The organism is Saccharopolyspora sp. NPDC045839 (assembly GCF_056431645.1).
Genome location: NZ_JBWKKH010000002.1, coordinates 160,923 through 217,962 on the forward strand (window position 1 = coordinate 160,923; position 57,040 = coordinate 217,962).

48 protein-coding genes (1 of these 48 running past the window's edge) are annotated in these 57,040 nt (G+C 71.5%); 27 read left to right on the forward strand and 21 right to left on the reverse strand.

The features are described from left to right. Positions 1-204: 204 nt before the first annotated feature. From AC07EQ_RS03625 to AC07EQ_RS03650, 6 genes are all read left to right on the forward strand, one after another. Entirely contained in the window at positions 205-1,593 is a 1,389-nt protein-coding gene (locus AC07EQ_RS03625) for a purine-cytosine permease family protein (RefSeq protein WP_478386376.1), read from the forward strand. Position 1,594: 1 nt separating this feature from the next. Continuing rightward, positions 1,595-2,383, forward strand: coding sequence for an IclR family transcriptional regulator (locus AC07EQ_RS03630; protein ID WP_478386377.1), 789 nt, complete (start codon positions 1,595-1,597; stop codon positions 2,381-2,383). Between the two features lie 112 nt (positions 2,384-2,495). Then, positions 2,496-4,151, forward strand: a complete 1,656-nt coding sequence (gene hutU, locus AC07EQ_RS03635; protein WP_478386378.1) for a urocanate hydratase — start codon at positions 2,496-2,498, stop codon at positions 4,149-4,151. Positions 4,152-4,472: 321 nt separating this feature from the next. Continuing rightward, the gene (gene hutG / locus AC07EQ_RS03640) at positions 4,473-5,423 is read left to right on the forward strand and encodes a formimidoylglutamase (protein ID WP_478386379.1); all 951 of its coding nucleotides are present in this window, start codon (positions 4,473-4,475) and stop codon (positions 5,421-5,423) included. Positions 5,424-5,611: 188 nt separating this feature from the next. Then, complete coding sequence (locus AC07EQ_RS03645; RefSeq protein WP_478386380.1) at positions 5,612-6,586, forward strand: nucleoside hydrolase; 975 nt, start codon at positions 5,612-5,614, stop codon at positions 6,584-6,586. A gap of 179 nt (positions 6,587-6,765) precedes the next feature. After that, on the forward strand, positions 6,766-8,241 hold the full coding sequence (locus AC07EQ_RS03650; protein WP_478386381.1) for an APC family permease: 1,476 nt from the start codon (positions 6,766-6,768) through the stop codon (positions 8,239-8,241). A 42-nt stretch (positions 8,242-8,283) separates the two neighbouring features. Here the strand turns inward: AC07EQ_RS03650 and AC07EQ_RS03655 are convergent, their stop codons facing one another. Together AC07EQ_RS03655 and AC07EQ_RS03660 are read right to left on the reverse strand one after the other, a co-directional pair. Beyond that, on the reverse strand, positions 8,284-9,903 hold the full coding sequence (locus tag AC07EQ_RS03655; RefSeq protein WP_478386382.1) for an ATP-binding cassette domain-containing protein: 1,620 nt from the start codon (positions 9,901-9,903) through the stop codon (positions 8,284-8,286). Positions 9,904-10,245: 342 nt separating this feature from the next. Then, positions 10,246-11,514 carry an amidohydrolase family protein gene (locus AC07EQ_RS03660; protein ID WP_478386383.1) on the reverse strand — a complete coding sequence of 423 codons (1,269 nt, stop codon included), beginning with the start codon at positions 11,512-11,514 and terminating at the stop codon, positions 10,246-10,248. A 198-nt stretch (positions 11,515-11,712) separates the two neighbouring features. Between AC07EQ_RS03660 and AC07EQ_RS03665 the strand changes: the two genes are divergently transcribed. Next, positions 11,713-12,630, forward strand: coding sequence for an alpha/beta hydrolase (locus tag AC07EQ_RS03665; protein ID WP_478386384.1), 918 nt, complete (start codon positions 11,713-11,715; stop codon positions 12,628-12,630). Positions 12,631-12,837: 207 nt separating this feature from the next. Here AC07EQ_RS03665 and AC07EQ_RS03670 read toward each other — a convergent pair whose 3' ends face one another. Then, complete coding sequence (locus AC07EQ_RS03670; protein ID WP_478386385.1) at positions 12,838-13,542, reverse strand: TetR/AcrR family transcriptional regulator; 705 nt, start codon at positions 13,540-13,542, stop codon at positions 12,838-12,840. Between the two features lie 175 nt (positions 13,543-13,717). Between AC07EQ_RS03670 and AC07EQ_RS03675 the strand changes: the two genes are divergently transcribed. Then, positions 13,718-16,420: an MMPL family transporter gene (locus tag AC07EQ_RS03675; protein ID WP_478386386.1), complete on the forward strand. Its 2,703-nt coding sequence runs from the start codon at positions 13,718-13,720 to the stop codon at positions 16,418-16,420. 18 nt (positions 16,421-16,438) lie between these two features. After that, positions 16,439-18,394 (forward strand): YhgE/Pip domain-containing protein, encoded by a 1,956-nt coding sequence (locus AC07EQ_RS03680; RefSeq protein ID WP_478386387.1) that lies wholly within the window; start codon positions 16,439-16,441, stop codon positions 18,392-18,394. A 110-nt stretch (positions 18,395-18,504) separates the two neighbouring features. Here the strand turns inward: AC07EQ_RS03680 and AC07EQ_RS03685 are convergent, their stop codons facing one another. Together AC07EQ_RS03685 and AC07EQ_RS03690 are read right to left on the reverse strand one after the other, a co-directional pair. Then, the gene (locus AC07EQ_RS03685; RefSeq protein WP_478386388.1) at positions 18,505-18,951 is read right to left on the reverse strand and encodes a universal stress protein; all 447 of its coding nucleotides are present in this window, start codon (positions 18,949-18,951) and stop codon (positions 18,505-18,507) included. Between the two features lie 61 nt (positions 18,952-19,012). Beyond that, complete coding sequence (locus tag AC07EQ_RS03690; protein WP_478386389.1) at positions 19,013-20,470, reverse strand: phosphatase PAP2 family protein; 1,458 nt, start codon at positions 20,468-20,470, stop codon at positions 19,013-19,015. A 65-nt stretch (positions 20,471-20,535) separates the two neighbouring features. Between AC07EQ_RS03690 and AC07EQ_RS03695 the strand changes: the two genes are divergently transcribed. Continuing rightward, complete coding sequence (locus tag AC07EQ_RS03695) at positions 20,536-23,646, forward strand: AfsR/SARP family transcriptional regulator (RefSeq protein ID WP_478386390.1); 3,111 nt, start codon at positions 20,536-20,538, stop codon at positions 23,644-23,646. Here AC07EQ_RS03695 and AC07EQ_RS03700 read toward each other — a convergent pair. Further along, positions 23,588-24,748: an FAD-dependent monooxygenase gene (locus AC07EQ_RS03700; RefSeq protein WP_478386391.1), complete on the reverse strand. Its 1,161-nt coding sequence runs from the start codon at positions 24,746-24,748 to the stop codon at positions 23,588-23,590. The two genes, AC07EQ_RS03695 and AC07EQ_RS03700, sit on opposite strands and share 59 nt — an antisense overlap. A gap of 110 nt (positions 24,749-24,858) precedes the next feature. On the opposite strand from AC07EQ_RS03700, the gene AC07EQ_RS03705 reads away from it, so the two are divergent. Together AC07EQ_RS03705 and AC07EQ_RS03710 are read left to right on the forward strand one after the other, a co-directional pair. Next, the gene (locus AC07EQ_RS03705) at positions 24,859-25,296 is read left to right on the forward strand and encodes a MaoC/PaaZ C-terminal domain-containing protein (protein WP_478386392.1); all 438 of its coding nucleotides are present in this window, start codon (positions 24,859-24,861) and stop codon (positions 25,294-25,296) included. A 43-nt stretch (positions 25,297-25,339) separates the two neighbouring features. Beyond that, on the forward strand, positions 25,340-26,134 hold the full coding sequence (locus AC07EQ_RS03710) for an MBL fold metallo-hydrolase (protein WP_478386393.1): 795 nt from the start codon (positions 25,340-25,342) through the stop codon (positions 26,132-26,134). Between the two features lie 2 nt (positions 26,135-26,136). On the opposite strand, the gene AC07EQ_RS03715 is transcribed toward AC07EQ_RS03710, so the two are convergent. Genes AC07EQ_RS03715 through dctA form a run of 3 tightly spaced genes read right to left on the reverse strand, consistent with a single transcriptional unit; the run spans position 26,137 to position 29,367 of the window. Continuing rightward, positions 26,137-26,547: an archease gene (locus tag AC07EQ_RS03715; protein WP_478386394.1), complete on the reverse strand. Its 411-nt coding sequence runs from the start codon at positions 26,545-26,547 to the stop codon at positions 26,137-26,139. Further along, positions 26,544-27,974 (reverse strand): RtcB family protein, encoded by a 1,431-nt coding sequence (locus AC07EQ_RS03720; RefSeq protein WP_478386395.1) that lies wholly within the window; start codon positions 27,972-27,974, stop codon positions 26,544-26,546. Before AC07EQ_RS03720 ends, AC07EQ_RS03715 begins: the two co-directional genes overlap by 4 nt. A 55-nt stretch (positions 27,975-28,029) precedes the next feature. Beyond that, a complete protein-coding gene (dctA, locus tag AC07EQ_RS03725; RefSeq protein ID WP_478386396.1) occupies positions 28,030-29,367 on the reverse strand; it encodes a C4-dicarboxylate transporter DctA in 1,338 nt (445 codons plus the stop codon). A 313-nt stretch (positions 29,368-29,680) separates the two neighbouring features. On the opposite strand from dctA, the gene AC07EQ_RS03730 reads away from it, so the two are divergent. Then, positions 29,681-30,160: a GtrA family protein gene (locus AC07EQ_RS03730; RefSeq protein ID WP_478386397.1), complete on the forward strand. Its 480-nt coding sequence runs from the start codon at positions 29,681-29,683 to the stop codon at positions 30,158-30,160. A gap of 94 nt (positions 30,161-30,254) precedes the next feature. On the opposite strand, the gene AC07EQ_RS03735 is transcribed toward AC07EQ_RS03730, so the two are convergent. Both AC07EQ_RS03735 and AC07EQ_RS03740 read right to left on the reverse strand, forming a co-directional pair. Further along, on the reverse strand, positions 30,255-30,491 hold the full coding sequence (locus tag AC07EQ_RS03735; RefSeq protein WP_478386398.1) for a hypothetical protein: 237 nt from the start codon (positions 30,489-30,491) through the stop codon (positions 30,255-30,257). Position 30,492: 1 nt separating this feature from the next. Further along, on the reverse strand, positions 30,493-30,843 hold the full coding sequence (locus tag AC07EQ_RS03740; RefSeq protein WP_478386399.1) for a hypothetical protein: 351 nt from the start codon (positions 30,841-30,843) through the stop codon (positions 30,493-30,495). Positions 30,844-31,297: 454 nt separating this feature from the next. Between AC07EQ_RS03740 and AC07EQ_RS03745 the strand changes: the two genes are divergently transcribed. Next, entirely contained in the window at positions 31,298-33,034 is a 1,737-nt protein-coding gene (locus AC07EQ_RS03745; protein WP_478386400.1) for an ElyC/SanA/YdcF family protein, read from the forward strand. A gap of 85 nt (positions 33,035-33,119) precedes the next feature. Here the strand turns inward: AC07EQ_RS03745 and AC07EQ_RS03750 are convergent, their stop codons facing one another. Next, entirely contained in the window at positions 33,120-33,920 is an 801-nt protein-coding gene (locus AC07EQ_RS03750) for an IclR family transcriptional regulator (RefSeq protein WP_478386401.1), read from the reverse strand. A 177-nt stretch (positions 33,921-34,097) separates the two neighbouring features. Beyond that, complete coding sequence (locus AC07EQ_RS03755) at positions 34,098-34,973, reverse strand: nuclease (protein WP_478386402.1); 876 nt, start codon at positions 34,971-34,973, stop codon at positions 34,098-34,100. On the opposite strand from AC07EQ_RS03755, the gene AC07EQ_RS03760 reads away from it, so the two are divergent. The 3 genes from AC07EQ_RS03760 (at position 34,972) to AC07EQ_RS03770 (ending at position 39,479) form a co-directional block, all read left to right on the forward strand. Continuing rightward, entirely contained in the window at positions 34,972-35,103 is a 132-nt protein-coding gene (locus AC07EQ_RS03760; RefSeq protein ID WP_478386403.1) for a hypothetical protein, read from the forward strand. The genes AC07EQ_RS03755 and AC07EQ_RS03760 overlap by 2 nt on opposite strands. A gap of 91 nt (positions 35,104-35,194) precedes the next feature. Further along, positions 35,195-38,371, forward strand: coding sequence for an arabinosyltransferase domain-containing protein (locus AC07EQ_RS03765; protein ID WP_478386404.1), 3,177 nt, complete (start codon positions 35,195-35,197; stop codon positions 38,369-38,371). 187 nt (positions 38,372-38,558) lie between these two features. Continuing rightward, positions 38,559-39,479, forward strand: a complete 921-nt coding sequence (locus tag AC07EQ_RS03770; RefSeq protein WP_478386405.1) for an AEC family transporter — start codon at positions 38,559-38,561, stop codon at positions 39,477-39,479. Between the two features lie 52 nt (positions 39,480-39,531). Here AC07EQ_RS03770 and AC07EQ_RS03775 read toward each other — a convergent pair whose 3' ends face one another. Next, positions 39,532-40,047, reverse strand: a complete 516-nt coding sequence (locus AC07EQ_RS03775) for a lytic polysaccharide monooxygenase auxiliary activity family 9 protein (RefSeq protein ID WP_478386406.1) — start codon at positions 40,045-40,047, stop codon at positions 39,532-39,534. Positions 40,048-40,377: 330 nt separating this feature from the next. On the opposite strand from AC07EQ_RS03775, the gene AC07EQ_RS03780 reads away from it, so the two are divergent. Next, a complete protein-coding gene (locus tag AC07EQ_RS03780; protein ID WP_478386407.1) occupies positions 40,378-40,692 on the forward strand; it encodes a hypothetical protein in 315 nt (104 codons plus the stop codon). A gap of 111 nt (positions 40,693-40,803) precedes the next feature. Continuing rightward, complete coding sequence (locus AC07EQ_RS03785; protein ID WP_478386408.1) at positions 40,804-41,235, forward strand: protein-tyrosine phosphatase family protein; 432 nt, start codon at positions 40,804-40,806, stop codon at positions 41,233-41,235. A gap of 4 nt (positions 41,236-41,239) precedes the next feature. Here the strand turns inward: AC07EQ_RS03785 and AC07EQ_RS03790 are convergent, their stop codons facing one another. Both AC07EQ_RS03790 and AC07EQ_RS03795 read right to left on the reverse strand, forming a co-directional pair. Further along, a complete protein-coding gene (locus tag AC07EQ_RS03790) occupies positions 41,240-41,515 on the reverse strand; it encodes a hypothetical protein (RefSeq protein WP_478386409.1) in 276 nt (91 codons plus the stop codon). Between the two features lie 116 nt (positions 41,516-41,631). Further along, the gene (locus AC07EQ_RS03795; protein WP_478386410.1) at positions 41,632-42,477 is read right to left on the reverse strand and encodes an HTD2 family dehydratase; all 846 of its coding nucleotides are present in this window, start codon (positions 42,475-42,477) and stop codon (positions 41,632-41,634) included. Positions 42,478-42,738: 261 nt separating this feature from the next. Here AC07EQ_RS03795 and AC07EQ_RS03800 point away from each other — a divergent pair, with 261 nt between their 5' ends. From AC07EQ_RS03800 to AC07EQ_RS03810, 3 genes are all read left to right on the forward strand, one after another. Continuing rightward, positions 42,739-43,938: an MmgE/PrpD family protein gene (locus AC07EQ_RS03800; RefSeq protein ID WP_478386411.1), complete on the forward strand. Its 1,200-nt coding sequence runs from the start codon at positions 42,739-42,741 to the stop codon at positions 43,936-43,938. 37 nt (positions 43,939-43,975) lie between these two features. Next, positions 43,976-45,142, forward strand: a complete 1,167-nt coding sequence (locus AC07EQ_RS03805; RefSeq protein ID WP_478386412.1) for an acyl-CoA dehydrogenase family protein — start codon at positions 43,976-43,978, stop codon at positions 45,140-45,142. A 103-nt stretch (positions 45,143-45,245) separates the two neighbouring features. Beyond that, on the forward strand, positions 45,246-45,995 hold the full coding sequence (locus AC07EQ_RS03810) for a GntR family transcriptional regulator (protein ID WP_478386413.1): 750 nt from the start codon (positions 45,246-45,248) through the stop codon (positions 45,993-45,995). Between the two features lie 36 nt (positions 45,996-46,031). On the opposite strand, the gene AC07EQ_RS03815 is transcribed toward AC07EQ_RS03810, so the two are convergent. After that, positions 46,032-47,720 carry a right-handed parallel beta-helix repeat-containing protein gene (locus AC07EQ_RS03815; protein ID WP_478386414.1) on the reverse strand — a complete coding sequence of 563 codons (1,689 nt, stop codon included), beginning with the start codon at positions 47,718-47,720 and terminating at the stop codon, positions 46,032-46,034. A gap of 64 nt (positions 47,721-47,784) precedes the next feature. Here AC07EQ_RS03815 and AC07EQ_RS03820 point away from each other — a divergent pair, with 64 nt between their 5' ends. Then, positions 47,785-48,603 carry a TetR/AcrR family transcriptional regulator gene (locus AC07EQ_RS03820; protein ID WP_478386415.1) on the forward strand — a complete coding sequence of 273 codons (819 nt, stop codon included), beginning with the start codon at positions 47,785-47,787 and terminating at the stop codon, positions 48,601-48,603. Between the two features lie 125 nt (positions 48,604-48,728). After that, positions 48,729-49,721 (forward strand): zinc-binding dehydrogenase, encoded by a 993-nt coding sequence (locus AC07EQ_RS03825; RefSeq protein ID WP_478386416.1) that lies wholly within the window; start codon positions 48,729-48,731, stop codon positions 49,719-49,721. Here AC07EQ_RS03825 and AC07EQ_RS03830 read toward each other — a convergent pair. Together AC07EQ_RS03830 and AC07EQ_RS03835 are read right to left on the reverse strand one after the other, a co-directional pair. Further along, the gene (locus AC07EQ_RS03830; RefSeq protein ID WP_478386417.1) at positions 49,709-50,557 is read right to left on the reverse strand and encodes a CoA-transferase subunit beta; all 849 of its coding nucleotides are present in this window, start codon (positions 50,555-50,557) and stop codon (positions 49,709-49,711) included. The two genes, AC07EQ_RS03825 and AC07EQ_RS03830, sit on opposite strands and share 13 nt — an antisense overlap. 26 nt (positions 50,558-50,583) lie before the next feature. After that, entirely contained in the window at positions 50,584-51,555 is a 972-nt protein-coding gene (locus AC07EQ_RS03835) for a CoA transferase subunit A (protein ID WP_478386418.1), read from the reverse strand. Between the two features lie 140 nt (positions 51,556-51,695). Between AC07EQ_RS03835 and AC07EQ_RS03840 the strand changes: the two genes are divergently transcribed. Next, entirely contained in the window at positions 51,696-52,610 is a 915-nt protein-coding gene (locus tag AC07EQ_RS03840) for a LysR substrate-binding domain-containing protein (protein ID WP_478386419.1), read from the forward strand. Between the two features lie 176 nt (positions 52,611-52,786). Continuing rightward, the gene (locus tag AC07EQ_RS03845; RefSeq protein WP_478386420.1) at positions 52,787-54,121 is read left to right on the forward strand and encodes an MFS transporter; all 1,335 of its coding nucleotides are present in this window, start codon (positions 52,787-52,789) and stop codon (positions 54,119-54,121) included. A 205-nt stretch (positions 54,122-54,326) separates the two neighbouring features. Here AC07EQ_RS03845 and AC07EQ_RS03850 read toward each other — a convergent pair whose 3' ends face one another. Together AC07EQ_RS03850 and AC07EQ_RS03855 are read right to left on the reverse strand one after the other, a co-directional pair. Further along, positions 54,327-55,319: an RluA family pseudouridine synthase gene (locus tag AC07EQ_RS03850; RefSeq protein WP_478386421.1), complete on the reverse strand. Its 993-nt coding sequence runs from the start codon at positions 55,317-55,319 to the stop codon at positions 54,327-54,329. A gap of 23 nt (positions 55,320-55,342) precedes the next feature. Beyond that, positions 55,343-55,810: a GNAT family N-acetyltransferase gene (locus AC07EQ_RS03855; protein WP_452612650.1), complete on the reverse strand. Its 468-nt coding sequence runs from the start codon at positions 55,808-55,810 to the stop codon at positions 55,343-55,345. Positions 55,811-55,965: 155 nt separating this feature from the next. Between AC07EQ_RS03855 and AC07EQ_RS03860 the strand changes: the two genes are divergently transcribed. Next, a protein-coding gene (locus AC07EQ_RS03860; protein WP_478386422.1) for an MFS transporter crosses the window boundary here: on the forward strand, positions 55,966-57,040 show its 5' portion. It continues 104 nt past the right edge of the window; only the first 1,075 of its 1,179 coding nucleotides appear in the window; the start codon lies at positions 55,966-55,968; the stop codon falls past the right edge of the window.

A 57,040-nucleotide genomic window follows, 5' to 3' on the forward strand; every position in this document is an offset into this window, starting at 1 on the left:
GTCGATCACCTGGCTGGGAGTTCGCTCGCCGCCCCCCCCCCCCCCCCCCCCCCCCCCCCCCCCCCCCCCCCCCCTCCCCCCCCCCCCCCCCCCCCCCCCCCGGACTGTCTGTCATCCTGGACAACTGCTTCCGGCCGGGGATTGCTCCGGGCACCCGCGCGGCGACTAATGGAACGGACGAATTCCGCGGCGCGAGGAGGGCGAATGGCCGGATCGTTGCAGGTCGAGCGCAGATCGATCGACCCGATCCCCGACGGCGAGCGGCACGGCAAACCGCGCAGCCTGTTCACGTTGTGGTTCGCCGGCAACATGCAGATCACCTCGGCCGTGACCGGCGCGCTGACCGTGCTCGTGGGCCTGCACCCGCTGTGGGCGCTGGCGGCCATCGCGCTGGGCAACGCCATCGGCGGCATCCCGATGGCGTTGCACGCCGCGCAGGGGCCGAAGCTCGGCATCCCGCAGATGATCCAGAGCCGGGCGCAGTTCGGCGTGTACGGCGCGGTGCTGCCGCTGGTCCTGGTGGTGCTGATGTACCTCGGCTACTTCGCCAGCGGCAACGTGCTGGGCGGTCAGGCGCTGGCGGCGATCACCGGGCTGCCGGTGGACGCCAGCATCCTGCTCTACGCGGCGCTGTCGGCGCTGATCGCGATCGCCGGATACCGGCTGATCCACCGCTTCGGCTGGCTCGCGTCGCTGGTGTCGGTCGTGGTGTTCGTGTACCTGACGTTCCGGCTGGTCACCACGCACGACCTCGGGCCGGTGCTGGCGAACGCGGAACTCGACCTGCCCGCGTTCCTGCTCGCGCTGTCGCTGACCGCGTCCTGGCAGCTCACCTTCGGCCCGTACGTCGCGGACACCTCCCGGTACCTGCCGGCGAGCACCTCGATCCGGGCGACGTTCTGGTGGACCTACGGCGGCACCGCGCTCGGCGCGACGTGGGCGATGTCCTTCGGCGCGCTCGCCTACGCGGTGGCGGGCAAGGAGTTCAAGGGCCACGAGGTGACCTACGTGGTGGGACTCGGCGGCGAGGCGCTGGTGCTGCCGCTGCTGCTGGCCATCGCGCTGGGCAAGCTCACCATCAACGTGCTCAACATCTACGGCGGCTACATGACGGTGGCCACCACGTTGACCGCGTTCACCCGCAGGGCGGTGCTCTCGCAAGGGGCCCGGATCGGTTACATCGCGTTCGTCGGCGTCCTCGGCGGCGTGCTCGCGGTGCTGGGGCGCGGTGACTTCCTGTCGAACTTCGTGCTGTTCCTGCACTTCCTCCTGTACTTCCTCACGCCGTGGAGCGCGATCAACCTGGTCGACTTCTACTTCCTGCGCAAGGAGAACTACGACCTCGACGCGATGTACGACCCGAACGGCCGCTACGGCCGCTGGTGCGTTCCCGCGCTGGTCGCCTACTTCTTCGGCATAGCCGTGCAGATCCCGTTCTCCAACGTGGACAAGGTCTTCACCGGATTCATGGTTCCGCTGCTCGGCGGCGCGGACATCGCGTGGCTGCTCGGGCTGGTCGTGCCCGGCGCGATCTACTGGGCCGCGATGCGCAACCGGATCCGCGAGAATCGTCCCGTCGCGGGAGGTGCATGAGGTGGCCGAGTCGAGCGCGTCACCGGCCGTCGGGCGGGCGCTGGACGTCCTCGTCCGGCTCGCCGAAGGGCCCGGGCCGGTGCGCGCGGCGAGCCTCGCCCGGGATCTGGGCATCCCCCGCTCGTCGCTGTACCACATCCTTTCCGTCCTGGTGGACAAGGGATTCGTGGTGTACCTGGCGGCGGAGCAGGCCTACGGACTCGGGGTGGTGTCGTTCGAGATCGGCTCCGCCTACCTCCGGCACGAGCCGCTGGAGCGGCGGGCCGCGCCGATCCTGCGCCGGCTGGCCCGCAGCCTCGGGCAGACCGTGCACCTCGGGATCCTGCACGGCGCGGAAACGGTGTACCTGCTGAAGGAACAGCCGACCTCCGGTGCCGACGTCTCGCTGATCACCGACGTCGGGGTGCGGCTGCCCGCGCACCTGACCGCCAACGGCCGCGCGATCCTCGCCGGCAGCACCGAAGCGCAGATCCGCGCCCTGTTCCCGCACCGCAGCGACTTCATCACCCGCACCGGCCGCGGCCCCCGGACCCTGGCGGAGCTGGGGGAGGGGCTGGCGGTCGACCGGGAGCGCGGCTGGTCGGAGGAGGTGGAGCTGGTCGCGCCCGGCATGCGCTCCGTGGGCGCCGCGGTGTTCGACCACAGTGGACGGCCGGTGGCGGCGTTGAGCACCACGTGGAGCCGGTTCCACGAGCGCCACGAACCGGCCGTGGTCGGCGAGGCGATGCGCGGCGGCGCCGCCGGGCTGACGGCGGCCATCTCCGGCCGCGACCCGCGCCCGGTCGGCTGAGCGCCGGAAGCAGGCGTCTCGGATCCGAGAAAGAACCGGCTCCGTGCTGTCGGCCGGGCGCGGTGCGGGGTCTGATGGGACCAACGAGAACGGCTCGAACCTGGAGCAGCACATGAGCAACGAAGACGCCCGCACCGTCCGCGCCCCGCGCGGCACCGACCTGAACTGCCGCGGCTGGCAGCAGGAAGGCGCCCTGCGGATGCTGATGAACAACCTCGACCCCGAGGTCGCCGAACGCCCCGACGACCTGGTCGTCTACGGCGGCACCGGCAAGGCGGCGCGGAGCTGGGCGGCCTTCGACGCGATCACCGAAACCCTCAAGACCCTCGAGAAGGACGAGACGCTGCTGGTGCAGTCCGGCAAGCCGGTCGGCGTGCTGCGCACCCACGAGTGGGCGCCGCGGGTGCTGATCGCCAACTCCAACCTGGTGGGTGACTGGGCGAACTGGGAGGAGTTCCGCCGCCTCGACTCGCTGGGCCTGACGATGTACGGCCAGATGACGGCCGGGTCGTGGATCTACATCGGCAGCCAGGGCATCCTGCAGGGCACCTACGAGACCTTCGGCGCGGTCGCCCGCAAGCGCTTCGGCGGCACCCTCGCCGGCACCATCACGCTGACCGCCGGGCTCGGCGGCATGGGCGGCGCGCAGCCGCTGGCGGTGACCATGAACGAGGGCGTGGCGATCTGCGTGGAGTGCGACCCCGCGCGCATCGAGCGCCGCATCGCCCACCGCTACCTCGACGTCCGCGCCGCCGACGTCGACGACGCGCTGCGGCTCGCGGTGGAGGCCCGGGACCAGCGCAAGCCGCTGTCGATCGGGCTGCTGGGCAACGCCGCCGAGGTGTTCCCGAAGCTGCTGGAGATGGACGCGCCGATCGACATCGTCACCGACCAGACCTCCGCGCACGACCCGCTCTCCTACCTGCCCGCGGGCGTCGAGCTCGACGAGTGGGCCGCGCTGGCGGAGCAGGACCCGGCGGCGTTCACCGAGCGGTCCCGCAAGTCGATGGCCGCCCAGGTCGAGGCGATGGTGGGCTTCCTGGACAAGGGCATCGAGGTCTTCGACTACGGCAACTCCATCCGGGACGAGGCCCGCAAGGCCGGCTACGACCGGGCCTTCGCGTTCCCGGGTTTCGTGCCCGCGCACATCCGGCCGCTGTTCGAGGAGGGCCTCGGCCCGTTCCGGTGGGCGGCGCTGTCCGGTGACCCCGCGGACATCGCGGCCACCGACAAGGCGATCATGGAGCTGTTCCCGGAGAACGAGCACCTGCACCGGTGGCTGACGATGGCCGGCGAGCGGGTCGCCTTCGAGGGCCTGCCCGCCCGGATCTGCTGGCTGGGCTACGGCGAACGGCACCGCGCCGGCCTGAAGTTCAACGAGATGGTCGCCTCCGGCGAGCTGTCCGCCCCGGTCGCCATCGGCCGCGACCACCTCGACTCCGGTTCGGTCGCCTCGCCCTACCGGGAGACCGAGTCGATGCTGGACGGCTCCGACGCGATCGCCGACTGGCCGCTGCTGAACGCGCTGGTCAACACCTCCTCGGGCGCGTCGTGGGTGTCGATCCACCACGGCGGCGGGGTCGGCATGGGGCGTTCGATCCACGCCGGGCAGGTCTGCATCGCCGACGGCACCGAGCTGGCCGCGGAGAAGCTGGCCCGGGTGCTCACCAACGACCCGGGCATGGGCGTGCTGCGCCACGTCGACGCCGGCTACCAGCACGCGACCGACGTCGCCAAGGAGCGCGGCGTGCGAATCCCGATGCTCTAAGAGGGTCTCCGGGCTCGTTTTGCGTGGCGGTGCGGGTAGCGGAACCTCAGAGGCCGCCTCGGCTGTGGGATCCCCGACTTGCGTATGCCCAATACGCGGCATCGGGGCTGTCCTCGCGAGGCGACCTCTGAGAACCCGCGGCGGTGCCGGTTGCGTGCGTGGGCTAAGCGGCTACGCCGCATGCGACGGCTTTCGAAGTGCTGCCTTGTGCGTCGCGCCGGCGGACTGCCACCGGAAGCGGCTGCGCCGCTTGCCCGACGCCTGCCCGCGGTTTCGTTCAGTGCGACCCCTGGTACACAGTGGACTTACAGGAGTGGGAAAGTGATCGTTGAAGCGGTGAACCGCGCGCCGCAGCGCTGGAGCGGCCGCGACGACGGACCGGGGCCCGAACACCTCAGGTGGCACCACGTCGTCGGCGCCGGGGGAGCGGCGGACGTCGCGTTCCTCGGGTTCCGCAGCGATGAAGGCGTCCGCCGCAACAAGGGCCGCCCGGGAGCGGCGGACGGCCCGCGCGCCATCCGCTCGGCGCTGGCCTCGATGGCGTTGCCCGCGCCGGTGGTAGCCGCGGACGCGGGCGACGTCGAGGTCACCGACGGTGCAATGGAAGCCGGGCAGGAACGGCTCGGCCGGGCCGTGACGGGCCTGCTCGACGACGGGCGGTTCGTCGTCGTCTTCGGCGGCGGCCACGAGATCGCCTACGGCAGCTACCTCGGCATCGCGGAATCGGCGCAGGTGCGCTCCGGCGCGAAGCTCGGCGTGCTCAACCTCGACGCGCACTTCGACCTCCGCGCCGACGGAACACCGAGCTCCGGCACGCCGTTCCGGCAGATGGCCGACCGGGAGCGGCAGCGCGGCGAGCACCTGCACTACGCGGTGCTGGGCATCAGCCAGCCGAGCAACACCAAAGCCCTGTTCGACACCGCCGACGAGCTGGGCGTGGACTACCTGCTCGACGACAATTGCGGCCCGGCGAACCTGGCCGCGGTGGACGAGTTCGTGGACAGGTTCCTGACCGGCTGCGACGTGGTCTACCTGACGATCGACCTCGACGTGCTACCCGCAGCGGTGGCGCCCGGCGTGAGCGCCCCGGCGGCCTACGGCGTCCCGCTGGAGACGATCCAGCACGTGTGCGAGCGGGTGGCGGCCAGCGGCAAGCTGGCGCTCTGCGACGTCGCGGAGCTCAATCCCGGGCTCGACATCGACAACCGCACCGCCCGGACCGCGGCCCGCCTGGTCCACCGGATCGTCACCGCGCAACGCACTCACCAGTAGGGGGAGGAATGCCCGAGCACGAAACCGCGGATTCCCGCGTACTCTCCGACGAGGCGTTCGCGACCATGCTCGAAGAGGAGCAGGACACCGTCCAACGTGGACTGGAATAGCGGCCGGGGCTAGGCCCGGAGCACCGGGGCGGTGTCTCGGTAGGGTGGTGGGAGTTCCCCGGATGACAAGGAATTCCCATGACAACGAGGATCGTGCTCGATTGCGACACCGGCTCCGACGACGCCGTCGCGATCATGGCCGCGGCGCTCCACCCGGAGCTGGAGCTGATCGCGGTCTCGACCGTCAACGGCAACGTCGCACTGCCGAACACCACCGAGAACACCCTCCGGGTGCTCGACCACATAGGGGTCAAGGTGCCCGTGCACGCCGGCGCCGCGCGTCCGCTCGTGCGCCCGGACTTCCCGGTTCCTCGGCACATCTTGAACGCCGACAACCCCGACTTCCAGATCGACTACCTGGACCTCGAGCCCTCGACGACGAAAGTCCGGCCCGGATCGGCGGTCCAGTTGCTGATCGACACGTTCCTCGCGCCGGAGAACGACGACGTCGTCCTCGTCGCGCTCGGGCCGCTGACCAACGTCGCGCTCGCGCTGATCGCCGAACCGCGGCTGGCGGCGAAGATCCGCAAGCTGGTGATCATGGGCGGGGCCCACGTCGGCGGCAACGTGACTCCCACGGCGGAGTTCAACTTCTGGGTCGACCCGGAGGCGGCGCGCGCGGTCTTCTCCGCCGGGATCCGCGACATCGTGGTGATCCCGCTGGACGCGACGCACAGCGCGCCGCTGACCGCGACCGACTGCGAGGAGTTCCACGCGCTCGGCACTCCGGCGGGAACGGCGGCGAGCGCGCTGATCCGGCACCGCATCGAGGAGCAGTTCGAACCGGAGACGGCTGCCGTGCCCGTGCACGATGCGCTCTGCATCGCCTACCTGGTGCGGCCGGACGTCATCACCGCCTCGGGCTCGTACCACGTGGACGTGGAGACCAACGGCGACCGGACGCTCGGCCAGCTGATCGTCGACACCCGACCCTGGTCGACCGCGCCCGTCACCGCCACGGTCGCCACGGCCGCCTCGGCCGAGGTCTTCCGCGAGGTGCTGCGCGACGCGTTCGGCAACACGGTGCGTGAACTGCGGGGTTCGACTAGCTAGACGCCGGGCGGCGGAGGACTATTTCCGGTATCCGCGTTCACGAAATTGGTCCGGGTGCCCGACTGGTTCGTGAGCGAGCGGGACCGGTTCGCGAGGCGTCGCCCGGCGTTCGGCTACCCGTTCGAGCGCGAGCGTGAACCCACGGCCGACCCGGTCCGGATCCGACCGAGGGGGCCGCGATGTCCACTTCGGACAGAAAAGCCGGCAGCGACGACGCGCGGCTGAGCGAGCTCGGTTACACCACGGAATTCCGCCGGGACATGAGCCTGTGGGCGAACTTCGCCCTCGGGTTCACCTACCTGTCGCCGGTGGTGAGCACCTACACGCTGTTCGGGGTCGCGCTGGCCACCGGCGGGCCGCCGATGATCTGGAGCTTCCTGCTCGCCGGCGCCGGGCAGTTCCTGGTCGCCCTGGTGTTCGGGGAGGTCGTCGCGCAATACCCGCTGGCGGGCGGGATCTATCCCTGGTCCCGGCGGCTGTGGGGAAAGCGCTGGGCGTGGATGTCCGGCTGGGTCTACCTGATGGCACTGCTGGTGACGATCACGAGCGTCGCCTACGGCGCCGGGCCCTACATCGCCCTGCTGTTCGGCTTCCCCCCGACGGTCATCAACAACGTGCTGTGCACGGTCGCGCTGATCGTGGTGGCCACCCTGATCAACTACGGTGGCACGAAGGTGCTGTCGATGGCCGCGATCATCGGGTTCACCGCCGAACTGCTGGGCGCGCTGTTCGTGGGCGTCTGGCTGCTGACGACCCACCGCTTCCACGGCCTGGGGGTGCTGTTCGACAACTTCGGCGCCGGCGGTTCCGGCTCCTACCTGCCGGTGTTCCTCGCGGCCGCGATCATCGGCTTCTACCAGTACTACGGCTTCGAGGCGTGCGGCGACACCGCCGAAGAAGTCCCGCACCCGGGCCGCAACGTGCCGAAGGCGATGCGGCGCACCATTTACATCGGCGGTGCTGCCGCGACGTTCGCCTGCCTGACCCTGCTGCTGGCGGTGCCCGACTTCGGCAAGGTCATCTCCGGCGAAGATCCCGATCCGCTGATCAACGTGCTCAACAGCGCCTTCGGCGAGACGGGCGCGCGGGCGGTGATGGGCGTGGTGCTGATCTCGTTCCTGTCCTGCACGATCAGCCTGCAGGCGGCGGCCGGGCGGCTGACCTACTCCTACGCCCGCGACGAGATGATCATCGGGTACAAGGTGCTGCGCCGCTTCTCCCACGCCCGCCACGTGCCGCCGTACGCGCTCCTGCTGGCCGGCGTGGTCCCGGTGCTCATCGCGGTGGGGTCGCTGATCTCCACCGACGCGCTCACCAAGATCGTCTCGTTCGCGATCCTGGGGATCTACCTGGCGTTCCAGATGGTCGTGCTCGCCGCCCTGCGCGCGCGGCTGAAGGGCTGGCGGCCGACGGGCGAGTTCACCCTCGGCCGGTGGGGGCTCCTGGTCAACGTCGCGGCACTGGCCTACGGCATCGGCGCGATGGTGAACATCTCGTGGCCGCGAACGCCGCAGGCCGCCTGGTACGACAACTACATCGTGCTGCTCTCCGGTGGGATCGTCATCGCCATCGGCGTGATCTACATGTTCACCACGCACCACTACGGCCGCAGCAACGCCCCGGCCGGGGACGCCGTGCCGGCGGACAAGCGGTGAGGCGCGGCTCCACCCAGGAGCGGGTGGAGCCGCGCGAGGCGGTCAGAGCGGCAACCGCGGCCAGTTCGCGGTGTCGCGCAGCAGCTGCCTGTCGTGCGTGGCGACCACGATCGCCGCCGTGGTCGTGGCCAGCGCATCCGTGAGCTCTTCGACCAGCGTCATCGACAGGTGGTTCGTCGGCTCGTCGAGCAGCAGCACGTGCGGCCGCGCGGCCAGCGCGATCGCGAGCTGCAGCCGGCGTTGCTGGCCGATCGACAACTCGGCGACCGGTCGTCCGGCGGCCGCGTCGGGCAGCAGCCCGAGCTCCGGCAACGGGATCGCGTCGCCGTCGATCAGCCCCGACACGGCGAGCTCGTCGACGGCCCGCTGGTACGCCTCGCCGGCGGTCAGCCGTGCCGCGGCCGGCGATTCCTGCGCGAGCCACGAGACCCGAGCCGCGGCGTTGTGCACCACGGCACCCGACGTCGGCTGGAGCTCACCCGCCAGCAACGAAAGCAAGCTCGACTTCCCGGCGCCGTTGCGGCCGGTGACGACGAGGCGATCGCCGGATCGCAGCAGCAGCGACCGGGGTTGCTCCAACCGCCCGCGCAGGGTCACCTCGTCGGCGTGCAGGAGCGGAACCCCTGGCATGTCCCCGAGTTCCGGGGCCTGGAAGCGCAGCGGCGGCGTGGGCACGTCCACGCGGTGGGCATCGAGGTCTTCCTGCCGCCGGTGGACCGCCCGCACGAGCGCGGGCGCCCGCGTGGCGCGGGTGTGCTTGCCGGTGCCCTTCTCCGGCCGCCACCCGGTGGACAGGCGGTCCTGCGCCGCTGAGAGGTCGTCGGCGAGCCGCTGGTGTTCGCGTTGCTGCGCGCGGTATTCGTTCTCCCAGCGCTCGCGTTCGGCCCGCTTTCCCTGCTGGTAACCGGCATACCCGCCGCCGTAGGTCCGCGGGCGTCCGTCCCTGGTCGGGTCGAGGTCGAGCACCGAGGTGACGACGTCGGCGAGCAGCGCGCGGTCGTGGCTGACGAGCACGACGCCGCCCGGGTGTTCCCGCAGCCGCGTGGTCAGGTGTTCGAGACCGGCCGCGTCGAGGTGGTTCGTCGGCTCGTCGAGCAGCAGCAGGTCGTGCTCGGCGCCGAGCAGGCAGGCCAACCGCACCCGGTAGCGCTGGCCGACCGACAGCGCGGCCAGCGGCCGGGCGCGGTCGGTGACGGCGCCGAGTGCGGCCAGCGAGATGTCGACCCGGCGGTCGGCGTCCCAGGCGTTCAGGGACTCCGCGGCGGCCAGCGCTTCGGCGTACTGCTCGTCGGCGCCGGGGCGCTCCTCGACCAGCGCCGCGGTCGCCGCTTCGAACTCCTGCAGGGCTCGCCGCGCGTCGGCGAGCTCGATGTCGATGAGATCGCCGACGGTGCGCCCGTCGTCGACCGGGATCTCCTGGTCCGCGACCCCGAAGGTGCCGACCCGGTGCACGGTGCCGCTGTCGGGAACGAGGTTCCCCGCGAGCAGCTGCAGCAAGGTGGTCTTGCCTGCGCCGTTGCCGCCCACCACACCGAGCCGGTCACCTGGGGAAACCGCCAGGTCGACGCCGGTGAGCACGGCGCGACCGCCGCGGGCGAGGTGGATTTCGGCTGCGCTGAGGTGGGTTCGGGCGCGGGCCGGTAGGACGATGCGAGTGGACACGATTCCTCCGAGACGGATCCCGCGTGCACCGGGCACGGTCCAGCGCCGGGCGATGGGGGATCCGGAAAAGAAGTGCGTTCAACGACCGATGCGCTCAGCGCGGACCGGCCGAAGGCCGTCCGCCGCCGAGGTCGGCGCTCTCAGAGGAAGTAGTGGAATCGCACGGGTCGACTCTAGCAGGACCACGTCGCGGTTCGCTCGTGATATCCGACTCGCGGGTCATGCCGGAGGACCGGCGGCCGTCCTGCGTGTGCCGGAACCGTCCACAAGAGACGAAAGCGGCCGGAACGCCGTGGCGGGCCGGGGAATCGACCACGGCCCGCCACGGTGGAAGCGGCAGGACTAGACGACCAGCCCCGAACGGACGACGTGCACCGGCGACATCAGGACGGACAGGTCGCGCTGCGGGTCGCCCGAGACGACGATCGCGTTGCCCTGGAAGCCCGCGGTGAGCCGCCCCGCTTCGCGTTCCACGCCGAGGAGCCTGGCGGCGGAGGTCGTCGCGGTGCGGATGGCGTCGAGCGCCGGCAGGCCGGCCTCGTGCATCAGCTGCACCTCGCGGCCGATCGGGTCGACGGTGCCGCCGGAGGAGTCGGTGCCGGCGGCGAGCGGCACGCCCATCTCGTGGGCGGCGCGGACGGCGTCCTTGAGGATGGGCAGGTAGGTGCGCCCGCGTTCGGCCAGGACCGGGTTGGTGGACTCGGCGAGGCCGGCCATCGCGGTGAGCGTCGGGGTGAAGTAGGTGTCCCGGCGGCGCATTTCGTGCAGGGTCCGCTCGCCGACGAAGACGCCGTGCTCCAGCGAGCGGATGCCCGCGGTCACCGCGTCGTGGCAGCCCTGCTCGCTGTAGCTGTGGCACAGGACGCCCTTGCCGCGCTTCCGGGCCGCGGCCACCACCTCGGCGAGCTGCTCGTAGGAGTAGACCTGGGTCTGCGGATCCTGTTCGGGCAGCCCGGCCCGCTCGTTGACCCGAGTCTTGATCACGTCGGCACCCCGGGCGAGGTTCACCTCGACGACGCGGCGCAGCGCCTCCGGCGAGCGGACGCCCTCCTTGAGCCGCGCCAGCGGCGTGAGGTCGGGGTCGGCGAGGACGGTGTCGCCGAGATCCGGGGTGACGAAGACGCCCGCGGCCTTCAGGTGCGGCGCCTGCTGCGGCGCCTGCCACGCCAGCTCGCGCACGGCGATGTCCTGGTAGAAGTTCGTGGAACCGCTGCGCGCGCTGGTCGCGCCCTTGCGGACCGCGTCGGCGGCCTCGGCCGCCGTGTTGAGGTGGATGTGCGCGTCGACGAGGCCGGGCAGGACCCACTTGCCGCGCGCGTCCAGGCGAGGGGCGCCGGCGGGTGCCTGGACGCGGTCGCGGGAACCGGCCGCGCGGACGATGCCGTCGCGGATCACGACGACGCTGTCCTCGATGACCTCACCGGTCGCCGGATCGAGCAGCGTGCCGCCCTCGATGACCAGGTCGCCGCCGTTCGAGCCGGGTCGCGCAGCGGCCTCGGCCGAGCGGGGCGAGGTGGTCAGGGCGGCGGTTCCGGCCAGCACGGCGGCTGCGGCGAGCACCCCGCGACGGGTGACGCTGCTGGGCGGCGGCGGGGTTGGGTCGAGGCACATCACGAGCTCCTAGAAGTCCAAGCTTGGGGTGTTCTGTATACCAAATCATCCCGCAGGTTCGGAACATCCAAGAAAGGAGTCATGTGTATCTGATCGGATTAGCATTTGGTATACCCATGGCAGGCGCTGAGCCGTCGCGGTGGCCGGGGCGGCCGCTCTGGCCGCACAATGCGGTGACGTCGGCGAGGGGGTGACGACGTGCACCTGGATCCCGAGCTCGCGGCAGCCCTGCCCGCGCTGCCCGACCTGCACATCCAGGACCTCGCCGGGGCTCGCGCCCGGATGCGGCAGCTGGCTGCGGGCGCCGCGCCCGGCGAGGTCGTCATGACCGACCACGCGGTGCCCGGCCCGGATGGCTCCGTGCGGGTCGGGGTCTGCCGGCCGCCCGATGTCACCGGCCCGCTGCCCGCCTTGTTGTTGTTGCACGGCGGGGGATTCGTGATGGGCGGCCTGGAGACGGTCGCGGCGCAAGCCTCGGACCTGTGCGCCCAAGTGCCCGCGGTCGTCGTGGCCGTCGACTACCGGCTGGCTCCGGAGCATCCGTACCCCGCCGCCCTGCGGGACTGCGAGGCCGCGCTGCGCTGGATCGCATCCGAAAGCGGGGCGCTGGGCGTCGATGCGGGGCGGATCGGGGTGTACGGGATGAGCGCCGGGGGTGGTCTCGCCGCCGCGCTCACGCTGCTCGTCCGCGACCGCGGCGGGCCGCCGCTGTGCTTCCAGCTGCTCGACGCGCCCGAGGTCGACGACCGGCTGGACACCGCCTCGATGCGGGCGTTCGACGACGCTCCACTGTGGAACCGGGCCGATGCGGTGCTGAGCTGGCGGTACTACCTGGCGGACTGCGGTGGGGTCGTCCCGCCGTACGCCGCACCGGCTCGCGCCGATGATCTCTCCGGTCTCCCGCGGGCGTACGTGTCGGTCTACGAGAACGACCCGCTGCGCGATGAGGGCCTGTCCTACGCGTCCGGCCTGTTGCGCGGCGGCTCATCGGTCGAGCTGCACCTGTTCCCCGGAACGTTCCACCGGTCGGCCGTCGTCGCGAGCGCGGCCGTATCCCAGCGTCAGATCGCCGAAACCCTCGATGCGCTCCGCTGTGGGTTGAACCGGTTCGAATGAGGTTTTTCCGACCTCGTTTTGCGTGGCGGTGCGGGTGGCGGCCCCCCTGCGGGAGTTACAGCGCCCGCCTGGACTGTGGGTGCCCCTCCTGATGTATACGCCCTGACGCAGTACGACGCCGCGCACGCGCAAGAGGGCTCGGCCTAGCTCCCGGCCGGTCTCGCCCGCTTGTCCCTCCACTGAGGATGGTCGGGGCTCGGTGGCGGGTCACGGCTTCGCGGGTTCGCGGACCTCGGCGAGGGTGTGCACCAGGCGTGGCAGGGTGAGCATGATGTAGTCGCGGACCGTTCGCACCGGGTCGTCGTCGCCGGAGAGGATCGCGTCCTGCATCGCCGACTCGAACTGGGCGAGCAGCAGCCTCGTCAGGTGCATCGAGTCGATCGCGAAGCGCAGTCCCACCGATTCCAGCGCGGCGTCGATCATGTCGGACAGCTGCTGCCGGAAGGCGCGCGTGGACTCCAGGAAGCGCGGCGCGATCTGCGGTTCGCGCATCGCGAGCAACCGGAATTCGCTGTTGAGCACGCACCACTGCCGTTCTTCCGGCAGGACCGCCAGCAGGTCCGCGAGCGCCTCCTCGATCAGCTCCGGTCCGGGCTTGCCCTCGGTTCGGCCGAGAGGGGCGACCGCGTCGTCGAACCTCTCCCGCAGCGCCTCCAGTCGCAGGCGGTTCTCCCGCTCGGCCAGCGCCACGAACAGCTCTTCCTTGCTGGCGAAGTTGGAGTGGAAGGCGCCGCGCGTGAACCCGGCCGCGTCCGCGATGGCCTCGATGGAGATGCCGTTGATGCCGTGCTCGCAGAACTGCTCGTACGCGGCGTCCATCAGCCGTTCCCGGGTCTTGGCCCGCCGGGCCGTCTCCCGATTGCCGGGCCCGGTTGCGCCGTCCGTTGTCGCGGCCGGCCTGGTCTTGCTCACGCGAACTTTCCCTCCCCGCAAATGGTTCCGTGATCTTTCGCACGCGCCCGGAACCTACCCCATCGTAGTCGATACGGCCCGGTATCGGATACCGTGACGTATCCGATACGGCGCGGTATCGGTTCTCGTCCGGTGACATCGACATCGTCCGGCCAGACCGGTGACAGGAGTGTGCGTGTCCTCCTTCCTCTACTCCGTCGGCCGCAGAGCGTTCGCGGCCCGCAAGGCAGTGCTGGCGCTGTGGCTGCTGGTCCTAGCCGTCGCAGGTGGCGCGGCGGGCCTGTTGAACAAGGGCCTGGACAACTCCATCAGCATTCCCGGCACCGAGTCGCAGGAGGCGCTCGACCGGCTGTCGGTGACGTTCCCGCAGACCAGCGGCGCCTCCGCGCAGATCGTGGTGGTGGCACCGGGCGGCATGCGGGATCCGGCCGTGCAGCGCGAGGTGGAGCGGGCGGTCGACGAGCTGAACGACGTGCCGCAGCGGTCCCAGGTCGTCTCGCCCTACCAGACCGAGTTCGGCGGGGCGATCAGCGAGAACGGCCAGGCCGGGCTGATCATGGTCCAGCTCGACGGCGAGATCTTCGCGATCGGCGAGCCCGCCAAGGACCGCATCGTCCAGATCACCCACGAGCTGCAGGAGCGCCTGCCGGCGGGATCGCAGGCCTCCTACGGCGGCCAGCTGTTCTCGCAGAAGCTCCCCGGCGTCACCGTCACCGAGGCACTCGGCATGGTGGTCGCGATCGTGGTCCTGATGATCACCCTGGGTTCGTTCCTCGCGGCCGGGATGCCGCTGATCAACGCGCTGGTGGGCGTCGGCATCTCCATGACGCTGATCTTCATCGCGACCGCGTTCGGGCCGATCACGGCGACCACGCCGCTGCTCTCGCTGATGCTGGGCCTCGCGGTCGGCATCGACTACGCCTTGTTCATCGTGTCGCGCCACCAGCAGGAACTCGCCGGGGGAGCGTCGGCGCAGGAGGCCGCCGCGCGCGCCAACGCGACCGCGGGCTCGGCGGTGATCTTCGCCGGGCTGACGGTGATGATCGCGCTGGTCGGGCTCGGCGTCGCGGGCATCCCGTTCCTGACCACGATGGGCGTCGCGGCGGCCGTCGGCGTCGGCGTCGCGGTGCTCGTCTCGGTCACCCTGATGCCCGCGCTGCTGGGCTTCGCCGGCGACCGGCTGCGCCCGCGCCCGCGCAAGCGGCGCACCAAGGCCGCCTTCGGGGAGCGGTTCTTCGGCGGCTGGGTGCGCGCGGTGACCCGCTTCCCGATCGTCACCGTGCTCGCCGTGATCGCGGTGCTCGGCCTCGCCACGGTGCCCGCCGCCGGGCTGCGGCTCGCGCTGCCCGACGCCGGCGCGCTCCCGAAGGACGAGCCCGCCCGCGTGACCTACGACCTGATCGACGAGCACTTCCCGAAGGGCTTCAACGGCCCGCTGATCGTGACCGCCAACATCGTCACCAGCACCGACCCGCTCGGGCTGATGGCCGACCTCAAGGCGGAGATCGAGCGGCTGCCCGGCGTGGCCGACGTGCCGCTGGCCACCCCGAACCCCACCGCCGACACCGGGATCGTGCAGGTGGTCCCGGAAGGCGAGCCGGACTCGCCGGAGACCAAGCAGCTGGTGGACGACATCCGGTCGCTGCGCGGGCACTTCAAGGACACCTACGGCATCGACATCGCCGTCACCGGCTTCACCGCGGTGGGCATCGACGTGTCGGCCAAGCTGGGCTCGGCGCTGCTGCCGTTCGGCGTGGTCGTCGTCGGGCTCTCGCTGGTGCTGCTGACGATGGTGTTCCGGTCCATCGCGGTGCCGATCAAGGCGACGCTGGGCTACCTGCTGAGCATCGGCGCCTCCCTGGGCGTGGTGAAGCTGGTGTTCCAGGACGGCTGGCTGGCCGGCGCGTTCAACGTCGAGAACACCGGGCCGGTCATCAGCTTCATGCCGATCGTGCTGATGGGTGTCCTGTTCGGACTGGCCATGGACTACGAGGTGTTCCTGGTCGCCCGCATGCGCGAGGAGTTCGTGCACACCAGTGACGCGCGCGGCTCGATCAACTCCGGGTTCGTCTCCTCGGCGCGGGTCGTGACGGCCGCGGCCGTGATTATGTTCGCGGTGTTCATCGCGTTCGTCCCGGAGGGCGACGCGAACATCAAGCCCATCGCGCTCGGGCTCGCGGTCGGCGTGTTCGTCGACGCCTTCATCGTGCGCATGACGCTGGTTCCCGCCGTGCTCGCGCTGATGGGCGACAAGGCGTGGTGGATGCCGCGGCGGCTGGACCGGGTGCTGCCGTCCTTCGACGTGGAAGGCGAGAACCTCCGCGAGGAGCTGGCGCTGGCGGACTGGCCGCGGCCCGGCGCCGACGACGCGATCGCCTGCGACGGCCTGCGGCTGGCCGACCCGTCCTCGGGTCGCTCGATCTACGCGGGCGTCGGTTTCTTCCTGCCGCGTCGAGGAGCGCACGTCGTCCGCGGCGGTGCGGAGCCGGCGGTGACGGCGTTGCTGCTGACCCTGTCCGGACGGCTGAAGCCGGACGCGGGCAAGTTGAAGGTGCTCGGCCACGTCCTGCCCTCGCGGGCCGCGACGGTGCGCTCGCGGGTCGCCTACGTCGACGCGGGCGAGGGCGGCGCGGAGGCGGTTCGGCTGGCGCTCCGCGAAGAACCCGCAGTGCTCGTCCTCGACCGCACCGACCGGGTTTCCGACCCAGGCGAGCGGCGAGCGATCCGGGGCCTGCTCGCCGGAACCGGCATCACCGTGGTCGCGGGCACCACCGGCCTGGCCGAGGTGGGCGACGTCCTGCCGGAGTCGCCGTGGGTCACCGCCTCCGACCTCCGCCCGGCCGGGCAAACCCGCACCCTCTCCGGCGCGATCCGCTAGAAAGCAGAGGTAATCGCAGTGCGTTCGTGGAACAACGGCCGGTCCCGCTTCCGGCTCCCGGTGCTGGCCGTGGTCGGCCTGCTGCTGGTGCCGCTGGCCGTCGCGGGGCTGCTGACGTGGTCGCTGGGCAAGCCCGAGGACCGGCTCAGCGGCGTCAAGGCCGCCATCGTCAACAACGACGAGCCGGTGGAGATCAACGGGCAGCTCACCCCGCTGGGGCGGCAGTTGTCGGCGAAGCTCGTCGGCGACGAGATCGAGAGCAACTACACCTGGGAGTTCGCCACCGAGCAGACCGCGGCCGACGGCCTGCGGGACGGCACCTACGCGGCCGTGGTGACCATCCCGAAGAACTTCTCCGCGGCCGCCACCTCCTTCTCCGGTGACCCGGCGAACGCGACGCGGGCGACGATCGACGTCACCACCGGCGACCGCGGCCGCCTCGTGGACGAGACGATCAGCCGCGCGGTCACCACCACCGCGGCGAACCTGCTCGGGCAGCAGCTGACCACGACCTACCTGGACAACGTCTACGTCGGGTTCAACACGCTGGGCGACAAGCTCGGCGAGGCCGCGGACGGCGCGACGTCGCTGGCCGACGGCGCCAAGCAGCTCGCCGGCGGGACCGACCAGCTCGCCGGCGGCGCCGACCAGCTGGCGAGCGGTTCGAAGTCCCTCGCCGACGGCCTCGGCAAGCTCGACGACGGTGCGGCGCAACTGACCCAGGGCACCGGCGGGTTGTCCGACGGGCTCGCCGCGATGCGCGACCAGACCAAGAACCTTCCGCAGCAGGCCGCGACCCTGGCCGACGTCTCCGCGAAGGAGGCGCAGGGCGTGCAGCAGCTCAACACCGGCCTGGACGGCCTCGCGCGGAGCCTGGAGGAATCGGCGAAGGACTGCGCGGTCGCCGTGCTGCCGAGTTGCCAGAAGCTCGCGGGGCAGGCCGCGGCGGCGCGGGCGCTCAGCGACGGCGCCGGGCAGCTGCAGCAGGCGAGCCAGGGCGTGGCAGGCGGCCTCGACGCGCTCGCCGGGCGCACGCCGGGGTCAGGCGGCGGACTTCCCGCGCTGTCCCAGGGCATCGACCAGCTGGCGGGCGGCGCGGCCCAGCTCGACGGCGGCGCGACGAAGCTCGCGGACGGGCTTTCGCAGACCCGCGGCGGCGCCGACCAGCTCGCCACCGGTGCCGAGCAGCTCGCCGGCGGGGTGCGGCAGCTCGGCGACGGCGCCCGGCAGCTCGGCGACGGCTCCGGGCAGCTGTCCTCGGGCCTCGGCCAGGCCGTTGACCAGTTGCCCAGCTACCCGGACGGCGACCGGGACAAGCTCGCGCAGGCGGTCGCGAACCCGGTCACGACCGCGAACGGCACGACCCTCGGCTTCGGCGCCTCGGGGCCGTCGCTGTACGCGGTGCTGGCGCTGTGGATCGGCGCGATCGCGACGTTCCTGGTGCTGCGGCCCTTGCCCGAGCGGGTGCTGGGCTCGACCCGGTCGTCGTTGCGGCTCACGGCGCGGCAGTTCGCCCTCCCCGCCGGGATCGCGGCGGTGCAGGGGCTGCTGGTGACCGCGGTGTTCGGGATCGCGCAGGACCTGTCGGTCGGGCAGTGGTTCGGCGCCGCCGCGCTGCTGGTGCTGATCGCGGTGGCGTTCGCCGCGATCAACCACGCGCTCGCGGCGTTCGGCGGAGCCGGGCGGTTCGGCGCGATGCTGGTGGCCGTGCTGATGCTGGCAAGTGGATTCGTCGCCGCCGTACCGGAAGCACTGCGCGCGGTCTCGGGGGTGTTGCCGACGGCGACCGCGCAGGACGCGTTGCGCGCGGTCGTGGAAGGAGCCGCCCCGAGCGGCGGGCTGATCGCGGCGCTGGTGGCCTGGGCGCTGTGCGGTCTCGTGGTCGCCTTCCTGGCCATCGAGCGCGGGCGCACGGCCCGCGCCACCCGGCTGCGTCCGGCCCACGCGCTGCGCGGTGACTTCGGGACGGCGTGATCCCAGGGCCGGCCGGTCGTGAACGGGCCGGCCGGCCCTTTCCCCGCCGATCAGCCCGGGGCGCGCTCACCAGCCGCTGGGCGCGGCGCACCGCGGCCCAGTAGCGCGCGTCAGGACTTCCGCTCCTCGGGCTGCCGGACCACGACCACGGGGCAGCGCGCGTGGTGCACGACGTGCTGGGTCACCGAGCCCAGCAGCGCCCCGGTGAAGCCGCCGTACCCGCGATTGCCGACGACGATCAGGTCGGCGGCGGCATCCTTGGCCGAGTCCAAGAGGGCGCCCGCGGGATGCCCTTGCGCCACTTCCATGTGCACCTCGGCGGCCGCGTCGCCGAGGGCTTCGTTGATCACGCGGTGCAATTCCGTCGCGGTCTGGCGCGCGAAGTTCTGATCACCGGGCGGTTCCCAGTTGTAGATCATCGGCATGTCCCAGACCATGACCGCGGTGACGCTCCCGCCGACCAGGCCCGCGTGCCAGACGGCCCAGCGCAACGCGGCATCCGAGGACGGCGATCCATCCACCCCGACGACGACCGTGTACTGGTGTTCGCTGTTCATGACGGCCTCCCCAGCTATGCCCGCCCCCCCAGGATGTGCCGGGCCCGGACGACCCGCACGGTCAGCGGGCGCCGGGCCCTTTCGCGGGGCGGTAGACGTGCAGGGCCGCGTCGTGGACGGCGAAGTCGAAGCTGCGCCCGGTGGCCATGACCTCGCCGTCGCAGGCGAGCGCCAGCGGCTCGCTGAGCACTTCGAGGTGCAGCGCGGTCCGCTCCTCCTGGACGTAGGTGTGGCTGTTGAACAGTGCTCCGGACAGCGCCGCGAAGGCGAACCGGATGCGGGACAGCGACACGTCGGCCCGGATGTAGCGGACGTCCAGCACGCCGTCGTGCAGGCACGGGCGCCACGCCGGCGCGAAACCCTTCGGCTGGTAGCCGCTGTTGCCGACGAACAGCAGCCAGATCTTGCGGGTCCGGCCGTCGATGCGGACCGTGATCGGCTCGGCCTCGGCCAGGACCCGGACGAGCGCGGCGGCGGCCGCGGGCCACTTTCCCCAGCGGCGCTCCCACTTCTCGCGCAGCCGGACCATGTCGGGGTAGCCGCCGAGGCTGGCGGTGTTGATGAACCACTGGACCGGCCGGCCGCCGACGCGCACCGCGCCGAGGCCGACCTGGACCGCGGACCCGGCCGCCACCGCCCGCGCGGTGTCCTGCGGGTCCTCCACGCGGAGGTCGCGGGCGAAGTGGTTCAGCGTGCCGGCGGGGACGACGGCGAGCGGGAGCTCGCGGACGGCGGCCACGGATGCGGCGGCGGCGACCGTGCCATCGCCGCCCGCGACGGCCAGCGCGCGCACCCCGTCGCCGGCCGCGTCGAGCTCGCGGTGGAGCCCCGTGACCAGATCGCCTTCCGGGTGCAGGCGCTTGGCGGCCGGCCACAGCGCGGCCAGCTCGGCGGACGGGTCGTGGTCGGCGTCGCCGGACGCGGAGTTGACCAGCAGCGCCAAGCCGTCTCCCGAGGTCATCTCGGTGACGTGCTCGCTCGGCCGCGCCAGCGCCGGGGTGGACGGGCGCACCGGCCACCACCGCCGGGTGGCCAGGCCGACCCCGACGCCGATGGCTGCTCCGACGGCGACATCGGTCGGCCAGTGCACTCCGGTGTGGACACGGGAGTAGGCGACCGCCGCGGCGACGGGGGCGATGATCGCGCCGGCCGCGGGGGATTCCATGCAGACGGCGGTGGTGAACGCCGCGGCGGAGGCTGTGTGTCCCGACGGGAACGACGAGGAATCCGGCGGTGCCGCGAGGCGCCGGTGTCTCGGCAGGAGATCCGTCGCCGGGCGGCGGCGCGGCAGCAGCGGTTTGGCGACGGCGTTGGTGACGGCGCTCGACGCGGCGATGGCCGCGACGCCGCGCAGCGCCGCCCGGCGGGTGGGGCCCTTCTTCGTCGCCAGCACCGCCGCGACCGCGAACCACAGCTTGCTGTGGTCGGCGAGCATGGTGAGCGCCTTCAACGCGGGATCCGCGGCCGTCCGGGGAAACCTGGCGGACCACTCGACGAACTTCCGATCAGCGTTCTTCATTCCCCTGCCTTCGCGTGTGCTCCCCGGATTGTCCACGACCGCCCGCGCGAACGCTGTCATTCCGGGTGAGCGAGAATCCCCGGGTGCTGTTCGGCATCCTGGGCTCGGTCGAGATGCGCGGCCCGGACGGGGTGACCCGGGATGTGGACGCGCCGCGAACGCGCGCCCTCCTGACGTTGCTGCTGCTCGACGCGGGCCGGATCGTCCCGTCGGAGCGGCTGGTCGATGGCCTCTACGGGCAGCGGCCGCCGAACGACGCGGGCAACGCGCTGCAGGCGCAGGTGTCGCGGCTGCGCCGCAAGCTCCGCGAGGCCGGTTCGACCGCAGCGGTCGAGTTCCACCCGGCGGGATACCGGCTGGTGGTCGACCCGGACGAGGTCGACGCGCACCGCTTCGCCCGCCTCACCGACGCCGCGCGGCGGGCCGCCGCACCCGGCGAGCGGGTGGCGCTGCTGGACGAAGCGCTCGCGCTCTGGCGCGGCCCGGCACTGGCGGACGTCGCCGAGGAACCGTTCGCCGCGCAGCAGATCGCGCGGCTGGACGAAGCGCGGCTGACCGCGATCGAGGACCGGGCCGAGGCGCGGCTGGAGCTCGGCGCCACCGACGTGGCGGAGCTGCGCGTCGAGGCGGACGCGCATCCGCTGCGCGAGCGGCTGCGCGGGCTGCTGATGCGCGCACTGCACGCGGAGGGCCGCAACGCCGAGGCGCTGGCGGAGTTCGCCGCCGTCCGGCAGGTCCTCGCCGACGAGCTCGGCGCCGACCCCTCGGCGGAACTGGCCGAGCTGCACCTCGCGCTGTTGCGCGCCGACGAACCCCAGGCGGTGCGGGTTCCGGTGCCACTGACCGGTTTCGTCGGGCGCGGCGCGGAACTCGACCGGATCGACCGGCTGCTCGCGTCGGCGAGGTTGGTGACCGTGCTCGGGCCGGGCGGTGCGGGCAAGACCCGGATCGCGCTGGAGGCCGCCGCCCGGCATGCCGGCGAGGTCGCGTTCGCCGACCTGAGCCAGCTGCGCGACGGCAGTCAGCTCCCGCGGGCGGTGCTGACGTCCCTCGGCTTGCGCGAGACCCTGCCGGTGGCGCCGGTGCAGCGACTGCTCGAAGCGCTCGCCGGCCGCGATGTGCTGCTGCTCCTGGACAACTGCGAACACCTCGTCGCCGATGTCGTCGACCTGGTGCACCGGTTGCTGGCCGGCTGTCCCGGCCTGCAGGTCCTGGCGACCAGCCGGGAGGCGCTGGGCATCACCGGCGAAGCGTTGTGCCCGCTGGGCCCGCTGCCGGTGCCGGAACCGGCCGCCGCGCCGGGCGAGGCGTTGGCGTTCCCGGCCGTGCGCCTGTTCACCGACCGCGCGACGGCGGTCGACGCCGAGTTCCGGCTCACCGAGGACACCGCCGGCCAGGTGATCCGCATCTGCGCCGCGCTGGACGGGTTGCCGCTGGCGATCGAACTCGCCGCCGCCCGGCTGCGCTCGTTGCGCCTCGACGACATCGAGGCACGGCTGTCCGACACCGGATTCTCCTTGCTGTCACGCGGGAATCGCGCGGCCGCCCCGAGACACCGGAGCCTGCGGGCGGTCGTGCAGTGGAGCTGGGACCTCCTCGACGTGGACGGGCAACGCCTGGCCCGCCGGCTGACGGTGTTCGCCGGCGGCGCGACCGCGCGGTCCGCAGCCGAGGTCTGCGGGCTCCCGCCGGACACCGCCGACGATCTGCTGGCCGGACTCGTCGACAAGTCGCTGATCACCGGGCGCGGGCGCTACCGGATGCTGGACACGATCCGCGCGTTCGGCGCCGAGCGGCTCGACGAGGCCGGGGAGCGTGCGCGGATCTCCCGTGCCCACGCGGAATACTTCCTGGAGCTGGCCCGCGCCGCCGACCCGCACCTGCGGCGCGGCGAGCAGCTCGAATGGCTGGAGGCGCTGCGCGACGAGCACGCGAACACGACCGCGGCGCTGCAGTGGGCGGTCCGCAACGACCCCGAGCTGGCCCTGCGGCTGATCGGCGCGCTGTCCGGCTACTGGTACCTGCACGGGGTGCGCAGCGACATCGCCCCGCTGGCCGCGGAACTGCTGGAGCTGGTCGGCACCGATCCGCCGCAGCTGGCCGAGGAATACGTCCTCTGCGTGCTGCACGCGGTGTTCACCGGCGCCGCACCGCAGCTGGAGCGGCACGTCCGGCGCGCGGAGGAGATCATGAACGGCCTGGACGTGCCGGTGCGGCAGCCGTTCGTGCTGGCGGCCTGGGCGGTGTTCGCCGGGCCGCCGGGACGGGGCGCGCCGAGCCATCCGGGGGAGGAGCAGATCCGCGCGGTCACCGACCCGTGGGTGCGGGCGATCGCGGGGTTCGGCGACGGCTTCTCCCGCTGGCTGGTGCACGGCGACCTGGCCGCGGCCGAACGCGAGGTCGCCGGGGCGCTCGCGACGTTCCGCGACCTGGGCGAGCGGTGGGGGATGGCGCAGTCGCTCGACGGGCTGGCGATGCTGGCGGACGCGCGCGGAGCGTCGGCGGAAGCGCTGGCGCTGACCGATGAGGCGCTGGACCTCGTCGACCAGCTCGGCGCTCGCGAGGACTCGGCCGATCTCCGCTGCCGGCGGGCCGACCGCCTGCTGGGCACCGGTGACCTCGCGGCCGCGGCAGGCGACTACGAGCGGGCGATGGCGCTGGCCCGTGCCACCGGCCTCCCGTCGGTGCTGGCGGCGGCGCGGCTCGGCCTCGGCGAGATCGCCCGGCTGCGCGGCGAGTTCGCCACGGCCCGGGAGTGGTGCGACCAGGCGTTGGAGTCCTGCGCGCGGGATTGGACCAACGCCGCCGTCCGCGCGACCGTGCACACCGCGCTGGGCAGGCTCGCGGAGGTCGACGGCGACCTGGCGCAGGCGGCGGAGCACCACCGCACCGCCGTGGCGGCGGCGCTGGCCAACCGGACGATGCCGGTCCTGGCAACCGCGGTGGAGGGCCTCGCCGGTCTGACGGCGCTCAATGGCGACGGCGAGCGCGCCGCGCTGCTGATGGGAATCGCGGCGGCCCTCCGGGGCCGCGCCGCGGAGAGCGCCCCGGGCGAGGAGTTCGACGCGGCGTTCGACCGGGGCGCGGCCCTCGGCTACGAGCAGGCGATCGAGCTGCTCACCGGAGAAACCGCGAGTAGTCGGCGAGGCGGATCGCATTCGCCGCCTTCGTGGTGATCTTGTTGAACGGCTTCGCCATGCCCGGCAGCGACAACACCCGGTACATGAGGTTGCGCTGCCGGATCTTCGCCGGCGTGGCCGGCGCCATGAACGGCCCGGCATTGCCCGCGATCTTCTGGCAGCCGCGCGCGAAGTCCTTGATCTGGTGCTTGTAGCGGGCGTAGGCGGCCCGGTGATCGCCGCCCGCCGCGGCCAGCTCTCCGGCGAGCACGTAGGCGGTGACCAGCGCCTGGCCCGCGCCCAGCCCGCCGAGGGTGGCGCCGTAGCCGGCGTCGCCGAGCAGCGCGATGCGGCCCGCGCTGAAGCGGTCGATGTGGATCTGGGCGATCGGGTCGAAGAAGAAGTCCGGCGCCGCCCACATCGCCTCGAGGATCTCCGGCGCCCGCCAGCCCATCCCGTGGCAGGCGTCGGCGACCAGCTTCTTCTGCTGCGCGACGTCGTGGCGGTCGTAGTCCAGCTCGGGGGAGGCGAACACCGCCAGACCCGGGCTGATCATCCGGCCCGGCTCGCTGTACATCCGCACCTCGCCCGGCGTTCGCAGCTCGTCGGGCACGCTGAACCCGGCGACGTAGTGGTCCAGGAACCGCCGGAACCGGGTCTCGGGGCCGAAGGCCAGCGCCCGCACGCCGGAGTGCAGGCCGTCGGCGCCCACGACGAGGTCGAAGGTGCGCGGCGGCGCGTCGTTGAACGTCACCCGCACCCCATCGGCGGTCTCGGTCAGCGCGGTGATCCAGTCGCCGAAGACGTATTCGGTGTCGTCGCGGGTCAGGTCGTAGAGCATGGCGGCGAGGTCGCCACGCAGGATCTCGACCTCACCGCCGGCGAACTCCGCCGGCAGCGTCGCCCGCGGCCGCCCGGCGGCGTCGATCACCACCATCTTGGTGCGCTCGGTCTGCCTGCGGCGCACCTCGTCGAGGATGCCCATGCGGCGCAGGACGGTCAGGTGCGCGGTGCCGCGGAAATCGACGGCCTGCCCGCCTTCGCGCAGCGCCGGGGCGCGTTCGACGATGGTCGGCCGGAAACCGTAGCGGCGCAGCCAGTGCGCCAGCGCCGGCCCGGCGATACCCGCCCCGGAGATGAGGATGTTCTCGTTGCGCATCGTCGCTCCCTGCTCGGTCGTTGTTGACGGAGCAGAACTTCGGCGTCGGCGCTGACCGCACGCTGACCGGAGGCTGACGGCCGGGCGCGAGGTGGCGGATGATGGGCGGCATGGCCGAGGAAACGACCGTCGAGCTGCCGCCCCTGAGCCTGCCGCCCATCAGCCGCGCCACGCTCGCGCTGTTCGCGGGGGCCTCCGGCGACCACAACCCGATCCACATCGACCTGGACAACGCGCGCAGCGCGGGCTTCGACGACGTCTTCGCCCACGGCATGCTGTCCATGGCCTGTCTGGGGAGGCTGCTGACCGGCTGGGTGCCGCAGTCGGCGCTGCGGTCGTTCTCGGTGCGCTTCGTCGCGATCACCCCGGTGCACGGCCGGCCGACCTGCACGGGCGAGATCACCGGGTTCGAGGACGTCGACGGCGAGCGTCGCGCACGCCTGGACCTCGCGGTCGTGCTGGCCGACGGGACGGTGACCCTGCGGGGCGACGCGGTGGTGGCGGTGCCACCGGATTTTCCGGCCCGTGCGGCGGATACCGCGCGGTAACCTGACTGTTCGCACGTCAGAAGACGAAGGGACCGCAACGACCATGACCGCGATGCCGATCTGCGCCACCTGCGGCACGCAGTACGCCCGGCCCCGGCCGGACTGCCCGATCTGCGAGGACGAACGCCAGTACGTGCCGCCGGGCGGTCAGCAGTGGACGGACCTCGCGGGCGTGCGCTCGGACGGCCGCACCGCGCTGATCCGCGAGCAGGGCGAGGTGCTCGGGATCGGCTGCGAACCGAGGTTCGCCATCGGCCAGCGGGCGCTGCTGCTGCGCACCGGAGCGGGCAACGTGCTCTGGGACTGCGTGTCCTATTTGGACGACGAGATCATCCGCGCCATCAACGACCTCGGCGGCCTGATCGGCATCGCGATCAGCCACCCGCACTACTACACCACGATGGTCGAGTGGGCCCGCACCTTCGACGTGCCGGTGCACCTGCACGCCAACGACCAGCAGTGGATCGGCCGCCCGGACCCGGCGATCCGGCTGTGGGAGGGCACCACCAGCGAGCTCGCTCCCGGGCTCACCCTGATCAACCTCGGCGTGCACTTCGCCGGCGGCACGGTGCTGCACTGGGACCACGGCGACGGGAAGCTGTTCACCGGCGACATCGTGCAGGTCATCCCGGACCGCGAGCACGTGGCCTTCATGTACAGCTACCCGAACCTGATCCCGGAACGCCCGAACGTCGTCCGCCGCGCCGCGAAGATGCTCGAGCCCTACCGCTTCGACGCGCTCTACGGCGCGTGGTGGGACACGGTGATCCCCACCGGGGCGCACGAGATCGTCCAGCGCTCCGCCGCCCGCTACCTCCGCTTCGTCTCCGAGGACTAAGCTCAGACGTCGACCGTCGCGGCGCAACGCCAGCCCCGGTCGCCGTGGCCGATGTGCAGGCCGTGCAGCGCAACGGCTTTGGGTGTCGCGCCGACGATCTCCGCGCGCGCCACGGCGACAACGCCCAGTTCCAGGGCGATTCCGGTGGGTCGCGGCGCGACGCCGATGTCCAGCGGCACCACGCCCTCGGCGTCCAGCAGGTAGATGATCTCGTCGAGCACCGCGAGCAGGAGCTGCTCGTCGGTGCCGGCGAGCTCGGCGGTCCTGGTGCTTTCCGCCGCGCCCGCGGGGAATTCGACGAAGGAGGCCACCAGGGCGCGGGCCGCGGCGACCAGGCAGTCGTCCCGCGTCGAGCCCCACGCCTCGAACCGGATGTCGGCGGTGTGCGGCAGGAAGCGGAAGCCGCCGGTCACCCCTTCACCACGCCCAGCGGCACGAGCCTGGCGATCCGGCGGCACAACCCGGCTCCCTCGGCGACGGCGACGACCGCGTCGACGTCCTTGTAGGCGGTCGGTGCCTCCTCGGCCAACCCGCGAGCGGAGCTGCCGCGCACGACGATGCCGTCGTGCTCCAGCTCGCGGCGCAGCTGGTGGGCATCGATGGTGCGGACCGCCTGGTGGCGGCTCTGCGTGCGCCCCGCGCCGTGGCACGTCGAGAAGAACGCGTCGCCGGTCGGCACGCCTGCGAGCACGTACGACGCGGTGCCCATCGAGCCGGGGATCAGCACCGGCTGCCCCGCCTCCCGCAGGCCCGGCGGCAGTTCCGGGTGCCCGGGCGGCAGCGCCCGCGTGGCGCCCTTGCGGTGGACGCACAGGGTTCGCCGCTGACCTTCCACCTCGTGCGCCTCGATCTTGGCGAGGTTGTGCGAGATGTCGTAGACGAGGTCGAGACCGCAGCCGGTCACCTTCTCCAGCACCTCGCCGGCGGCCACGCCGAGCACGTGCCGGTTCGCGCGGGCGTAGTTCGCCGCGGCCGCCATCGCGCCGAGGTAGGCGCGGCCGGCCGGCGAATCGACCGGCGTGCAGGCCAGCTGCCGATCGGGCACGACCAGGCCGTGGTCGGCCATGCTCTCGTCCATGCTCCGCAGGTGGTCGGTGCAGATCTGGTGGCCCAGCCCGCGCGACCCGCAGTGGATCATCACGCACAGCTGGTCGAGGCGGAGCCCGAACACCCCGGCGATGCCCTCGTCGTAGATCTCGGTGACGGCCTGGACCTCCAGGAAGTGGTTGCCGGAACCCAGGCTGCCGAGCTGCCCCAGACCGCGGTCCCGCGCCCGCGCGCTCACCCGTCCCGGCTCCGCGTCGGCCATCGCGCCGCCGTCCTCGCAGCGCTCCAGGTCGCGCGGCGTGCCGCGCCCGCGCGCGACGGCGTAGTGGCAACCCTCTTCCAGCACTCGTTCGAGAGCCTCGCGGGGCAGCTCCCACACCGCGCCGCGACCCGCCCCGCGGGGCGTCGCCCGGCTGAGCCCGTTCATGATCCGCTCCGCCACCCGGCGGAAGTCCGACCGGTCCAGCTCGGCGGCCAGCAGCCGCACCCCGCAGGAGATGTCGAATCCGACGCCGCCGGGCGAGACGACGCCGCCGGCGCGGACATCGGTGGCGGCGACGCCGCCGATCGGGAACCCGTAGCCCCAGTGCATGTCCGGCATGGCGTAGGAAGCGCCGACGATGCCGGGCAGCGTTGCGACGTTCACGACCTGGTCGAGCGCGCCGTCGCCCTTCGGCGGCAGCAACCGCCGAGAGGCGAAGACGACCCCCGGCACGCGCATCTCGCCGTGCCGTTCGATCCGGAACCGGTACGGCGTCTCCTCGACGAGTTCCACCCGGACCTCCCGCGTCACCCGCCCCGGCAATACCCACCGGAGCCCGGCCCGACACGCGCCCGGCGCGGGCCGGTCAGGCCTTGGCGGGTTCGTCCTCCTCGCGGGGGAGCGGGGGAGCGGACGCCGGGTCGGCGAGGGTGGCGACGGCCCGGTCGCGATCGAGCGCTCCGTCCCACTTGGACACGATGAACGTCGCCACGCAGTTGCCCAGCAGGTTGGTCACCACCCGCATGGTGTCCATGATCCGGTCCGCGCCGAGCATCAGGGCGACCGCGGCCACCGGGATGACGCCGACCGCCGAGGCCGTCGCGGACAGCGCGATGAACGCCGAGCCGGGGATGCCGGCCATGCCCTTGGAGGTGAGGACCAGCACCAGCACCACGGTGATCTGCTGCCCGATGGTGAGGTCCACGCCGACGGCCTGGGCCATGAACAGCGTCGCCAGCGACAGGTAGATGGACGCGCCGTCGAGGTTGAACGAGTACCCGGTCGGGATGACCAGGCCGACCGCTTCCTTGCGGCAGCCCGCGCGTTCGAGCTTCTCCATGATCCGCGGCATCACGACCTCGCTGGACGCGGTACCGATGGCCAGCGCGAATTCCTCCCGCGTGTAGCGCAGGAACTTCCAGATGCTCAGGCCGGTGAACGCCTTGAGCAGCGCGCCGAGCACGACGCAGAACAGCAGTGCCGCGCCGTAGCAGGCGCCGATCAGGGTGGCGTAGGTGCTCAGCGAGGACAGCCCGTACTGGCCGATGAGGTAGGCCATCGAACCGAACACCGCGATCGGGGCCAGCCGCATCACGTAGCCGATGATCTTGAAGATGATCTCGCCGGTCTGCTCGATGAAGGCGAACACCTGCGGCGCGCGCCCGATCCCGATGTGCAGCAGCCCAGCGGCGAACAGCACCGCCAGCAGCAGGACCTGCAGCAGCTCGTTGTCGGCGAAGGCCGCCACCGCGCTCTCCGGGATCATGTGCAGCACGAACTCGGCCGGACCGGGCATCTGCTCGCCGTGCGTCTTGGCGGTCACGCCGGAGGTGTCCAGCGTCGCCGGGTCGATGTCCAGCCCCGCGCCGGGCCGGACGAGGTTCCCGGCGACGAGGCCGAGGGCGAGGGCGGCGGTGGTGACCACCTCGAAGTAGATCAGCGCCTTGAGCCCGATCCGCCCGACCGAGCGCATGTCGCCGGCCTTGGCGATGCCGACCACGACCACGCAGAAGATCAGCGGCGCGATCACCATCTTGATCAGCCGGATGAACCCGTCGCCGATCGGCTTGAGGGCGCCGCCGAACTCGGGCCAGAAGTGGCCGACGGCGATGCCGATGACGGCTGCGATGAGCACCTGGACGAACAGCGAGGAAAGCACCCTCGACACGCGGCCGCGCTGGACCGGCGACGCTGGCTGAGCCACGTCGGCCTCCCAATTCCCCAATGCGGAAGTATACTTCGGAAATTTCTGGGAGTCTGCGTGCCCGGTCGGCCGGAGTCAAGGGGCCGGCTCGTGATCTTCGGCTGCCGGACGATGTCCTCGCTCGTCGGCCCCAAGATCACCAGATCGGTCGAATCCTGATCCGTGACGGGTCGAACACAATGGGTCACATGCGCCGGCGGGCCCGGGAGGGCGGCCGCCGTTCCCAGCGTTCTTCCAGGTTGTTCACGCGGCCCTCCCGCACGGCCGAACTAGCTTGACCGCAGATCTGAACCGTCGCGTTGGAGTGGGGTCGATGAAGGGCGTGGCTGCGCGCGAACCGAAGGCGGTCACCCCCGGTGCGGTCGATCGGGTTCGCCCGGCCAAGCGCGACGACGTCGTCGGTCAGGCCGTGCTGTTCACCGTCGTCGGCGTGCTCGCCACCACGGCGAACGCGGTGCTCTACGTGCTGCTGCGGGGCATTTTCCCGGTCGGTGCCTCGAACTTCTGCTCGCTGCTGATCACGACCGCGGCCAGCAGCGCGGCGCACCGGCACTTCGCGTTCGCCGCCCGCCACGAGCACCGAGTCCGGATGCACCTGCAGACCCTCGCGGTGTTCGCGTTCTACTGCGTGTCCAACAACATCGCGCTGGGCCTGCTGGGGCTGGCCGTCGAGGATCCCTCCAGCGTCGCGGAGGCCGCCGCTGTCGCCGCGCTGAGCGTCATCGGCGGCACCACCCGCTTCGCCGTGATGCGGCTGTGGGTGTTCAGCCGTTCAGGAAAGCCGGTCCGCTGACGTAGTGGTACGGGCCGTGAGTCTTTCGGGCTGCGCGGGTTCATGGCGCCGGCCGAAACCCCACGACCCCGTTTCGGCCGCTCACGGGGAGTCTTCACGGTCCTTCGGCGAGAGCGGCTTCCCGTTCCCGAACGAGTCGGGAGCGAATTTCCTCCAGTCGTTTGTTCTCCAGTTCGACCGCGGTGGTCAGCACGCAGGTTTCGCAGCCGACGCGGGAATGGGCGGGTTCGCCGTCGACGACCTGGCGGCACATGGCAAGCGCCGGGCTGGTGTCGGGTCGGATGATGTGCACGGTGCCGTTTTGATCGGTCCAGCGGTTGTAGCTGAGCATGTCAGCCTCGTTTCTTCTTCTCGAACTGAGCGCAGTGGTCGCGTGCCCATTGCTGCGCGCGCCGGGTGAGCGTGCTGGGATCCCATTCGGTGTCGATCTCGACCGTCCAGGGCAGCGGGTACTCATCGGAGCAGTCGATGTCGCCGTGGTAGATCCGCACGGTGCTTTCGCCCGCGTACCAGCGGAAAACAAAGTAGGAGTACATGTACACCAGGTACGCGCCGCGCCGGTCCCGCCGGACCAGCGGCCCCTTGCGAACGGCGGGAATCCGGTAGAAGGTGACGGACTTCCCGCTGTGGAAGGTGACGGTCTCGGGCACGGCGACGGCGGAAATGTCGGCCCACTCCAACATGATCAGTCATCCACAATCGTGATAGACCCGGTCCAGTCGCACTTCCCGCAACCCTGTCCCTTGCAATCCCCGCACGTATGCGTCGTCGTCGGCACGTGAATCCCTTCTCTCTTTCTGATCGAGCTTTTGTCGGGTAGCCGCTGGCCCCGAGCTCGACTGCGTCGGGGTCACAGGAGCTCGGGACCAGCTCGCGTGCGATGCCGGGAGGAGGGATCGGCATCGCGTGGTCCGTTCGGTGGTCGTCCCGGATGCGAGCTGTGAATTTGATGCTGCATGGCATGCTTTTGCCGGTACTCAGCATGCGGTCAGGCGGGCGTGGCGGGAATGATCTGGTGTTGCACTCTTGCTGCACTGCCGCTGTAGCGATAAGTGCGCACGTGGTTCCATGAGATCGAGGTGAGGGAGGAACGTAGTGGCAGCTGTCCGGCAATGGAGCGGCCGAGAGGCTAAGGCGTTGAGGCAGGCGCTGCGGATGAGCGTTCGTGCCTTTGCGGAGCACTTGGGTGTCGCGGCGCGCACAGTGTCGAAGTGGGAGGCGCTAGGTGAACGTATCCGCCCCTTCCTGGAAACGCAGGGTCTCCTGGACACCGCGCTCAGCCGTGCGGATTCTGCAGTCCAGGCAAGGTTCGAACTGCTCCTCGCCCCTTCAGGGGAGGCGGCTGGACAGATTCCGGGCGGCGTGGTGCCGCGTAGCTGGGAGTACGAAACGTGGTTCGAAGATCTGGAGCGTGCAAGCGTCAGCCTGAGCAGGCAGGATTTCCAACTCGCTGATCGGCTGCTCAACCGGTGGATTACCCGGTTCCGCCTCGATCACCTGGATGCCAAAGGGATGTATCTCTTCGGGCGATCGATGATGCTGCTTGCTGATTCGCAGAGAGACCAAGGGATCATGCACGGGGCTGGTTCGGCAGAGCGGACATATCGTCGGGCACGCGATGTCTTCGGGCAGCTCGACATACCAAGACGCGCAGCGCAGGCCGACCTGTCCCTTGCTGTCGTGATGGAGATGAAGGGGCATCTGCGCTCTGCGGCGCGTTGCTACGAGTCCTTGTCTGCGGATGACAGGCTGTGCGAACGGGATAGGGTTCGTGCGCAGCTTTGGGTAGGAACGGCGCTAAGTAAGCAAGGCAACTACGACTACGCCACTCGTGTGATGACCCAAGCGGCTTGCCAATTTGAGTTGATCGATGAGTTCGAAGACTGGTCCGTTGCTCAGCAAAAGATCGCACTGGCGCATAGAGGATCGGGGAAAATTGATCAAGCGCTGCGGTGCATTGAACTTGCGCGGACTAACGGTGCAGGGAGCTCGCCAATGCAGCAGGTTCGGTTGAACACGGCGCATGCCCATGTGCTGACCAGTGACAAGCTCGCCAGAGACGCTGGGCTGATCATGCTTGGGGAGACGGCTACGATGCGATGGCACTCCGTCACCAACTGGCGCATCAATTGGGAAGCATTGAGAACATTCGCCGGTCAGTGGAGCAGGCAGCGTCGGCTGGAGCAGGTCGTTGAGGGAGAGCGTGTGACCAGTGCGGTTCGGGGGATCACCGATGGCGATCGTCGAGATGCGGTGCTGATTTGGGATTACCACCAGATGGGGCATGTGGTCCGACCGTGTTCGGTGGGCCTCGGGTTGGGGAGTCATGATCTCGGCGTCGCGACTTTCGCCGCCGAGCTCTACCAGGAGCAGCTTTTTCCGGTTCTCGTGTTCACTGGGGGCAACAGCCCGACGACGGCTGCGCGGTTTCCTCGTGGTGAGGCCGTGCACTTCCGGGAGCGTGCCGTCGAGCTGGGTGTTCCCGATTCTTCGATCCTCGTCGAGCCGCACGCGACCAACACCGGCGAGAACATCGCTTTGTCGCGGGAACTTCTCGCGGCGCGGTCTGTCGGGGTCGACTCAGTGTTGTTGATCTCCAAGCCGTACATGCAGCGCCGGGCCTTTGCCACCTGCCGGAAGGTCTGGCCGGAAGTCGACATCGTTTGTGCTTCGGAGCCGTTGTCGCTCGACGACTACGTGCGGGCTGTGGGGGACGAGCGGTTGGTCATCGACATGCTGGTCGGTGACCTCCAGCGGATCGTCGAATATCCGAAGCTCGGGTTCGCTGTCGAGCAGGATGTTCCGGATGACGTGGCGCGTGCGTACGACCGGCTCGTGTTAGCTGGGTTCGACAGTCGCCTGCTCGGTTCTTGAACGCCGAGGCGCGCTCACTGTCCGCTGCCGTGTTGGACGAGGAGACGTCGTGAGTGCGTAGGCGGGTTCCAGCCCTGTTTTCCACTCACGCGTGCTCGTGGCGGGCCGTCGGGGGCAGGGCTGCGGCTCGGGGAGAGCCGAGCGCCCGGGAGAGGCCGCGGGCGGCCGCCCGGACCGCTGGGACCAGCGTCATCGGGTCGCTGGTCCCGGCCGGGACCACCAGGGACAGCGCCGCGATCACGTTGTCCGCATCGCCGCGGACCGGGGCCGCCACCGAGAGGGTGGACAGCTCGATCTGCCGGTCGCTGATCGCGAAGCCGTTCTTCCGGACGTCGGCGAGGACTCCGCGCAGCCGTCGCGGGTCGGCGATCGTCAGGTCCGTGAACCGCTTCAGCGGTCCCTCCAGGACCGCCTCCTGCAGCTCGCGGTCGGCGTGCGCGAGCAGGACGAGGCCGACGCCGGTGGCGTGCAGCGGCAGCCTGCCGCCCGGCCGGGACACCACCGGCACGGCATCCCGGCCGGAAATGCGCTCCAGGTAGACGACCTCGTGGCCGTCGAGGACGCCGAGCTGCGCGTTCTGCCGGGTGGCCTCGTAGAGGTCGCCGAGGAACGGCATGGCGACCTCGCGCAGGAACGTGCCGCGCGGGGTCAGCGCGGCGAGCTCGTAGATCCGCAGCCCGATGCGGTAGCAGCCGTCGTCGTCCCGCTCCAGCGCGCCCCACCCGGCGAGCTCGCCGACCAGGCGGTGCGTGGTGGTCAGAGACAGGCCGCTCTGGCGGCTGATCGCCGACAGCGTCAGGGCCGGCCGCTCCGGCGAGAAGGTCTCCAGGATCCGGAACAGCCTGGACGCCACGCTCGGCGCTCCCGCCCCGCTGCGCTCGCCCACGACATCCCCCCTGGTGCTCCGACCGGCCCATTCTCACCCGGCCGGAGACACGAGGCGAAACCCCTACCGGGCGATGCGCCGCACGTCGCGCTCCGGGTTCACCAGCAGCGCGACCGGTTGAACACCCGCATCGTCGTGCAGGACGTCGTCGACGCGGTGATCGGGGTGGGCCGGTGATCAGGCCTCGGTGAAGACGATCCGCTCCGGCTCGACCGTCAGGCGGATGTTCTGGCGGCGGACCTCGACGAGGGTTTCCAGCTCGGTGGCGTGGCCGTCCGGGACCGTGAACAGCCGGTCGTCGCGGGTGTCGAGGTACTCGGCGAAGCCGCCCAGCGACGCCCCGCCGGACTCCTCCAGTTCGAGGTAGTCGGCCAGCCGCCGGAACAGCTTCGGCAGCAGCACCGCCTCGTCCTGGAGCTGCTCGCGGGAGCGCACCCGCAGCCCTTCCAGCGTCGCGTCCGCCGCCCACACGCCCTGCTTCGCGTTCCGGGCGGCGATCGCGGCCTCGGCCATGCTCTGGCGCAGGTCGGGGAACAGTTTGGAGTAGAAGGTCGGATACACCAGGCCCGCGGTCAGCAGCGCGTGGTTCGCCGACGCCTGCAGGCCCTTCGGGTCGAGGTGGACGTCGCCGCCATCGGTGGAGCGGCCCGGTCGCCGGCCGGGGAAGGCGAAGGCCACCGCCCGGCCGTACTTGTCCGCGAACCGGGTCAGGATGTGGCCGGGCGCCTCTTCGGGGGTGCTCGCCGTGACCGCGCCGTCGTCGTTGCGCTCGAAAGCGGTGAAACCCAGGTGCGCCAGCAGCGCCTCCCAGGCGGCGTTCGCCGGTCCGGCCGGCTGGTGCCACATCTCGCTGCCGCGCGCTTGCGGCCGGTAGTGCGTCTCCGGCGCGTCGATGCCCTCTAATCGGAGCTGGGCGCCGCCGCGCGAGTTCAGCCGTACGGACAGGCCCGCCTTGGCGAACGCCTTCGGGTCGGTGGGGTAGAAGCGGATCGAGTCGCCGTCGGGCGAGGCGCCGATGATCCGGAAAGTTCCTTTGATCAACGTGAAAGTCATGCTGATCACGGTAGTGAAGGCGCCGTCCGCAGTGGACCGCTTCCACCCGGACAGCCCAGCCCCCGAGAGCCGCCGCACATTCACCGGTGCCGGCGGGAAGATCGCGCTGCGTGCCGGGCCGGGTGCGTAGCGCGATCAGGTTCCGCCGGTTGTCGCCTCGTCGGCGCGCCTCTCTAAGCTCTTCGGGTTGGGACTTTTCGGGAAGCAGAGGTGGCGGTCGCGTGACTGAGCGGTCCATGCAGGTCACGCGTCGTGGACCGGCGTCGAAATCGGCGCGCCGCTGGGCGGCTGTGCTGGGCCTGTTCTCCGCGCTGCTGGCGCTCGCGGTGCCGTTCCTGCCCGTCGAGCACGAAATCACGACGCTGCGGTGGCCGACCGCGCGGGGCACCGAATCGGTGTCGGCGCCGCTGGTCGGTCACGCGCCGCTGTGGCTCGCGGCGGAGGTGCCGTGCGCGGCGGCGCGCAGCCTGGACGCGCGCATCGACGGCCCGGGCGTGCTGGTCGCCACCAACGCGCCGTCGTCGGAGTACGGCGGGCTGACCGGGCTCACGCTGCAGGTCGACGGCGGGCAGGTCGCGCTGTGGTCCAGGGGGCATCAGGCCGGCACCGCCGCGCTGCCCGCGGGCGACTGCTCGATCTCGGTGCGCTCGGACGCCGCCGGCATGCAGGCCGCGGTGGGCGGGGTCGCGCTGGCCGCCGTGCCCGGCGACACCCGGCCCCAGCTGACCGGCATCTACTCGCAGCTCGACGCGGCGGCCGACGACGTCCGCGGCCTGTCCTTCGAGGCGCGGGTGGACAACCGCTTCGCGACCCAGGCGACGCCGCTGAAGGTCGCCGTGATGGTGCTGGCCGTCCTGGCGTTCCTCGGCTCGATGGTGGCGTTGCGGAGCATGGAGGTCCGCCGCGCGCCGCGCTGGGCGCCCGAGCGGTGGTGGCGGCCGAAGGTCCGCGACGTGGTCGTCCTCGGCGCGCTGGGCGTGTGGTGGTTGATCGGCGCGATGACCGCCGACGACGGCTACATCCTGACCATGCTGCGCGCCTCCGACAGCGCCGGGTACGTCACCAACTACTTCCGCTGGTTCAGCAACCCGGAATCGCCGTTCGGCTGGTTCTACGAGCTCTACGCGCTGTGGGTGCAGATCTCGCCCGCGACGCCGTGGGTGCGGTTGCCCGCGTTGTTCCTCGGCGTCGTCAGCTGGCTGCTCGTCAGCCGCGGTGTGCTGCCGCGGCTCGGGCAGCAGGTGCGCCGCAGCGAGTCCGCGGGCTGGGCCGCCGCCGCGGTGTTCCTGGCCTTCTGGCTGCCGTACAACAACGGCCTCCGCCCGGAACCGGTCGTCGTGGCGTTCTTCCTGCTCTCGCTGTGCGCGGTCGAACGCGCGGTGGCCACCCGGCGGCTGACGCCCGCCGCGCTCGGGCTGCTCGCGGCGGCGCTGGGCCTGGGGGCGAACCCGCACGGCATGGTGGCGATCCTGCCGTTCGTCGTGGCCGCCAAGCCGCTGCTCCGGATGCTGTGGCAGCGGGTGCGGGAACGCGGCGCGCTGCCGGTGCTGGCTCCCGTCGCGGCTGCCGGGCTGGTGATCCTGGTCGGCGTCTTCTTCGACCAGACGCTGCAGTCCGTGCTGGATTCGGTGGCGCTGAAGACCAAGTTCGGGCCGAACGAGCAGTGGTTCGAGGAGCTCAGCCGCTACGACCGGTTGTTCGGGCCGTGGCCGGACGGGTCGCTGACGCGTCGGTTCCCCGTGCTGCTGCTCATCCTGTGCATCGTGGCCAGCGGCGTCGTGCTGCTGCGCCGGGGCAAGATCCGGGGCGCCGCGCTCGGCCCGAGCCGTCGCGTGCTGGCGGTCGCCGCGCTGAGCTTCGTGGTGCTGGCCATGACCCCGACGAAGCACACGCACCACTTCGGGATGCTCGCCGGGATCGGCGCGGTGGTGGCCGCGCTGACGGCGCTGGCGACGAGCGCGGCGGTGCTGCGGTCCCGGCGCAACAGGGCCGGGTTCTTCGCCGGCCTCATGGTCATCTGCGCGTTCTCGGTCACCGGCACGAATTCCTGGTGGTACGTCTCCGGCTGGGGCGTGCCGTGGTTCGACCGGGCGCCGAGCCTCGACGGGCGCAGCGCGAGCACGTACTTCCTGGCGGCCGCGGCGATCGCCGGCATCGTCGCCATGGTCGAGCACCTGCGGCACGACGAACTGCCGGTGATCACGCCGGAGGCACGGCGGCGGGTGCTCAGCCTCGGCGCCGCCCCGCTGACGTTCACCTGCGCGATCCTGCTGGTCGGCGAGGTGGCGCTGTTCGCGGCGGGCATGCAGCGGCAGCGCGACGGCTACAGCCTCGGCGCGGACAACGTCAAGCAGCTCGCCGGTTCCAGCTGCGGGCTCTCCGACTACGTCGGCGTCGAGACCGATCCGCGCAGCGGCGTGCTGGCGCAGTCGCACATCCAGCCGCGGACCGAGAGCGCGGTGTCGGCGAGCCGCCGCACCGAGCAGAAGCCCGGCGACTACCTCGCCGCCACCGCAACGGGTTTCCACCGCTTCGGCTACCCGGAGGGCAAGCACTGGACCCCGCCGTTCGGGTTCGGCGGCGACGACGCGCCGGTGTGGGGCACTTACGCCGCCGACGGGCCGCTCACCGGCGAGCTGCGCACGCCGTGGTTCGACCTGCCCCCGCAGGCCACCAGCGGCGAGGCCCCGGTGGTGTTGTCCTTCGGCGGCGACGCGACGGGCGTGAACGCGCTCGGCGTCGAATGGGGCCGGGACACCCCGGAGGGCTTCGAGATCCTGGGCCGCGTCGACGTCGCCCAGCTCAGCGGCATGTGGTTCGACCGCCGGTTCGTCGTGAGCGACGCGACCAAGATCCGCGTGGTGGCCGTGGACCGCAAGATCGATTCCGGCGGCTGGATCGCCGTCAGCGCGCCGCGCGTCCCGCGGCTGACCAGCATGACGCAGGTGGTCGGCGACGCGCCGACCTTCGTGGAGTGGACCGCCGCGCTGGTGCACCCGTGCCTGAACCTGGCGCGCCTGCACAACGGGGTCGCCGAGCTGCCGCGGTTCCGGGTGGCCGGCGGCGGGATCATGCGCGACATGGGCCAGAGCTGGTCGGCGCCGGGCGCCGGCGGCCCGTTCGGCTGGCTCAACGTGGCGGGCAGCGTGCGGACGATGCCGACCTACCTCAAGGGCGACCTGCACCGCGACTGGGGCACGCTGTACCTGGTGGACGCCTACGAGGTGGACGCGCTGCCGGCGGAGGCCGCGATGGAGGTCCACCGCGAAACGCATTGGGGGCTTTGGAGTCCGGGCCCGCTGACGAAGGCGGTGAAGCTGCCCGGCGGCGCGCCCAGCTCGACCGGGCGCACCGACATCCGCCCGCTCGAGGAGATTCCGGCCGGCGACGCCGCGTGATCGGCTGTGAGCATCGCCATTCCGGCGGGGTAGCGGCGACCTAGATCGCTTAGGATCGCTAAACAACTAGTCGGAACCAGCCCGGAAGACGAAGCATGCCTCGCGCCCGAGAGCGGGTGGCCCGGCGCCGCCCGGCCGTCATCATCGTCCACTGTGGAATTCGCGTGCACCGGGGAGCGGAGGCGTCGTGTCCGGTGTGATCCAGGGCTTCGGCGTCATCGCCGCCATCGTGCTGATCGGCTACCTGCTGGGCCGCGGCGAGCTGCTCGGCGAGAACGCGCGCGAGGCGCTGACCCGGTTGTCGTTCTACGTCGGAACTCCCGCGCTGCTGCTGCAAATGCTCTCGGAATCCGACGTCTCGATCATCTTCTCCACCCCGCTGCTGGTCAGCGCGCTGAGCACGTTCGCCGCAGCGGGCCTGTTCGTACTGGTCGGCCTGCTGCGCAGGTGGAACATCCGGCGCACGACCATCGGCGCGCTGTGCTCCAGCTACGTCAACGCCGGCAACCTCGGCATCCCGATCGCCGTCTACGTGCTCGGCGACGCGAGCCTGATCGCGCCGGTGATGCTGTTCCAGCTGCTGGTCATGACGCCGATCGGGCTGACAGTGATCGACTTCTCGCAGGGCGGGGAGCGTTCCTCGGCCTGGCTGCGGATCCTCGCGCCGTTCCGCAACCCGATCGTCATCTGCTCGCTGGTCGGCGTCGCGATCTCGTTGAGCGGCTGGCGGATTCCGGCCCCGGTGCTGGAGCCGATCACCCTGCTCGGGCACCTGTCCGTGCCGACGGTGCTGCTGGCGTTCGGCATCTCGTTGCGCGGCAGCTCGTTGCCCGCAGGCGGCGCGGAGCGCTGGCCGGTTCTGCTGTCGGTGGGCCTGAAGTCGGTGGTGCACCCGGTGATCGCCTGGGCGATCGGCGCGGGCCTGTTCGGTCTGGAGGGCGCGGCGCTGTTCGCGGCGGTGGTGATCTCCGCGCTCCCGGCGGCGCAGAACCTCTTCGTCTACGCCTCGCGCTACAACGTGGGCGTGCGGCTGGCGCGCGAATCGATCCTGCTGTCCACGATCCTTTCGGTGCCGGTGCTTTTCACCGTCACGGCACTGCTGGGCTGACGTGCCCGTGCGCCTCCGGGCGGCACCCCGGAGGCGCAGGGCCCCTCGCCGGTCAGCCCACGTTGAGGTCGACGCAGGCGTAGAAGGCGTTGGCGGTGTCGGCGATGTTCCAGACGGCGAGCAGTTTCTGCTTGCCGCTCACCCCGCCGAGGTCGACGGTGTGGGAGAAGCGGTTCGGCGGCCGCTGGCCGCCGTCGTCGAACACCGCGACGCGGTTGCCACCGATGAAGTACTCCCAGGTCGTGGTGGCGTGGGAGGCGGTGATCGTCCAGTTGAAGTTCACCGTGTTGCCGACCTGCGTGGCCTTCCAGCCCTTGCCGTCGTCGTCGAGGTCGGAGAACCGGCCGTTCCCGCCGCTGCAGCTGGTCAGGCCCTTCGGGCCCTCGACGCTCTGCGGCTCCCACTTGATCTCGCCGCAGGGCACCGTCCCGGCGGCGCACTGGGCCTGGCGGCTCGGCGGCGAGTCGATGTAGCCGTGCGCGCCGGCGGTGCTGGTGGGTATCGCCACCAGGAAGGGCGCGATCGCCGCGCCGACGGCAGCGGCGGCGAGCTTTCGCTTCGAGTTCATCTCAGCTCCTTGTCGGTGCGGCCGGTGTTCCCGGCCGGCGTACCCCCCGAAATCCGGATCGGCGGTCGGCGGAGCGGCGCTCGGCGCCGGAGGAGCGGGAGGAGACCGGCCTGTCGACGACCGCTCATCGACTGGGCCTTCCCCGGAGCGCGGTGTGGTCTGGACCATACTGAGGCGGCGGAATCCGGTCAACGCCTGCGAAAACAGTCACCGCGATGGACCAGGACCACTCCGAGAAGTGGTCCGCCATCGGGAATCGCGAAAATTGTCGGGGGTGCGCGGGAACATTCGGGTGTTCGCCGAAGTCGGGCCGTCGAGGGGGCGACCGGCATGAACCCGCAGCAGCACATCGCCAACGCCCGCACCGCGCTGGGCGCCGCGGATCTCGGCGCGGCCGGTGATCCGGTCGTCGTCCTCGCCGACCTGGCGGCGATCGCCGAACTCCTCGGCCGCCTGGCCGAACAGGCCCGCCGGGACCTGGCGAGCTGGGCGACCGTCGGTCCGCACCTGGCGCAGGCCGGAGATCACGCCGCCGCGCTGGCGCGCAGCCTCCAGCACGCGGGCGGCACCCTCGCCTACAACACGGCGCCGCCCCGCCGCTGCAGCGTTCCGGCCACCCGCATCCAGGGCGAAGTGCGGCTCTGATCCCGCTGCGGCAACGGGAACCCCGATTGGCCACTGTGGACATCGATGTGCTTGCGGGGCGAATCCGGATGGCTCACCACGAGTAGTTCGCCCGCCGCGTAGGGTGGCCTCGTGGGTGATTCGTGGGATCTCGCCGGGGCTGGAGTGCTCCGGTTGCCGTCCGGCCGCCTCGTCAGAGGGCGCGGCCTGCGAAATCCGCCGCCTTCCGGGGCGGCGCCGTCCTTCGGCGTCTACCTGCTCGGCAAGCCGCCGCCGGAGGTCGAGTGGGAGAGTCGCTGGCTGCGCTGGCCGGACTTCCGCCTGCCCGGCGACCGGGCGCAGGCCCGCGAGGTCCTGCGCGAAGCGTGGGAACGCGCCGGTGCCGAGCGGGTGGAGCTCGCGTGTGCCGGTGGGCGGGGCCGGACCGGCACGGCGCTGGCCTGCCTGGCCGTCATCGACGGCGTCCCGGCGGGCGAGGCGGTCGCCTACGTCCGGGAGCACTACGACTCCCGCGCGGTCGAGACGCCCTGGCAGAAGCGCTACGTGGCCCGCTTCTCCGCCTGATCGATCAGCCGGGGTCCTCCTGCTGCGTTTCCGCGATGAGCTTCTCGCACAGTTCGAGGCCGACCCTGAGGACGTCGGCGGGCAGCTGGCCGCGGCCGGCGGCGAGCGCCAGCTCGTCCAGGAAGCCGACCAGCACGTACCTGTCGGCGGGCACGATCGGCGCGCGGCCGACCGCGCTCTCGGCCTGCTGCCTGCGGGCGTGGCGGCGGACCGACTCGGCGGCCTGCGCGATGCGGTCGTGGTCGGCGCGGCGCTGGTAGAGCTGTCGTTGCGTGGTCACCGCCTTCGGCCCCGCCCGGGCGAAGGTGATTGCGCAAGCAAGTACTCGAACACGCGTTCTAGTCTGGCAGGGTCGCCCCTTGATCGCATCTCGCCGCTGACCTGCGGCGAAGCGGGTCAGCGGAAGGTCACCGACGCCTCGGCCATCACCTCGTCCGGCTCGGTCCGCACGGTCATGTTCCCGTCCGGCCCGCCGCAGACCAGTACCGGATCGCCGGCGAACACCGGGCGCCGCAGCCGGTAGGCGATGCTCGCGATCTCGCGTTCCGGTTCCCGCCGCCGGGCCAGCTCGCTCATCAGCAGCACCAGGATCGGGCCGTGCACGACCAGGCCCGGGTACGCCTCGACGTCGCGCGCGTACGGCGCGTCGTAGTGGATGCGGTGCGAGTTCGCGGTCAGCGCGCTGAACCGGAACAGCCGCACCGGGTCGCCGGTGAAGGGCTGCTGCCATGCCGCGTCCGAGGCGGGCAGCGAGGCGGGGCGCGGCGAGCCCGGGCTCTTGGCGGCGCCTTCACCGCTGCGGTAGACGAAATCCTGCTCCTCGACGAACCGGACCTCGCCGTCCTGCCGGTACTCGCCGCGCACCGTCACGAACGCCATCTCGCCGGAACGGCCCTGCTTGACCACCACGTCGGACAACGACGACGTGCGCTCGGCCGGGGCACCCAGCCGCAGCGGGCCGGTGATCGTCAGGCGGCCGCCGGCGAACATCCGGCGCCGGTCGGGGATGGGCGGCAGGAAGTGGCCGCCGGCCGGATGCCCGTCCTGGCCGAGCTCGTCGTGCCGCGGCCAGCTCAGGAAGTGCACCCAATGCCAGAGCGGCGGCAGCGCCTCGGCATCGGCGAACTCCGCCGGCGTCTCCAGCACCGCGGCCAGCGCCCGCGACGGCTCGGGAGACAGCGCGTCCACCTCCGTCAGCGGCTCGGGTCGCCAGCCCTGCAGGTAGGTGTCGAGACCGGGCACGGGTCCTCCTTCCGGTCCGGGCCTGCGCCGGCCCGGCCGCTGCGCTGATTGGGCCGTACAAACTGTGGGCAAGTCTGTGCCCACCGCCGCGCGGCGTCAACGACGAGGTTGCGGAGTCGGCGGTGATTCCGCCGACAGGTCGCGGTTTCCGGCGAATGGCGGTAGGTCTTGACCGGGCGATGCATTTGGCCGTACAAAGATTGGCGTCCGGTTGATCGACGTGGCGACGCCGCAGGGCGTGGCGCTGGCGGAAAGGTCCCAATGGCATCCATCGCTGAGTCCCTCGCGCAGTGGGCGGCCGAGCTCGAACCGGGCGCGGAGGATCTCGCGCTCGCCCAGCGCTCCCTCGTCGACACCGCCGCGGTCACCCTGGCCGCCCGGAACCACCCGCTGACCGGGATCGCGGCCGGGCTGCCGGACGCGGCGCGCTGGGCGGCCATCGGTCACGTGCTGGACTTCGACGACCTGCACATCGAGTCGACCACGCACATCAGCGTCGTGACCGTTCCGGTCGTGCTCGCCACCGGCGGCGACGCCCGGGCATACCTGGCGGGCGCGGGCGTGATGGCGCGCCTGGGCGGCGCACTGGGCTGGTCGCACTACTCGGCCGGCTGGCACGCCACCTGCACGGCCGGCGCACCGGCCGCCGCGGTCGCGGCCGGAATCGCGCTGGGCCTGTCCACCGAGCAGCTGGCGACCGCGATGGCGCTGGCCGTCCCGGCCGCGGGCGGCGTGCAGAACGCCTTCGGCACCCACGGGAAGTCGCTGCAGGTCGGGTTCGCCGCGCAGGCGGGGGTTCGCGCGGCCGAGCTCGCGCGGGCGGGTGCGACGGCGGACCCGAGCGCGCTCGACGCCTGGCTGGAGCTGGTCGGCGGCACCGGCCGGCTGGACCTGGCGGGCCCGGCGGTGCCCGGCGGCCTGGCCATCAAGGTCTACCCCTGCTGCTACGCGATGCAGCGGCCGATCGCCGCGCTGCGCGACATCCGCCACGACATCCGGGGAGCGGTGCGCGGCGTGCGCGTCAGCACGCCGGAACCGACGGTCAAACCGCTGATCCACGACCGGCCCGGCACCGGCCTGGAGGGCAAGTTCAGCCTGCCCTACGCGGTGGCCACCGCCCTGCTCGACCACTACCCGGACTTCGCCGCGTTCACCGACGACGCGGTCAACCGGGAGAGCGCCCAGCGCCTGCTGCGGCAGGTCGAGGTGTCCTACACCTCGGGCGAGGAGGGCCTGCTCACCGGCGAGGTGGACATCGAGGTCGAACACGACGGACCGGCCCTGCGGGTGAGCCTGGCGCAGCCGCCGGGCGCGCCGTCGCGGCCGCCGACCGAAGCGGAACTGCGCGAGAAGTTCACCGCCTGCGGCGAGGACGTGCCCGGGCTGCTGGCGGCGGCGGACTGGAAGTCCGTCCGCGAGCTGCTGCAGCGGACGTTCCCGCGCACCGGAGCGGTCGAGTGAAAACGTACTTCCAGGCTCACCACAAGGGAGCGATGCATTGAGCACATTGGACATCCTCAGCGCCGACGAGAAGCTCGCCGTGGAGACGGTGCGCGACTTCGTGGACAAGTCCGTCAGGCCCGTGGTGCAGGAGCTGGAGCACTCCAACACCTACCCGGAGGCCCTCATCGAGCAGATGAAGGAACTGGGCATCTTCGGGCTGGCGATCCCCGAGGAGTACGGCGGCACACCGGTTTCCACGCCCTGCTACGTGCTGATCGTCGAGGAGCTGGCCCGCGGCTGGATGAGCCTGGCCGGCGCGATGGGCGGTCACACCGTGGTGTCCAAGCTGCTGCTGAACTTCGGCACCGAGGAGCAGAAGCGCAAGTACCTGCCGAAGATGGCCACCGGCGAGATCCGCGCGACGATGGCGCTGACCGAGCCCGGCGGCGGCTCCGACCTGCAGGCGATGACCACCAACGCCCGGCGGGACGGCGATGATTACGTGGTCAACGGCGCCAAGACCTGGATCACCAACTCCCGCCGGTCCAAGCTGATCGCGCTGATGTGCAAGACCGACCCGGCCGCGAAGCCCGGCCACAAGGGCATTTCGATCCTGCTCGTCGAGCACGGCCCGGGCCTGACCGTCTCCCGCGACCTGCCCAAGCTCGGCTACAAGGGCGTGGAAAGCTGCGAACTGTCCTTCGAGGACTACCGCGCCCCGGCCTCGGCGCTGCTGGGCACCGAGGAGGGCCGGGGCTTCGCGCAGATGATGAAGGGCCTGGAGACCGGCCGCATCCAGGTCGCCTCCCGGGCGCTGGGCGTGGGCAAGGCGGCCCTGGAGGACGCGCTTCGCTACGCCCAGGAGCGGGAGAGCTTCGGCAAGGCGATCTGGCAGCACCAGTCGGTGGGCAACTACCTGGCGGACATGGCCACCAAGCTCACCGCCGCCCGCCAGCTCACCCTGCACGCCGCCCGGGAGTACGACGCGGGCCGCCGGGTGGACATGGAGGCGGGCATGGCCAAGCTGTTCGCCTCGGAGGTGGCCATGGAGATCGCGCTGAACGCGGTGCGCATCCACGGCGGCTACGGCTATTCCACGGAGTTCGACGTGGAGCGCTACTTCCGCGACGCGCCGCTGATGATCGTCGGCGAGGGCACCAACGAGATCCAGCGCAACGTCATCGCGGCGCAGCTGGTCAAACGCGGCGGCCTCGACGCCTGACGCCGGCGCCCCGCGGGGCTCGTGAGTGCTCGCTCCGGCAAGAACCGGAACGAGCACTCACGAGCTTCCGCTACGGTCATGGGCGACAAGCCGGGAGGTGAAAGTGGCACAGCGGACCGATGGCCGGGAGAGCGCGTACCTGCGCCTGGCGCGGGAGCTGCGGGCGGCGATCCTGCAGCACGACTACCCCGAGGGCAAACGGCTGCCCACCGAGGCGGAACTCGCCGAGACGCACCGCGTCAGCAGGCAGACGGTCCGCCGCGCCTTCCAGGACCTCGTCGCCGAGGGCATGGTCTACCGGATCCCGGGGCGTGGCACCTTCGCGGCGCCGCGGGAAGAGCAGTACCTGCGCCAGTTCGGTTCCATCGACGACCTGATGGGCCTGTCGATCGACACCACGATGGAGCTGATCACCCCGCTGCGCCAGCAGGTCGACCTGGACGCGGCGGGCCGCCTGCGGCTGCAGTCCGACCGGGTGCACACCCTGGAGTTCCGGCGGCTGCACGACGACGTGCCGTTCTGCCTGACGACGGTGTTCCTGCCGCCGGCGGTGGGCAAGCTCGTCGAATCGGTGCCGGAGCTGACCGAGCCCGGCTCGCGCAGCGGCGTGACGATCATCGGGCTGCTCGACGACCGGCTGACCGACCCGATCGCGGAGGCCGAGCAGAGCATCACGGTGGGCTTGGCGACGCCGGAGATCGCCGAACACCTCGGCTGCGAGCAGCAGCGGCCGCTGCTGCGGATCGACCGCATGTACCAGTCGACGACGGGCCAGCCCGTCGAGCTGGCGGTCAGCTACTTCCTGCCGGAGCACTACTCCTACCGGGTCCGCCTCCGCCGCAACGTCCGCTGAGCGCCCGCGAGCACCCAGCGGACTGCGCGACCGGGTTCAGCCGCGCGGCGTGCGGCCTGCGGCCGTCATGATCCCGGCGACCGACGGATCATCGCCGAAGGCGTCGGCCGGCAACGTCGTGTTGTCGGCCAGCGTCACGCCTTCCGGGGGTTCGCCGGGGTCGGCGTCCCAGAAGTTGCCGATGAACGCGACGTGTTCCAGCGGCGGCGACACCTCCAGCGCGATCGGGCTGTCGGCCCGGTGGACGACGTTGCCCTGCACGGTGACCCAGGCGGCGCCGTAGTCGGTGTAGAGGCCGAAGTTGTAGGACTGGATCGTGTCGCGGACGACGTTGCCGCGTATCAGCGCCCCGTCGGCATGCGAACTGCCCTGGCTTCCCGACACGTAGATGCCGCCGCCATCGGCCAGGACCTTCATCGTGTCGTGCACCAGGTTGTTCAGCACCTGCGTGCCATGCCCCTCGTAGACCACGATGCCCGCGTGCGGTGCGTCGTTGACCTGGTTGTGCGCGATGACGGTGTCCCGGGTGCCCGACAGCAGAACGGCCGGCGAACCGCTGTAGTCCTGTCCGATGTGGTGGATGTGGTTGTTCTCGATCCGGTGGCCGCGGGCGCCCTCGCCGATCACCAGGCCGCCGCCGGCGACCTCGTCGATCACGCTGTCCCGCAACGCGTTTCCGTCGCCGTCACCGCGGAATTCCAGCGCGACCGCGCCCAGCCTCGTGAACCGGCAGCCTTCCAGCACGACCCGCGAGGAGTTTTCGAAGACCACGTTGCCGGGCATGGCCGTGGCGTCGCCGGGGACGACGACCTGCCCTTGACCGTCGGCGAAGACGATCGTGTGGAGCGGACCGCCGTCGTGGTAGCCGTTGCCGTGGTAGTGCAGGAAGCCCTCCGGCGAGCTCGGGCGCAGCCACGTCGCATCGGCGAAGGTGATGCCGCGGAAGGCTATGTCGTGCACATCTCGGGCGTGCAACAGGGTTTCCAGCACCGGTGCCACCACGGCGTCGTCGAGTTCCTCGCCGGGCCGCGGCAGGTAGTGCAGGACCCCATCGGCGAGCGCGAAGGTGCCCTCGGTCAGGAATGCGGGGCTGTTCTCGGCCGAGGTCGGGCTGTCGAGCCCGTTCTGTTCGCCGGCGTTCGGGTCGTCCCAGGTGATGACCGCGCGGTACAGCTGCGCCGCCCAAGCGAAAGCGGGCTGCGCCATGGTGATCGTGGTCGATTGCTCGTCGCCCGAGATCCGCGACGCCTGGCAGCGGGCTTCGGACCAGGGGTAGGCGCCCCGGTAGACGAACTCGACCTGGCCCTGCCAGGATCGGGGCGCGGGATCTGCGATGACGTAGCCGGTCTCGGTCCTGACCAGGCCTTGGTCGATCGCGATGGCCGCCCGCGGCGCGCGGCGTCCGGCCACGTAGAGCTGGCGGGTCGCCAATCCGGGGACCGCTGCCCGGCACACACCGTCATCGTCCTGCCGCCAGCCGTTGATCTGCCGGCCGCCGCTGATCACGACCTCTTCCTGCGCTCCGGTGCCGTATCCGAATGCCTGGTAGACGACCCCGGAGTCGGCGGCCGAGAGCGAGAACGTCCCGGTGAGGCGGTAGGTGCCCGCCCGGAGGTTGACCACGGAGCCAGGCTCCGCCGCCGCGCGGGCCCGGTCCAGTGTGGCGAACGGGCGCTCGATCGTGCCCGGGCCGGAGTCGTCACCAGAAGGATCAACGAAGATCATCGACAATGCCTCTCTTGTGTATGGCATACACTTCGGTTTGTACCACGAATGGCGAGGAGGAGTGGTGGCAGATCCGGAACGCAGCACCGAGCTGCTGTGGCTGGGCGAGTCGCGGCGAGGTCTCAACCTGGCGCGGATCGTGCGGGCCGCGATCGAGCTGGCCGACGGCGAGGGGCTGGCCGCGGTGTCGATGCGGCGGGTCGCCGAGCGGCTCGGCTTCACCACGATGGCGCTCTACCGGCACGTGCCGGGCAAGGCGGAGCTGGTCGATCTCATGCGCGACGAGGCGATGGCGGGGCAGGCGGCTGCCGGAGCCGGGCCTGCGGCGGGCTGGCGGGCGGAGCTCGAAGCGTGGGCGCGCGACGGATTGGCGCTCTACCGGCGACATCCGTGGTTGGTCGAGGCGGAAGGCCCTAGGCGGGTGCCCGGGCCGAACGCGGTGGCGAGCTTCGAGCGGGCGTTGGGCGCGGCGGCGCGGAGCGGGCTGCCACCCGCGCGGGTCGTGGCGGTGGTGACGCTCGTCGGCGGGTTCGTGGAGAGCGCGGCCCGGCAGCTGGTGGAGGCGGCGCGCCTGGAGCGGAGCTCCGGTGTCGGGCACGAGGAGTGGTGGGCGGGGCGGACTTCGCTGTTCGACCACCTCGACCGGTACCCGACGTTGAGCCGCCTCTACCGGGACGGCGGTTTCGACGAGCCGCTGGACCCGTTCGAGTTCGGCCTGCGGCGCGTGCTCGATGGCATTGAGGCGCATATTCGTGATGAAATTCGTGATGAAACTACGTGCTCCTTGTGCGGAAAGGCGATCGAGTCCGCCGCGAAGGGGCGGCCACGGGACTACTGCTCCCGCGCCTGCCAGCAACGCGCCTACCGGATGCGGAAGGCCTGACGGCGTCAGCGGATCGCCGAGGCTGCGCCCGGAGCGTCGCTGAGATGCCGATCACAGCCGGATGATCTTCAGCGCACTCGAAGTTGGACAGTGGTGCGCAGTCAACGGAGTTCTGAGGAGCGGTCATGCGGGTTGTGCGGGTGAGCGAGTTCGGTGGGTCTGAGGTGCTCGTCGCGGGGGAGGCGCCCGATCCGGTCGCCGGGGCCGGGCAGGTCGTGATCGGCGTCGAGGTCGCCGCCATCGACTTCGTCCAAACCCAGCTGCGCCAGGGCTTCTCGCCGGGACCACCGCTGCCGGAGCTGCCGTACGTGCCCGGCGCGACGGTGGCCGGAGCGGTGCTTTCGGCCGGCGACGGCGTCGACGCGAGCTGGATCGGCCGCCGGGTGGTCGCGCACACCGCCGACGAGCTCGGCGGGAACGCCGAGAAGGCGGTCGCCGACGAGGACGCGCTGTTCCCCGTCCCGGACGGGCTCGGGCTCGCGGAGGCGGCGGCGCTGTTCGACGACGGCGCCACGGCGATCGGCCTGGCCGAAAACGCGGCGATCAAGCCGGGGGAGTGGGTGCTCGTCGAGGCGGCCGGTGGCGGTGTCGGCAGCCTGCTGGTGCAGCTGGCGCACGCCGCCGGCGCGCGCGTCATCGGCGCGGCGAGGGGCGAGCGCAAGCGCGAGCTGGTGCTCTCGCTGGGAGCCGAGCTGGCGGTCGACTACTCGGAATCCGGTTGGCGCGAACAGGTCCTGGCGGCGACGGACGGCCGGGGCCCGGACCTGGTCTTCGACGGCATCGGCGGAGCCATCGGCCGGGAGGCGTTCGAGCTGACCGCGCGAGGCGGGCGGTTCTCGGTGCACGGCGCCTCCAGCGGCGCGCCGAGCGAGATCGACCAGGCGGAGGCCGAGCGCCGTGGGGTCGCCGTGATCGGCCTCGACCAGCTCTTCGGCTTCGCGGCGACCGCGCGCCCGCGCAAGGAAGGGGCGCTTTCCCAGGCGGCGGCGGGATTGCTGACCCCGACCATCGGCCAGACCTTCCCGCTGGAGCGCGCCGCCGACGCCCACGCGGCGATGCAGAACCGCCAGGTGATCGGCAAGACCCTGCTCCAGGTACAGCCGGGTCAGCGGAGGTAGACCCGGTCCGGGTCGACGTCCTCGCGGAGCAGGCGGAGTTCCGCCGCCGTGGGCGGCTCGATGGTGGTCAGCTCGTCGGCCACCTGGAGGTCCCAGCCGGTCGCCGCGCGGACCTGGTCCACCGTGACGCCGGGATGCGTCGCCACCAGCCGCAGCTCCTCGCCGACTCCGCCGCGCGCCAGGATGCCGAGGTCGGTGATCACCCGCGTGACGCCCGCGCCCAGCGGCCGGATCCCGTCCTGCAGCGCCCGGTCCGGACCCGGCGAGGTGCAGAAGTCCAGTTCGGACATGAAGGAACGCGGGTCGTGGCGGCGCATCACCACGAACACCTCGCGGGAGTTGGCCATCACCTCCATCGCCCCGCCCGAGCCGGGCAGCCGCACCTTCGGCGCGTACCAGTCGCCGATGACCGACGAGTTCAGGTTGCCCCACCTGTCGATCTGCGCCGCGCCGAGGAACCCGACGTCGATCCGGCCGCCCTGCAGGACGTAACCGAACAGCGCCGTCATCGGCAGCACCGCCTCGGAGTCGGTGATCAGCACCGCGTCGGCGATCGTCTCCGGCAGCTGCGACGGGTGCGCCCCGCACACCCCGGACTCGTAGACGATCTCGACGCCGGGCGCGACGGTCAGCTGCGCCAGCGACACCGCCAGCGTCGGCAGCCCGATCCCGGCGAAGACGGTGTTCTTGCCGGCCAGCTCCCGCGACGCGACGGCGGCGAGCAGCTCGGAGGACGTAACGGCCACAGTGGACCCCGTCGAAGTGGTGGGCCCCGTCGAAGTGGTGGACCCCGTCGAACCGGTGGACCCCGTCGAACCGGTGGACACAGCGTTCATCACGACAAATCCTTTCGTTCTGCCCGTCAGAGCCGGCGCCCGTAGTTGACCGGTTCGCTCCACGCCTCGCCCACCGCCAGGCTCGCCCAGTGCTCGGCGCCGAGCTTCTCGAGGTACTCGGCGTGGTCGCGGGTGCCGCGGATCCACTCGTCCAGCCAGGCTTGCAGCCGCTCGGGATCCTTGCTGATGTGCGACCAGCTGCGGTAGAAGTCGCCGTCCCGGTCGTAGTAGCCCTGCGCGAAGGCCGGGTGCGCGCCGCGCGGGCACTCCACCACCGCGTCCACCGCGTGCGCCGGGACGACCGTGCGGTTGGGGTCGGAGCGGATCACCTCGTCGGCCACCACCTCCTCGACCACGATGATCGCGTGCTTCGCGGCGTAGACGGCCTCGGCCTGGATGCCGGTCAGGCCCCAGATCTGGGTGTTGCCGGCCCGGTCGGCGCGCTGCGCGTGCACGATCGTGACGTCCGGGTTCAGCGGCCGCACCACGTAGATCTGCTCCGCTTCGCCGTCCGGGCCCGGGAACGGCGAGGTCACCTTGCGGATGCCGGGGTTCACCGCCGGCACGTCGCTGCCGCCGTAGGAGCGCAGCGGGTAGAACGGCAGCCGCTGGGCGCCGGCGAGGTACCGGCAGATCATCCCGTAGTGGCTGTACTCCTCGAATTCCAGCGACGCGGGCTGCCCGGTCTCGATGCGGCGGCGCAGCTCGCCGAGCGAGCCGGCGGTGGAGTTGCCGACGAACGACGAGACGAGCTTGCGGACGCAGCCGCCGGCGATGAGCTGATCGGTCACGATGTCGGCGGTCATCCGCGCGACGGTGAGGTCCTTGCGACCCTGGCGGATGATCTCGTGCCCGGCCGCGGTGGGGATCAGGTGCGTGAAGCCCTCCAGCGCCACCGTCGCCCCGTCCGGGACGAACGCGGCGATCGCGTCCCGCATCGTCATGGTCTTGTCGGGCCGGGGGACCGGCGTCGTCGACTCGGCGACCGGGTTCTGCATCGTCGGGGCTCCTCGGTGTGCGCTTCGAATGCACAGCACATTGCCAGGCGGCATTGATAGCTGTCTAATACTGAATTAGTGTCGGATCAAGAGTCATTTCTTATGGATTCCCCGGGTTCCGGGGTGAACAGAGGTCGACCGTGGAGCTGCGCTACCTCACCGCATTCGTCGCCGTCGCCGAGGAACTCCACTTCGGTCGCGCAGCCAAGCGGCTGCAGATGGCGCAGCCGCCGCTGAGCCAGCAGATCCGCCAGCTGGAGAAGGAACTCGGCGTCCAGCTCTTCGAGCGCAACACCCGCTCGGTCCGGCTCACCAGCGCCGGCGAGTCGTTCCTGGAGCCCGCCCGCACGGCGCTCGACGACGTCGACATCGCGGTGCGTGCCGCGAAGGCCGCCGGCCGCGGCGAGTACGGGCGGGTCACCGTCGGCTTCGCCGGCGCCTCCAGCCACGAGTCGCTGCCCCGGCTGACCCGCGCGGTGCGCGCCGCGCATCCCGGCCTGGAACTGGTGATGCGCGGCCAGACCTACGCGAACGTGGCGCTGGCGAAGGTCGCCGACGGCTCGCTGGACCTGGGTTTCGTGCGGCTGCCGGTCAACCAGGTCGGCTCGCCGACCCCGGGCGTGCAGACCCGGGTGATCGAGGTGGAGGAACTGATCTGCGCGCTGCCGACGGACCACCCGCTGGCCGGGCGGGAGCGCATCGCGATCGAGGACCTCGCCGACGAGCCGTTCGTCAGCTTCCCGTCCAACGCCGGGTCCACGGTGCGCGACGCGCTGGTCAAGGCGTGCGTGTCCGCCGGGTTCAACCCGCGCGTGGTCCAGGAGGCGCCGGATTCCTACACCATCCTGGCGCTGGTGGCCGCGGGCGTCGGCGTCACGCTGACGCTGACGTCCTGCCAGCACATCCAGCAGACCGGCACGGTCTACCGGCCGCTGGCGGGCGCGCCGATGCTGCTGCACGCGGCGCTGGCCTGGCGTACCGACAACACCTCCGCGGCCCTGCGCACCGTGCTCGGCATCGCCGAGGAAGCCCTGCCCACGCCCGCGGGCGGCTGATCGCCGGCGGCCGCTCACCTGGGACGTTCCCGCGAATTAATAAGCCTGACGTCTCACTGTTGCACTGATTCTGTATTGGACACGTCTAGGTTTGGGTGGCACGGTTACCGCCATCACATCGGGACGCGGGCGCCGTTCGAGGACGCCCGCCGGCACCGAGCTTCAAGGGAGAATGCATGGGTGCGGCCAACGCGCGCGAACAGAGCCGAACGGCCAACCGCGCCGGGATCGGGGCCTTCATCGGCTCGACCATCGAGTGGTTCGACTTCTACATCTACGGCACGGCCTCGGCCCTGGTCTTCGACAAGGTCTTCTTCCCGGAGCTCGACGGTGCGATCGGCACCCTGGTCGCGTTCGCGACCTTCTGGGTCGGCTTCCTGGCCCGCCCGATCGGCGGCATCATCTTCGGCCACATCGGCGACCGGCTGGGCCGCAAGAAGACCCTGGTCATCACGCTGCTGCTGATGGGCATCTCGACGACCCTGATCGGCGTGCTGCCCGGCTACGCCCAGATCGGGGTGTGGGCGCCGATCCTGCTGGTGACCATCCGCATGGTGCAGGGCATCGGCCTCGGCGGCGAGTGGGGCGGCTCGGTGCTGATCGCCTCGGAGCACGCGCCCAAGGGCAAGTCCATCCTCTACGGCGCGTTCGCCCAGCAGGGCTCGCCGGTCGGCAACACCCTGAGCACCGTCAGCTTCCTGGCCATCAGCCAGCTCCCGGACGAGGCGTTCCTGGGCTGGGGCTGGCGGGTCCCGTTCCTGGCCTCGGCGCTGCTGGTGCTGGTCGGCCTGTTCATCCGGATGCGGGTCACCGAGTCGCCGGCGATGGCGAACCTCATCGAGCGCAAGAAGGTCGCCAAGCTGCCGGTGTGGGAGGTCGTCCGCTCGCACCCGGCGCTGCTGGCGCTGGGCATCGGGGCCTGCACGATCGGCCTGTCGGCGACCTACTTCAAGTCGACCTTCGCGCTGTCCTGGGCCACCAGCCACCTCAGCTTCGACAAGAGCTCGTTCCTGACGATCATCCTGGTCGCCAACATCACCCAGATCATCGTGCAGCCCTTCGGCGCCGTCATCGCCACCAAGATGCGCAGCTGGTCCCGCGCGGTGACCGTGATGCTGCTGCCCGAGGTCGTGCTGCTGCCGCTGATGTTCGTGCTGATCAGCACCGAGAACTACGGGCTGGCGATGTTCGGCGTGGCGATCGCGACGATCCCGCACTGCCTGTACTACGCGGCCCTGGCGGGCATGCTCGCCAGCCGGTTCCCGGCGCACGTGCGCTACACCGGCATCTCGCTGTGCTACCAGATGTGCGGCACGCTGCTCGGCGGCACGACGCCGATCGTCGGCCAGTTCCTGCTGAACGCCTCCGGTTCGATCACCGCGGTGATCGCCTACGCGATCTTCCAGGTGGTGCTGACCCTCGGCTGCATGCTGTTGCTGCTGCGCCGCCCGAACTACGACGAGCGTGCGGAAGCCGACCAGGCGCCGCGCGCCGAGGCGGTTTCCGCGTAACCGGGCGCGACCAAGCGCGGCTTCCCCGTCCGGCGGGGAAGCCGCGCATTCGTTCTTCTGGAGGCACAGATGGAGAATCCGCGTTGGGTGCGGCGTCCCGAGGGGTCCAACTGGGGCGATTTCGGGCCGGACGACAACCTGGGGCGGCTGAACCTGCTCACGCCGGAGAAGGTCCGGGAGGGCGTGGCCGAGGTCGTCGAGGGCGTCACCCACTGCCTGAGCCTGCCGCTGGACCTGCCCGGCGGCACCGCGCTGAACCCCAATCGGCTCCCGCCGGTCCTGCGTCCACATCGGACCAGCCCGCCAGGCTCCGGCGGGTCTCGAAGCGGCGCCGCCGGCCGCTGATCGGGTCGGTGAACTCCAGCGCCCGGGCGAGGAGCTGGAGGGGCGCGGTGAAGTCGTCGGCGGCGCGGTCGCGGACGACGGGGTAGAGGTCGTCGCCGAGGATCGGGATGCCGAGGCCGTTGAGGTGCACCCGCAGCTGGTGGGTCCGGCCGGTGCGCGGCAGCAGCCGGTACCGGCCGAGGCCGTCGCGGTGCTCGATCAGCTCGATGCGCGTTTCGCTGTTCGGCTCGCCGGGTTCTTCCTGGGCGGCGAGCACGCCGCGGTGCTTGACGATCCGGCTGCGCACGGTGCGCGGCATCGCCAGCCCGGGATCGAAGCGGGCGACGGCCTCGTACTCCTTGTGCACCAGGCGGTCGTGGAACAGGGTCTGGTAGGCGCCGCGCAGCTCGGGCTTGAGCACGAACATGACCAGCCCCGCGGTCAGCCGGTCCAGCCGGTGCGCCGGGCTGAGCTGCGGCAGGTCCAGGTCGCGCCGCAACCGCACCAGCGCGGTCTCCACGACGTGCCCGCCGCGCGGCGTGGTGGCCAGGAAGTGCGGCTTGTCCACGACCAGCAGGCCGTCGTCGCGGTGCACGACGTCCAGGGCGAAGGGCACCGGCGTCTCGTCGGGCAGGTCGCGGTGGAACCAGACGAACCCGCCCGGCGCGTACGGCGCGTCGGGCGCGAGCGGGCCGTCGACGCCGACGATCCGGCCCTCGCGGAGCATGGCGTCGATGCGTTCCGGGGCGAGCTTCGGTATCCGGTCGACGAGGTGGTCCCGGACGGTGGCCCAGCGGCCGTCGGCGGGCAGTCGCAACCGGACGGGGTCCAGGCCGTGCCGCTGGGGCAGCGGCGATCTGAGCTTGCGTCGCATCGCCCCGCCAGCCTAACCGGCGGTCACAGCCGGAGCTTGTAGCCCACGTGCGAGGCCTCGAACCCGAGCCGGTCGTAGAAGCGGTGCGCGTCGGAGCGCTGCCGGTCCGTGGTCAGCTGGACCAGGGCGCAGCCGCGTCGGCGGGACTCGGCGATGGCCCAGTCGAACATCACGCGCCCGAGGCCGCGGCTGCGGTGCCGCTCGTGGACCCGGACCGCTTCGATCTGCGCGCGCAGCGCGCCCCGCCGGGCCAGCCCGGGGATGAACGTCAGCTGCATGGTCGCCACGACCTCGCCGCCCGGCGTCGCGGCCACCAGCAGCAGCTGCGCGGGATCGGCCTCGATCGCCTCGAAAGCCCGCTGGTAGGGGGCCAGGTCGGCGGCGGACTCCCGGGTCGAGCCGAGCTGGTCGGCGGCCAGCAACCCGACGATCGGCCCGAGATCGTCGCCGGTCGCCCGGCGCAGCAGGTACGTCCCGGACCCGGTGGACAGCTCGACCGGCACGCTCAACTGATCCTCCACTGTGGACTCGGCAGCGGGATTCACCCCACCGGACCCTAACGCGGCGGCGTGGGGAGCGCGAAAACCGGCGGCGCGCGCCGCCGGGTCTTGGCATGATCGCCGGGGACGCCGGAGGAAGGACGGGTATGCCCGAGGTCGCGACGGATCGGCGGCCGGTGGCGGCGCGGTTGGCGGTGGCCACGCTGTTCCTGGTCAACGGGGCGAGCTTCGCCAGCGTCGTGCCCCGCTACCCGGAGCTCAAGGACGCCCTGGCCCTGTCCAACGCCGCGCTGGGCACCGCGATCGCGGCGCTGCCGCTGGGCTCGCTGGTCGCCGGCCTGCTGGCCGGGCCGATCCTGGCCCGCTGGCGGTCGTCGGTCGTCGCGGTCGGCTGTTCGGTGCTGCTGGCGGCGGATCTCGTGCTGATCGGGTTCGTGGGGCACTGGTGGCAGCTGGCGGCGGCGTTCTTCCTCGCGGGTGCGATGGACGCGATCGTGGACGTGGCGATGAACGCGCACGGGCTGCGGGTGCAGCGGCGCTACGGGCGGTCGATCGTCAACTCCTTCCACGGGATGTGGAGCGTCGGCGCGATCATCGGCGGCGCGGCGGGCTCGCTGGCCGCCGGGGCGGCCCTGCCGCTGCCCGCGCACCTGACGGCGGCCGCCGTCGTCCTAGGCGCCGCTGCGGTCGTCTGCGCCCGGTTCCTGCTGCCCGGCCGGGATGACGCCGAGCGCACGGGCCGACACCGGGGGAGACCGCGCTTCGAGTTGCTGCTCGCGTTGCTGGCGCTGGGCGCTCTGTGCGCCGCGGCGGCGCTGGTCGAGGACACCGCGGCGTCCTGGGGCGCGGTGTACCTGCGTGATTCGCTGGATGCCGCGCCGGTTCTCGCGGGCATGGCGTTCGTCGCGTTGCAAGCGGCGCAGACGGTCGGCCGGCTCTCCGGCGATCGCCTGGTGGACCGGTTCGGCAACCGGGCGGTGGCGCGCATCGGCGGCATCGCGGTGCTCGTCGGCGTCGGCTCGGCGCTCGTGTGGCCGTCGGTCCCGAGCACGCTGGCCGGATTCGCGCTGGCCGGCTGGGGCGTCGCCACGATCATCCCGGCCGGGTTCCACGCGGCCGACGAGCTCCCCGGACTGCCGGGCGGTACCGGGATCGCGGTCGTCGGCTGGGTCTACCGGCTGGGCATCCTGGCCGGCCCGCCGGTCGTCGGGCTGCTCGCGG

What these genes read in the sequence shown, in the direction of transcription:
- AC07EQ_RS03625 (WP_478386376.1), top strand. Translation starts at nt 205, where the DNA reads ATGGCCGGATCGTTGCAGGTCGAGCGCAGATCGATCGACCCGATCCCC.
- hutU (WP_478386378.1), top strand. Translation starts at nt 2,496, where the DNA reads ATGAGCAACGAAGACGCCCGCACCGTCCGCGCCCCGCGCGGCACCGAC.
- AC07EQ_RS03645 (WP_478386380.1), top strand. Translation starts at nt 5,612, where the DNA reads ATGACAACGAGGATCGTGCTCGATTGCGACACCGGCTCCGACGACGCC.
- AC07EQ_RS03650 (WP_478386381.1), top strand. Translation starts at nt 6,766, where the DNA reads ATGTCCACTTCGGACAGAAAAGCCGGCAGCGACGACGCGCGGCTGAGC.
- AC07EQ_RS03660 (WP_478386383.1), bottom strand. Translation starts at nt 11,514, where the DNA reads ATGTGCCTCGACCCAACCCCGCCGCCGCCCAGCAGCGTCACCCGTCGC.
- AC07EQ_RS03685 (WP_478386388.1), bottom strand. Translation starts at nt 18,951, where the DNA reads ATGAACAGCGAACACCAGTACACGGTCGTCGTCGGGGTGGATGGATCG.
- AC07EQ_RS03690 (WP_478386389.1), bottom strand. Translation starts at nt 20,470, where the DNA reads ATGAAGAACGCTGATCGGAAGTTCGTCGAGTGGTCCGCCAGGTTTCCC.
- AC07EQ_RS03700 (WP_478386391.1), bottom strand. Translation starts at nt 24,748, where the DNA reads ATGCGCAACGAGAACATCCTCATCTCCGGGGCGGGTATCGCCGGGCCG.
- AC07EQ_RS03705 (WP_478386392.1), top strand. Translation starts at nt 24,859, where the DNA reads ATGGCCGAGGAAACGACCGTCGAGCTGCCGCCCCTGAGCCTGCCGCCC.
- AC07EQ_RS03710 (WP_478386393.1), top strand. Translation starts at nt 25,340, where the DNA reads ATGACCGCGATGCCGATCTGCGCCACCTGCGGCACGCAGTACGCCCGG.
- AC07EQ_RS03730 (WP_478386397.1), top strand. Translation starts at nt 29,681, where the DNA reads ATGAAGGGCGTGGCTGCGCGCGAACCGAAGGCGGTCACCCCCGGTGCG.
- AC07EQ_RS03735 (WP_478386398.1), bottom strand. Translation starts at nt 30,491, where the DNA reads ATGCTCAGCTACAACCGCTGGACCGATCAAAACGGCACCGTGCACATC.
- AC07EQ_RS03740 (WP_478386399.1), bottom strand. Translation starts at nt 30,843, where the DNA reads ATGTTGGAGTGGGCCGACATTTCCGCCGTCGCCGTGCCCGAGACCGTC.
- AC07EQ_RS03760 (WP_478386403.1), top strand. Translation starts at nt 34,972, where the DNA reads ATGCTGATCACGGTAGTGAAGGCGCCGTCCGCAGTGGACCGCTTCCAC.
- AC07EQ_RS03755 (WP_478386402.1), bottom strand. Translation starts at nt 34,973, where the DNA reads ATGACTTTCACGTTGATCAAAGGAACTTTCCGGATCATCGGCGCCTCG.
- AC07EQ_RS03775 (WP_478386406.1), bottom strand. Translation starts at nt 40,047, where the DNA reads ATGAACTCGAAGCGAAAGCTCGCCGCCGCTGCCGTCGGCGCGGCGATC.
- AC07EQ_RS03780 (WP_478386407.1), top strand. Translation starts at nt 40,378, where the DNA reads ATGAACCCGCAGCAGCACATCGCCAACGCCCGCACCGCGCTGGGCGCC.
- AC07EQ_RS03800 (WP_478386411.1), top strand. Translation starts at nt 42,739, where the DNA reads ATGGCATCCATCGCTGAGTCCCTCGCGCAGTGGGCGGCCGAGCTCGAA.
- AC07EQ_RS03815 (WP_478386414.1), bottom strand. Translation starts at nt 47,720, where the DNA reads ATGATCTTCGTTGATCCTTCTGGTGACGACTCCGGCCCGGGCACGATC.
- AC07EQ_RS03825 (WP_478386416.1), top strand. Translation starts at nt 48,729, where the DNA reads ATGCGGGTTGTGCGGGTGAGCGAGTTCGGTGGGTCTGAGGTGCTCGTC.
- AC07EQ_RS03830 (WP_478386417.1), bottom strand. Translation starts at nt 50,557, where the DNA reads ATGAACGCTGTGTCCACCGGTTCGACGGGGTCCACCGGTTCGACGGGG.
- AC07EQ_RS03835 (WP_478386418.1), bottom strand. Translation starts at nt 51,555, where the DNA reads ATGCAGAACCCGGTCGCCGAGTCGACGACGCCGGTCCCCCGGCCCGAC.
- AC07EQ_RS03845 (WP_478386420.1), top strand. Translation starts at nt 52,787, where the DNA reads ATGGGTGCGGCCAACGCGCGCGAACAGAGCCGAACGGCCAACCGCGCC.
- AC07EQ_RS03850 (WP_478386421.1), bottom strand. Translation starts at nt 55,319, where the DNA reads ATGCGACGCAAGCTCAGATCGCCGCTGCCCCAGCGGCACGGCCTGGAC.